General features: G+C 67.0%; 59 protein-coding genes and 1 tRNA gene (2 of these 60 running past the window's edge). 28 read left to right on the plus strand and 32 right to left on the minus strand.

The features are described from left to right. Together V6X30_RS06255 and V6X30_RS06260 are read right to left on the minus strand one after the other, a co-directional pair. On the minus strand, positions 1-1,219 hold the 5' portion of the coding sequence (locus tag V6X30_RS06255) for an ATP-binding cassette domain-containing protein (RefSeq protein ID WP_367983763.1). Its footprint begins 770 nt before the window's first position; the window shows 1,219 of its 1,989 coding nt (coding positions 1-1,219); its start codon is at positions 1,217-1,219; its stop codon lies off the left edge, out of view. Further along, positions 1,216-1,545 (minus strand): putative signal transducing protein, encoded by a 330-nt coding sequence (locus V6X30_RS06260; RefSeq protein ID WP_367983764.1) that lies wholly within the window; start codon positions 1,543-1,545, stop codon positions 1,216-1,218. Before V6X30_RS06260 ends, V6X30_RS06255 begins: the two co-directional genes overlap by 4 nt. 23 nt (positions 1,546-1,568) lie before the next feature. On the opposite strand from V6X30_RS06260, the gene V6X30_RS06265 reads away from it, so the two are divergent. Further along, positions 1,569-2,438, plus strand: a complete 870-nt coding sequence (locus V6X30_RS06265) for an ATP-binding protein (RefSeq protein ID WP_367983765.1) — start codon at positions 1,569-1,571, stop codon at positions 2,436-2,438. On the opposite strand, the gene V6X30_RS06270 is transcribed toward V6X30_RS06265, so the two are convergent. From V6X30_RS06270 to dapA, 7 genes are all read right to left on the minus strand, one after another. Beyond that, positions 2,435-2,731 (minus strand): ferric reductase-like transmembrane domain-containing protein, encoded by a 297-nt coding sequence (locus V6X30_RS06270; protein WP_367983766.1) that lies wholly within the window; start codon positions 2,729-2,731, stop codon positions 2,435-2,437. The genes V6X30_RS06265 and V6X30_RS06270 overlap by 4 nt on opposite strands. Continuing rightward, positions 2,674-3,093, minus strand: a complete 420-nt coding sequence (locus V6X30_RS06275) for a hypothetical protein (protein WP_367983767.1) — start codon at positions 3,091-3,093, stop codon at positions 2,674-2,676. Before V6X30_RS06275 ends, V6X30_RS06270 begins: the two co-directional genes overlap by 58 nt. After that, the gene (msrP, locus tag V6X30_RS06280; protein WP_367983768.1) at positions 3,090-4,067 is read right to left on the minus strand and encodes a protein-methionine-sulfoxide reductase catalytic subunit MsrP; all 978 of its coding nucleotides are present in this window, start codon (positions 4,065-4,067) and stop codon (positions 3,090-3,092) included. The genes V6X30_RS06275 and msrP overlap by 4 nt, the downstream gene beginning before the upstream one ends. A 69-nt stretch (positions 4,068-4,136) precedes the next feature. After that, complete coding sequence (locus tag V6X30_RS06285; RefSeq protein ID WP_367983769.1) at positions 4,137-4,388, minus strand: hypothetical protein; 252 nt, start codon at positions 4,386-4,388, stop codon at positions 4,137-4,139. Between the two features lie 7 nt (positions 4,389-4,395). Next, positions 4,396-8,286: a phosphoribosylformylglycinamidine synthase gene (gene purL, locus V6X30_RS06290; RefSeq protein ID WP_367983771.1), complete on the minus strand. Its 3,891-nt coding sequence runs from the start codon at positions 8,284-8,286 to the stop codon at positions 4,396-4,398. 4 nt (positions 8,287-8,290) lie between these two features. Next, a complete protein-coding gene (locus tag V6X30_RS06295; protein WP_367983772.1) occupies positions 8,291-8,902 on the minus strand; it encodes a hypothetical protein in 612 nt (203 codons plus the stop codon). Then, positions 8,899-9,774, minus strand: a complete 876-nt coding sequence (dapA, locus tag V6X30_RS06300) for a 4-hydroxy-tetrahydrodipicolinate synthase (protein WP_367983773.1) — start codon at positions 9,772-9,774, stop codon at positions 8,899-8,901. Before dapA ends, V6X30_RS06295 begins: the two co-directional genes overlap by 4 nt. 139 nt (positions 9,775-9,913) lie before the next feature. Here dapA and V6X30_RS06305 point away from each other — a divergent pair, with 139 nt between their 5' ends. The 3 genes from V6X30_RS06305 to V6X30_RS06315 are packed head-to-tail and all read left to right on the plus strand — an operon-like array spanning position 9,914 to position 12,221. Continuing rightward, positions 9,914-10,447, plus strand: a complete 534-nt coding sequence (locus V6X30_RS06305) for a glycine cleavage system protein R (protein WP_367983774.1) — start codon at positions 9,914-9,916, stop codon at positions 10,445-10,447. 4 nt (positions 10,448-10,451) lie between these two features. Then, positions 10,452-10,928, plus strand: a complete 477-nt coding sequence (locus V6X30_RS06310; protein ID WP_367983775.1) for a peroxiredoxin — start codon at positions 10,452-10,454, stop codon at positions 10,926-10,928. Positions 10,929-10,937: 9 nt separating this feature from the next. Next, on the plus strand, positions 10,938-12,221 hold the full coding sequence (locus tag V6X30_RS06315) for a PhoH family protein (protein ID WP_367983776.1): 1,284 nt from the start codon (positions 10,938-10,940) through the stop codon (positions 12,219-12,221). Positions 12,222-12,251: 30 nt separating this feature from the next. On the opposite strand, the gene V6X30_RS06320 is transcribed toward V6X30_RS06315, so the two are convergent. Beyond that, the gene (locus V6X30_RS06320) at positions 12,252-13,376 is read right to left on the minus strand and encodes an AI-2E family transporter (RefSeq protein ID WP_367984552.1); all 1,125 of its coding nucleotides are present in this window, start codon (positions 13,374-13,376) and stop codon (positions 12,252-12,254) included. Positions 13,377-13,477: 101 nt separating this feature from the next. Between V6X30_RS06320 and V6X30_RS06325 the strand changes: the two genes are divergently transcribed. The 4 genes from V6X30_RS06325 to rbsK are packed head-to-tail and all read left to right on the plus strand — an operon-like array spanning position 13,478 to position 17,726. Further along, positions 13,478-14,917, plus strand: coding sequence for a M48 family metalloprotease (locus tag V6X30_RS06325; RefSeq protein WP_367983777.1), 1,440 nt, complete (start codon positions 13,478-13,480; stop codon positions 14,915-14,917). Positions 14,918-14,968: 51 nt separating this feature from the next. Next, entirely contained in the window at positions 14,969-15,796 is an 828-nt protein-coding gene (locus tag V6X30_RS06330; RefSeq protein WP_367983778.1) for a poly(R)-hydroxyalkanoic acid synthase subunit PhaE, read from the plus strand. Continuing rightward, a complete protein-coding gene (locus tag V6X30_RS06335; RefSeq protein ID WP_367983779.1) occupies positions 15,793-16,803 on the plus strand; it encodes an alpha/beta fold hydrolase in 1,011 nt (336 codons plus the stop codon). The genes V6X30_RS06330 and V6X30_RS06335 overlap by 4 nt, the downstream gene beginning before the upstream one ends. Positions 16,804-16,805: 2 nt before the next feature. Continuing rightward, the gene (rbsK, locus tag V6X30_RS06340; RefSeq protein ID WP_367983780.1) at positions 16,806-17,726 is read left to right on the plus strand and encodes a ribokinase; all 921 of its coding nucleotides are present in this window, start codon (positions 16,806-16,808) and stop codon (positions 17,724-17,726) included. Between the two features lie 448 nt (positions 17,727-18,174). Here the strand turns inward: rbsK and phbB are convergent, their stop codons facing one another. The 4 genes from phbB to pabB all read right to left on the minus strand — a co-directional run bounded on the left by phbB (position 18,175) and on the right by pabB (position 22,323). Further along, positions 18,175-18,921 (minus strand): acetoacetyl-CoA reductase, encoded by a 747-nt coding sequence (phbB, locus tag V6X30_RS06345; RefSeq protein ID WP_367983781.1) that lies wholly within the window; start codon positions 18,919-18,921, stop codon positions 18,175-18,177. A gap of 193 nt (positions 18,922-19,114) precedes the next feature. Next, positions 19,115-19,657: a polyhydroxyalkanoate synthesis repressor PhaR gene (gene phaR / locus V6X30_RS06350; protein ID WP_367983782.1), complete on the minus strand. Its 543-nt coding sequence runs from the start codon at positions 19,655-19,657 to the stop codon at positions 19,115-19,117. Positions 19,658-19,674: 17 nt separating this feature from the next. Next, positions 19,675-20,853, minus strand: coding sequence for an acetyl-CoA C-acetyltransferase (locus tag V6X30_RS06355; protein WP_367983783.1), 1,179 nt, complete (start codon positions 20,851-20,853; stop codon positions 19,675-19,677). A 45-nt stretch (positions 20,854-20,898) separates the two neighbouring features. Continuing rightward, positions 20,899-22,323 (minus strand): aminodeoxychorismate synthase component I, encoded by a 1,425-nt coding sequence (gene pabB, locus V6X30_RS06360; RefSeq protein WP_367983784.1) that lies wholly within the window; start codon positions 22,321-22,323, stop codon positions 20,899-20,901. A gap of 53 nt (positions 22,324-22,376) precedes the next feature. Between pabB and V6X30_RS06365 the strand changes: the two genes are divergently transcribed. The 10 genes from V6X30_RS06365 to ybgF all read left to right on the plus strand — a co-directional run bounded on the left by V6X30_RS06365 (position 22,377) and on the right by ybgF (position 30,863). Further along, the gene (locus V6X30_RS06365; protein WP_367983785.1) at positions 22,377-23,120 is read left to right on the plus strand and encodes a YebC/PmpR family DNA-binding transcriptional regulator; all 744 of its coding nucleotides are present in this window, start codon (positions 22,377-22,379) and stop codon (positions 23,118-23,120) included. A gap of 6 nt (positions 23,121-23,126) precedes the next feature. After that, positions 23,127-23,639, plus strand: a complete 513-nt coding sequence (gene ruvC / locus V6X30_RS06370; RefSeq protein ID WP_367983786.1) for a crossover junction endodeoxyribonuclease RuvC — start codon at positions 23,127-23,129, stop codon at positions 23,637-23,639. Positions 23,640-23,657: 18 nt separating this feature from the next. Continuing rightward, on the plus strand, positions 23,658-24,263 hold the full coding sequence (ruvA, locus tag V6X30_RS06375) for a Holliday junction branch migration protein RuvA (protein WP_367983787.1): 606 nt from the start codon (positions 23,658-23,660) through the stop codon (positions 24,261-24,263). Between the two features lie 24 nt (positions 24,264-24,287). After that, positions 24,288-25,331 carry a Holliday junction branch migration DNA helicase RuvB gene (gene ruvB, locus V6X30_RS06380; protein ID WP_367983788.1) on the plus strand — a complete coding sequence of 348 codons (1,044 nt, stop codon included), beginning with the start codon at positions 24,288-24,290 and terminating at the stop codon, positions 25,329-25,331. Between the two features lie 97 nt (positions 25,332-25,428). Next, entirely contained in the window at positions 25,429-26,199 is a 771-nt protein-coding gene (gene tolQ, locus V6X30_RS06385) for a protein TolQ (protein WP_367983789.1), read from the plus strand. A gap of 41 nt (positions 26,200-26,240) precedes the next feature. Further along, positions 26,241-26,645 (plus strand): protein TolR, encoded by a 405-nt coding sequence (gene tolR, locus V6X30_RS06390; RefSeq protein ID WP_367984553.1) that lies wholly within the window; start codon positions 26,241-26,243, stop codon positions 26,643-26,645. After that, positions 26,642-27,637, plus strand: coding sequence for a cell envelope integrity protein TolA (tolA, locus tag V6X30_RS06395; protein ID WP_367983790.1), 996 nt, complete (start codon positions 26,642-26,644; stop codon positions 27,635-27,637). Before tolR ends, tolA begins: the two co-directional genes overlap by 4 nt. 300 nt (positions 27,638-27,937) lie before the next feature. After that, positions 27,938-29,314 (plus strand): Tol-Pal system beta propeller repeat protein TolB, encoded by a 1,377-nt coding sequence (gene tolB / locus V6X30_RS06400; RefSeq protein ID WP_367983791.1) that lies wholly within the window; start codon positions 27,938-27,940, stop codon positions 29,312-29,314. A 129-nt stretch (positions 29,315-29,443) separates the two neighbouring features. After that, positions 29,444-29,989, plus strand: coding sequence for a peptidoglycan-associated lipoprotein Pal (gene pal, locus V6X30_RS06405; protein WP_367983792.1), 546 nt, complete (start codon positions 29,444-29,446; stop codon positions 29,987-29,989). Positions 29,990-30,011: 22 nt separating this feature from the next. Beyond that, the gene (ybgF, locus tag V6X30_RS06410; RefSeq protein WP_367983793.1) at positions 30,012-30,863 is read left to right on the plus strand and encodes a tol-pal system protein YbgF; all 852 of its coding nucleotides are present in this window, start codon (positions 30,012-30,014) and stop codon (positions 30,861-30,863) included. A 4-nt stretch (positions 30,864-30,867) separates the two neighbouring features. Here ybgF and V6X30_RS06415 read toward each other — a convergent pair whose 3' ends face one another. Beyond that, positions 30,868-31,290, minus strand: coding sequence for a PIN domain-containing protein (locus tag V6X30_RS06415; RefSeq protein WP_367983794.1), 423 nt, complete (start codon positions 31,288-31,290; stop codon positions 30,868-30,870). After that, positions 31,287-31,565 carry a FitA-like ribbon-helix-helix domain-containing protein gene (locus V6X30_RS06420; protein WP_367983795.1) on the minus strand — a complete coding sequence of 93 codons (279 nt, stop codon included), beginning with the start codon at positions 31,563-31,565 and terminating at the stop codon, positions 31,287-31,289. Before V6X30_RS06420 ends, V6X30_RS06415 begins: the two co-directional genes overlap by 4 nt. 129 nt (positions 31,566-31,694) lie before the next feature. Here V6X30_RS06420 and V6X30_RS06425 point away from each other — a divergent pair. After that, positions 31,695-31,770, plus strand: a tRNA-Lys gene (locus V6X30_RS06425). Positions 31,771-31,841: 71 nt separating this feature from the next. On the opposite strand, the gene V6X30_RS06430 is transcribed toward V6X30_RS06425, so the two are convergent. Next, positions 31,842-32,267 carry a HipA domain-containing protein gene (locus tag V6X30_RS06430; protein WP_367983796.1) on the minus strand — a complete coding sequence of 142 codons (426 nt, stop codon included), beginning with the start codon at positions 32,265-32,267 and terminating at the stop codon, positions 31,842-31,844. Continuing rightward, entirely contained in the window at positions 32,267-32,518 is a 252-nt protein-coding gene (locus V6X30_RS06435) for a helix-turn-helix transcriptional regulator (RefSeq protein WP_367983797.1), read from the minus strand. Before V6X30_RS06435 ends, V6X30_RS06430 begins: the two co-directional genes overlap by 1 nt. A gap of 198 nt (positions 32,519-32,716) precedes the next feature. On the opposite strand from V6X30_RS06435, the gene V6X30_RS06440 reads away from it, so the two are divergent. Further along, complete coding sequence (locus V6X30_RS06440) at positions 32,717-33,349, plus strand: shikimate kinase (protein WP_367983798.1); 633 nt, start codon at positions 32,717-32,719, stop codon at positions 33,347-33,349. Positions 33,350-33,365: 16 nt separating this feature from the next. On the opposite strand, the gene V6X30_RS06445 is transcribed toward V6X30_RS06440, so the two are convergent. Then, positions 33,366-33,788: a type II toxin-antitoxin system VapC family toxin gene (locus tag V6X30_RS06445; RefSeq protein ID WP_367983799.1), complete on the minus strand. Its 423-nt coding sequence runs from the start codon at positions 33,786-33,788 to the stop codon at positions 33,366-33,368. Between the two features lie 417 nt (positions 33,789-34,205). Between V6X30_RS06445 and V6X30_RS06450 the strand changes: the two genes are divergently transcribed. After that, a complete protein-coding gene (locus V6X30_RS06450; protein WP_367983800.1) occupies positions 34,206-36,125 on the plus strand; it encodes a sensor histidine kinase in 1,920 nt (639 codons plus the stop codon). Continuing rightward, entirely contained in the window at positions 36,126-36,821 is a 696-nt protein-coding gene (locus V6X30_RS06455; protein ID WP_367983801.1) for a response regulator transcription factor, read from the plus strand. Between the two features lie 4 nt (positions 36,822-36,825). Here V6X30_RS06455 and V6X30_RS06460 read toward each other — a convergent pair whose 3' ends face one another. Next, a complete protein-coding gene (locus V6X30_RS06460; RefSeq protein ID WP_367983802.1) occupies positions 36,826-37,446 on the minus strand; it encodes a LysE family translocator in 621 nt (206 codons plus the stop codon). A gap of 29 nt (positions 37,447-37,475) precedes the next feature. After that, positions 37,476-38,750: an O-acetylhomoserine aminocarboxypropyltransferase/cysteine synthase family protein gene (locus V6X30_RS06465; RefSeq protein WP_367978120.1), complete on the minus strand. Its 1,275-nt coding sequence runs from the start codon at positions 38,748-38,750 to the stop codon at positions 37,476-37,478. A gap of 271 nt (positions 38,751-39,021) precedes the next feature. On the opposite strand from V6X30_RS06465, the gene V6X30_RS06470 reads away from it, so the two are divergent. Beyond that, the gene (locus V6X30_RS06470; RefSeq protein WP_367983803.1) at positions 39,022-39,198 is read left to right on the plus strand and encodes a hypothetical protein; all 177 of its coding nucleotides are present in this window, start codon (positions 39,022-39,024) and stop codon (positions 39,196-39,198) included. 163 nt (positions 39,199-39,361) lie between these two features. Here V6X30_RS06470 and V6X30_RS06475 read toward each other — a convergent pair whose 3' ends face one another. Next, positions 39,362-39,838: a Dps family protein gene (locus V6X30_RS06475; protein ID WP_367983804.1), complete on the minus strand. Its 477-nt coding sequence runs from the start codon at positions 39,836-39,838 to the stop codon at positions 39,362-39,364. A 118-nt stretch (positions 39,839-39,956) separates the two neighbouring features. Continuing rightward, positions 39,957-40,274, minus strand: coding sequence for a DMT family transporter (locus V6X30_RS06480; protein ID WP_367983805.1), 318 nt, complete (start codon positions 40,272-40,274; stop codon positions 39,957-39,959). 155 nt (positions 40,275-40,429) lie between these two features. Between V6X30_RS06480 and V6X30_RS06485 the strand changes: the two genes are divergently transcribed. Further along, a complete protein-coding gene (locus tag V6X30_RS06485) occupies positions 40,430-40,984 on the plus strand; it encodes a DUF192 domain-containing protein (RefSeq protein WP_367983806.1) in 555 nt (184 codons plus the stop codon). Here V6X30_RS06485 and aspS read toward each other — a convergent pair. Both aspS and V6X30_RS06495 read right to left on the minus strand, forming a co-directional pair. Continuing rightward, positions 40,981-42,759 carry an aspartate--tRNA ligase gene (aspS, locus tag V6X30_RS06490; protein ID WP_367983807.1) on the minus strand — a complete coding sequence of 593 codons (1,779 nt, stop codon included), beginning with the start codon at positions 42,757-42,759 and terminating at the stop codon, positions 40,981-40,983. The genes V6X30_RS06485 and aspS overlap by 4 nt on opposite strands. Positions 42,760-42,923: 164 nt before the next feature. Next, entirely contained in the window at positions 42,924-43,286 is a 363-nt protein-coding gene (locus V6X30_RS06495; protein ID WP_367983808.1) for an FmdB family zinc ribbon protein, read from the minus strand. A 145-nt stretch (positions 43,287-43,431) separates the two neighbouring features. Between V6X30_RS06495 and V6X30_RS06500 the strand changes: the two genes are divergently transcribed. The 3 genes from V6X30_RS06500 to V6X30_RS06510 all read left to right on the plus strand — a co-directional run bounded on the left by V6X30_RS06500 (position 43,432) and on the right by V6X30_RS06510 (position 46,648). Continuing rightward, positions 43,432-44,085 (plus strand): DUF1614 domain-containing protein, encoded by a 654-nt coding sequence (locus V6X30_RS06500; RefSeq protein ID WP_367983809.1) that lies wholly within the window; start codon positions 43,432-43,434, stop codon positions 44,083-44,085. A gap of 110 nt (positions 44,086-44,195) precedes the next feature. Then, a complete protein-coding gene (locus tag V6X30_RS06505) occupies positions 44,196-45,500 on the plus strand; it encodes a M24 family metallopeptidase (RefSeq protein ID WP_367983810.1) in 1,305 nt (434 codons plus the stop codon). A 227-nt stretch (positions 45,501-45,727) separates the two neighbouring features. Further along, a complete protein-coding gene (locus V6X30_RS06510) occupies positions 45,728-46,648 on the plus strand; it encodes an SDR family NAD(P)-dependent oxidoreductase (protein ID WP_367983811.1) in 921 nt (306 codons plus the stop codon). Here the strand turns inward: V6X30_RS06510 and V6X30_RS06515 are convergent. The 5 genes from V6X30_RS06515 to rluD form a co-directional block, all read right to left on the minus strand. Beyond that, the gene (locus V6X30_RS06515) at positions 46,645-47,028 is read right to left on the minus strand and encodes a type II toxin-antitoxin system VapC family toxin (RefSeq protein ID WP_367983812.1); all 384 of its coding nucleotides are present in this window, start codon (positions 47,026-47,028) and stop codon (positions 46,645-46,647) included. The genes V6X30_RS06510 and V6X30_RS06515 overlap by 4 nt on opposite strands. Positions 47,029-47,030: 2 nt before the next feature. Beyond that, positions 47,031-47,363 carry a type II toxin-antitoxin system Phd/YefM family antitoxin gene (locus V6X30_RS06520; RefSeq protein WP_367983813.1) on the minus strand — a complete coding sequence of 111 codons (333 nt, stop codon included), beginning with the start codon at positions 47,361-47,363 and terminating at the stop codon, positions 47,031-47,033. Between the two features lie 109 nt (positions 47,364-47,472). Beyond that, positions 47,473-50,085 carry an ATP-dependent chaperone ClpB gene (clpB, locus tag V6X30_RS06525; protein WP_367983814.1) on the minus strand — a complete coding sequence of 871 codons (2,613 nt, stop codon included), beginning with the start codon at positions 50,083-50,085 and terminating at the stop codon, positions 47,473-47,475. Positions 50,086-50,158: 73 nt separating this feature from the next. Beyond that, positions 50,159-50,905: a peptidoglycan editing factor PgeF gene (gene pgeF, locus V6X30_RS06530; protein ID WP_367983815.1), complete on the minus strand. Its 747-nt coding sequence runs from the start codon at positions 50,903-50,905 to the stop codon at positions 50,159-50,161. A gap of 7 nt (positions 50,906-50,912) precedes the next feature. Next, a complete protein-coding gene (gene rluD / locus V6X30_RS06535; RefSeq protein ID WP_367983816.1) occupies positions 50,913-51,956 on the minus strand; it encodes a 23S rRNA pseudouridine(1911/1915/1917) synthase RluD in 1,044 nt (347 codons plus the stop codon). 90 nt (positions 51,957-52,046) lie between these two features. Between rluD and V6X30_RS06540 the strand changes: the two genes are divergently transcribed. Beyond that, positions 52,047-52,904 carry an outer membrane protein assembly factor BamD gene (locus V6X30_RS06540; RefSeq protein WP_367983817.1) on the plus strand — a complete coding sequence of 286 codons (858 nt, stop codon included), beginning with the start codon at positions 52,047-52,049 and terminating at the stop codon, positions 52,902-52,904. 45 nt (positions 52,905-52,949) lie between these two features. Here the strand turns inward: V6X30_RS06540 and V6X30_RS06545 are convergent, their stop codons facing one another. Next, on the minus strand, positions 52,950-53,288 hold the full coding sequence (locus V6X30_RS06545) for a P-II family nitrogen regulator (RefSeq protein ID WP_367967177.1): 339 nt from the start codon (positions 53,286-53,288) through the stop codon (positions 52,950-52,952). A gap of 35 nt (positions 53,289-53,323) precedes the next feature. Next, on the minus strand, positions 53,324-54,122 hold the 3' portion of the coding sequence (locus V6X30_RS06550; RefSeq protein WP_367983818.1) for an NAD+ synthase. The gene runs 836 nt beyond the window's last position; only the last 799 of its 1,635 coding nucleotides appear in the window; its start codon lies off the right edge, out of view; it ends in the stop codon at positions 53,324-53,326.

Below are 54,122 nucleotides of genomic sequence, written 5' to 3' on the forward strand. Positions count from 1 at the left end.
GCTCGGCATCGGGGCTGATGCGCTGGAGGTGCAGCACGGGACTCGCCTGCGGGTCGAGCTGCTCGAGCTGGTGCTGGGCGAAGTAGCCCACCCGCAGGTTCCGCGCCTGCTGAATACGCCCATCGAGCGGCGCCAGATCACCGGCAAGGACCCGGATCAGCGTCGACTTGCCGGCACCGTTACGCCCCAGCAGACCGATGCGATCGCCGGGCGCCAGCGTCTGACGCAGCCCGGCGAGGATCGGCGTGTCGCCATAACCCAGGCTGAGGTCCTCGAAGCCGATCAGCGGATTACCGGCGGCCGGCGCCGCGGGAAAGTCGAAGTAGAAGGGCGAGTCGACATGGGCCGGGGCCACCCGCTCCATGCGCTCAAGCGCCTTGATCCGGCTCTGCGCGGCCCGGGCCTTGGTGGCCTTGGCGCGAAAGCGGTCGATGAACCGCTCCATATGGGCAATCTCACGCTGCTGGCGCTCGTAGAGCGCCTGCTGCTGGGCAAGACGCTCGGCGCGCTGGCGCTCGAAGGCGCTGTAGCCGCCGTTGTAGTGATGCAGCCGGCGGTGCTCGATGTGCACGATCCCCTCGGCCACGTTATCGAGGAAATCCCGGTCATGGGCGATGAGAATGAGCGTGCCCTGATAGGCCTGAAGCCACTGCTCGAGCCAGAGCACCGTCTCCAGATCCAGGTGGTTGGTCGGCTCATCGAGCAGCAGCAGATCGGAGGGCGCCATCAGCGCCCGTGCCAGATTGAGCCGCACCCGCCAGCCACCGGAGAAGGCCGCCACGGGCTGTGTCTGCACCGCCGACTCAAAGCCCAGACCATGGAGCAGCGCGCCGGCCCGGGCCCGGGCATCATAGCCACCCGCCGACTCCAGATCGGCATGGGCATGGGCGATGCGCTCGCCCTCACCACTCTCCTGTGCCGCCTCCACCTCCGCCTCGGCGGCGCGCAGGCGCTCATCCCCGTCGAGCACGAACTCGATCGCGGGCCTCGGCAGTCCGGGCGTCTCCTGCGCCATCCAGGCCAGCCGCCAGTCCGCCGGCATCGAGACCTCGCCGGCATCCACCGTGAGCTCCCCGCGCAACAGGGCGAAGAGGGTGCTCTTGCCGGTGCCGTTGGCCCCCACCAGGCCCAGCTTGCTGCCCGCATGCACCGTGAGCCTGGCGTCCTCGAGCAGCGGATCGGGACCGCGGCGGAGCGTGATGTTGCTTAGCTGGATCAATCCGGATACTCCCCGCAGCGCCAGCACTGGGCAAACTGCCCCTCAATGGTCTCGCCACAGCCCGGACAGACCCACGGCGCCGGCGCCGGCCCGGCGGGCTCGACCACCTCATCAATCAGGCGCCGCGCCACCGCCGCATCGTCGGCATCCACCCAGATCTCAGGCCAGGCCTCCAGCGGCGGGATCTCGCCGGCACCGCCCACCAGATGGCGGTTGCGGACAAAGCAATGGATCCCGCGCTCGCTGAGGATGGATTCGATATGGCCGGCGATGAGCGGGTCGGCGACCGTAAAGACGCGCTCCAGGTTGCCCGCTGCCTTTTCCATGGCGAGAGGCTAACATAGGCCGGATGAATGACCTCGAGAGAATCGCCGACCGCCTGGACAGCCTGCTCGATCGGGTGGAGTTGCTCCTCCCGCCAACGCCCGCCGGGATCGACTGGGAACGCAGCCACGCCGCGCGCTGGATCCATGGCGCCAATGGCGGCGGGCTGGAGCCCGTGCCAAACACCCACCCGATCCGCCTGGACGCCCTGCAGCATATCGGGCGCCAGCGCGATGCGGCCGACCTCAACACCCGGCAGTTCCTGGCGGGTCTGCCCGCCAATAATGTGCTCCTCTCCGGTGCCCGCGGCACGGGCAAGTCATCGCTCGTCAAGGCGCTACTGAATGAATACGCCGCCGAGGGACTGCGACTGATCGAGGTCGAGCCGCAGTATCTGGTGGAGCTGCCGCGCATCATCGCCGCGGTGGCCCAACGCCCGGAGCGCTTCATCCTGTTCTGCGACGACCTCTCCTTCGAGGCCGATGACCCGAGCTACAAGGCGCTCAAGGCGGCCCTGGACGGCTCCATCGCGGCGCCACCCGACAATCTGCTGATCTACGCCACTTCCAACCGCCGCCATCTTCTGCCGGAATACTTCTCGGAGAATGAACAGGTACGCATGGTCGACGGCGAAATCCATCCCGGCGAGGCGGTGGAAGAGAAGATCTCACTGTCCGAGCGGTTCGGCCTGTGGCTCTCCTTCCAGCCCTTCGATCAGCAACGCTATCTCGATATCTGCGCGGCCTGGATTGGCGAGCTGCAGGCACCACCCGCCCCACCGATGTCGGACTGGCGGGCCGACGCGCTGCGCTTTGCCCTCGAACGCGGCTCGCGGAGTGGTCGCGTGGCGTGGCAGTTCGCACGCCACTGGGTGGGATCCAGAGGGCTCGTTTAGCCTGCCCTCTGCGGCCGCCGTCGCCAGACCCGCCATGCCAGAAAAACCGCCACCAGGCCCGCGTAGATCAGCGGCTCGGTCCAGCGGTTGGCGCGAATGATCCAGAAAAAATGCACCAGCCCCAGGACCGCCGCAGGGTAGACCAGCCAATGCAGGCGCTTCCAGTTACGCCCGAGCCGTCGGATCCAGCCCTGAGTCGAGGTCAGCGCCAGTGGCAGCATGAGCAGGAGCGCGCTCATGCCCACCAGGATGAACGGGCGATCCGCGATGTCGGCGAGAATCGTCGAGAGCACCAGACTGTGCTCGAAGAGCGCATAGACAGGAAATGCGAGGCCGCGTAGAAAAACGCCCAGAGCCCGACCTGGCGACGCAGCCGGATCACCCAGGCGGCGCCGGTCAGCCAACGCAGGGGCGTGACCGCGAGCGTGAGCACAAGAAAGCGCAGCGCCCACAGGCCGGACTGGTTGAGCAGCGTCTCGACGGGATTGACGCCCAGATCACCGCGCAAAAGGCCGCTGATGAGCAGAGCGGCCGGGAGGGCGCACACCGCAAACAGGGCGAGCCGGATGAACCGCATCCAGCCTTTCGAAGGCGGACGGACTAGCGCCGGTGCCACCGCCGCCAGCCAGCCATTGGAAGCGCGGACGCTGCTCAATAGTACTTGCGCAGATCCATGCCCGCGTAGAGGTCGGCCACCTCCTCCTGATAGCCGTTGAACATCAGCGTATCCTGCTTGAAGAACTCGCCGATGCGACGCTCACGGGCCTGGCTCCAGCGCGGGTGATTCACGTTCGGGTTCACGTTGGCGTAGAAGCCGTACTCGTTGGGGGCGAGCAGGTTCCAGGTGGTCGCCGGCTCCGTCTCCTGGAAGTGAATGCGCACGATCGACTTGATGCTCTTGAACCCGTACTTCCACGGCACCACAAGCCGGATCGGCGCGCCGTTCTGCGAAGGCATCTCCTTGCCGTAGAGCCCCGTCGCGAGGATCGTCAGGGGGTTCATCGCCTCATCCATGCGCAGGCCCTCGGTGTAGGGCCAGTCGATGCTCGCGAGAAAGCTCATCCCCCGTGCGCGCTGGGCCGGAAAGATCTGCGGATCGTACTTCGTGTAGAACTTCACGTACTTCGCCCGCGAGGTCGGATTGGCGCGGCGGATCACCTCAGCGAGCGGCACACCCGCCCAGGGAATCACCATGGACCAGGCCTCCACGCAGCGCAGCCGGTAGATGCGCTCCTCCACGGTCAGCCCGCTCAGGAAATCCTCGAGGCCAAACTCACCGGTATTCTCGGCCTCCCCGCTGACCGTGACCGTCCAGGGGCGATGCGCCAGGCGACCCGGCGCGAGGCGCATCGGATCCTCCTTGCCGGAGCCGAACTCGTAGAAGTTGTTGTAGGTGGTGATCTCCTCGTAGGTGTTCAGCGACTCATCGGTGCTGAAATCGCTGCCGGGCAGATCGCCAAGCGGCTCGAGATCTTCCATGGGCTTCGCCACACTCCAGGCCGGCGCCAGCAGGGTGCCGGCCGCGGCCAGCGCCGAGGTGCGCAGGAAACGCCGGCGGTCGCGGTAGAGCGACTCCGGCGTGATCTCGGAAGGGCGCACATCACTTGCCCGGCGTCGTTTGATGAGCATCCGACTTCCCTCTGCGTTCATTCACTTGGCTGATCAGACCCCCAACGATGGCCGGAGTTCGGCGGCGGATCAAGCACCCGTCGCCGCGGGATAGAGCCTGGGGAACCATTGTTCGGCCGCATCCGTCGGAAAGCTCAGCCTGACCTTGCCGCGCGGCGTATCCGAGACGAGAAGCCCCATTTCCAGCAGACGATAAAGGACCTCACGGCCCTTGCGGTCACGAAAGCCGGTGAGGGTCGCGACACGACCGCGTTCGAAATAGCAAATAATTGAACAGTTTAATGATTTTAGAAACGCGCATCGTGCCACTGATTCCGCCACTCGCTCGTCAGCCGAGCGCGCGGCGGGCGTTACGGAACAGGCGCATCCAGGGGGCGTCCTCGCCCCACTCCGCCGGGGACCAGGCATGCTGGATGGTGCGGAAGACCCGCTCGGGGTGCGGCATCATGATGGTCACCCGGCCGTCCTCGTTGCACAGGCCCGTCACGCCCAGTGGCGAGCCGTTGGGGTTGGCCGGGTAGTGCGCCGCGGGCTCGTCGCCGCCGTCGATATAGCGCAGCCCGACCAGATCCGCCGCCATGGCCTTGCGCGGCCCACCATCGGCGGCGAACACCGCCCGCCCCTCACCATGGGCGACGACGATGGGCAGGCGTGAACCGGCCATGTCGCCCAGCATGAGCGAGCGCGAGGGCAGCACCTCCACCTGCGAGAGGCGGGCCTCGTACTGCCGTGACCGGTTGGCATGAAAATCCGGCCAAAGGCTGGTGCCGGGGATGATCTCGCGCAGCGCCGAGAGCATCTGACAGCCATTGCAGACACCCAGCGCCAGGGTGTCGGGGCGGGCGAAAAAGCCCTCAAAGGCCTCGCGCAGCGTGGGGTTGAACAGAATCGTCCGCGCCCAGCCCTGACCCGCGCCGAGCACGTCACCGTAGGAGAAGCCGCCGCAGGCCGCCAGCGCCTGGCAGTCCTGCAGCCGCAAGGGGTCAGCCATCAGATCGGTGGTATGCAGATCCAGCGGCTCGAAGCCGGCGCGCTCGAAGGCCGCCGCCATCTCGATATGGCTGTTGACCCCCTGCTCGCGCAGCACGGCCACCCGCGGCCGGACCCCGGTGTTGATGAGCGGCGCCACCACGTCCTCCGCCGGGTCGAAGGAGAGCTCGGCGCGCAGCCCGGGGTCCTCGCGATCGGCGATGGCGGCATGGGCCTCGTCGGCGCAGTCAGGATCGTCACGCAGTGCCTGGAGATGGTGGCTTGTCTCGTGCCAGACCTGCTCCAGCGCGCCCAGCGGCTCGTCGAACACCACCGCGCCGTGATGGCGGATGACCAGATGCGCGCCCTCGGTGGGCCGGCCAATGCGATGCAGACGATTGCCGATGCCGGCCCTGTCAAAGGCGGCCTCAACCGCCTCGCGGTCGGCTTCAGCCACCTGCAGCACCACGCCGAGCTCCTCGGCGAAGGCGGCAGCGAGCGGATCATCCGCCAGCCCGGAGCAGTCCACGGCCAGTCCGCAGCGACTGGCGAAGCCCATCTCGGCAAGGGTCACCAGCAGCCCGCCATCAGAGACATCATGCAATGCCGCGAGGCGTCCGCCCTCGAGCAGTGCCTGCACCGTATCGAAGCCGACGCGGAACGCCGCCGGGTCATCCAGGTCGGGCGCCTCGTCACCGAGCTGGCCATAGACCTGCGCCAGCGCCGAGCCACCGAGGCGTCGGCCCCCACCCAGATCCAGCAGGTACAGGTGACTGCCCGGATCGGCCACCAGCTCGGGCGTCACGCCAAGGCGCGCATCCGCCACCGGCGCGAAGGCCGAGACCACCAGGGTGAGCGGCGAGATCACCGCCCGTTCCTCGCCGTCCGCGGCCCAGACCGTTTTCATCGACAGCGAGTCCTTGCCCACTGGAATGGCGATGCCAAGCTCGGGGCAGAGCGCGCGGCCAACGGCCGCCACGGTGTCGTAGAGACGGGCATCCTCGCCGGGATGATTGCAGGCGGCCATCCAGTTCGCCGACAGGTTCACCTCGCGCAGGCGGCCCACCGGCGCGCCCATGAGATTGGTCAGCGCCTCGCCGATCGCCATGCGACCGGAAGCGGGGGCATCCAGCAGCGCCACGGGACTGCGCTCGCCCATGGCCATCGCCTCACCGCGGTAGCCGCTGTAATCCCCCAGGGTCATGCCGTAGTCGGCCACCGGCACCTGCCAGCGCCCGACCATCTGATCGCGGGCGGTGAGCCCGGTGACCGTGCGGTCGGCAATGGTGATCAGGAATTCCTTGCTGGCCACGGTGGGCAGGCGAAGCACCCGTTGCGCCGCCTCGGCCAGGCTCACCCTGAGCAGCCCCAGCGGCTGGCGCGGCGGCGCGACGTGCTCGACCTCGCGGCGCATCTTCGGCGGCTTGCCGAGGAGCAGGTCCATGGGGATGTTGACCGGGTAGTTGTCGAACTCGCCATCGCCAAGGATCAGATCGCGCTCCTCGCTGGCCTCCCCGACCACGGCGAAGGGCGCCCGCTCGCGCTCGCAGAGCGCCTGGAAGGCCTCGAGCCGCTCGCCATCCAGGGCCAGGACGTAGCGCTCCTGGGCCTCGTTGCACCAGATCTCCAGCGGCGAGAGCCCCGCCTCCGCGCAGGGGATGGTGCGCAGTTCCATGCGCCCGCCGCGGTCGGAGTCGTCGAGCAGCTCGGGCAGGGCATTGGAGAGCCCGCCGGCGCCGACATCGTGGATAGCGATAATCGGGTTGTCATCGCCGAGCCGCCAGCAGGCATCGATCACCTCCTGGCAGCGACGCTCCATCTCAGGGTTGCTGCGCTGCACGGAGGCAAAATCCAGCGCCTCGGCACTCTGCCCGCTCGCCACCGACGAGGCCGCACCGCCGCCGAGGCCGATGAGCATCGCCGGGCCGCCTAGCACCACCAGCGGCGATCCCGGCGGTGCCATGCCCTTGTCGACCTGACCCGGGCGGATCGCCCCCATGCCACCGGCGATCATCACCGGCTTGTGATAGCCACGGATCTCATCGCCACGCGGGCCGGGCACGCGCTGCTCGTAGGTGCGGAAATAACCGCAGAGCTGGGGGCGGCCGAACTCGTTGCCGTAACGGGCGGCGCCAATCGGCCCGTCGAGCATGATCTCCAGCGCCGAGGCCATCCGCCCCGGGCGGCCATGATCCACCTCCCAGGGCTGCTCGGCGCCGGGAATGCGCAGGTTGGACACGGAAAACCCCGCCAGACCGGCCTTGGTCCGCGCGCCGCGCCCGGTCGCTCCCTCGTCACGGATCTCGCCACCCACGCCGGTGGCGGCGCCGGCGAACGGCGAAATCGCCGTCGGGTGGTTGTGGGTCTCCACCTTCATCACCAGATGGGCGGGCTCGCGGATATGCCGATAGACGCCGTCGGCGCCGGGGAAGTAGCGATCCACCTCGCCACCGGCCACCACCGCGGCGTTGTCACTGTAGGCGGACAGCACGCCCTCGGGCCGGCTCGCATGGGTGTGGCGGATCATCGAGAAGAGCGATTCCGGCATCGACTCGCCATCGATCACCCAATCGGCATTGAAGATTTTGTGCCGGCAGTGCTCGGAGTTGGCCTGGGCGAACATCATCAGCTCGACATCGGTGGGATTACGGCCGAGCGTCTGGTAGTTCTCCACCAGATAGTCGCGTTCGTCATCCGAGAGCGCCAGCCCCAGCTCGGTGTCCGCCGCGCCCAGCGCCTCGGCGCCCCCGCCCAGCAGGTCGATGGTCCGCAGCGGGCGCGGTGCATGCTCGGCGAAAAGCCCCTCGGCCTCGTCCAGATCGCCCAGCACCGACTCGGTCATGCGATCGTGCAGGGCCGCCGCCAGTGCCGGTCGATCGCGCGGATCCAGCGCGTCGCCAGCGGCGTCGGTGAGCGTGTAGAGCGTGCCCCGCTCGAGCCGGCGGATCGAAGTCAGCCCGCAGTGATCGGCGATGTCGCCGGCCTTGCTGGCCCAGGGCGAGAGGGTACCGAGCCGGGGGACCACGATCAGCGCCGGCCCGTCGGCGTCGCGGCTCTCATCCAGCGGATGTGCCCCCAGCAGGGCGCACAGGCGGGTGTGATCCGTCGCGGTCAGGGCGCGCTCCGGATCCACAAAATAGATCGTGCGCGCATGAATCGCCGCCGCGGCCGGTTCCGCGACCCGAGCCTGCTGCAAAAGGCGCGCGTCACGCACCGGTTCACGGGGCGCATCGGCAAGGAAAATCAGCATGGCGTCAGGGCTTCAGTTGTTCGGCCAGAACGGCAAGGACCTGGCGGCTGGGCCCCGTGGGGGCCGGCTCACCCTCGAGGGTCTGCACACTCACCCGCGTGCCCTTGCCGCGCTCCACCACCGCGATGCGATAGTCCCGCGGTACTGGCTGCGAATCGTCCTGCCAGAAAGCCAGTGAACCGAGGAAACCATCTCCGCCACCGTCTCCGCGCGCCGACTCGTCATCGACGATCGCGCTGTCGTAGCGAATGAGGTGGATGTACTCCGACCGCTCGGAACTCACCAGTTCGAAACCGCTGCGATCCAGCGCCCGGCCCACGATGGCCCAGCCCGCCTCGAGCGGCAGCCCCAGGTCCAGAACGGGGCGGCCATCGACATAGGCCAACGCCGACTCGGGATCGGTTTCGACGGCCGCACCGACAACCTCCACATCACCGCCATCGGCGCCGGTCGCAGTCCCGCTCCGGTCCGACGAGGATCTCACCTGCGCATCGGAGAGGACGTCAGGCGGCTGGGCAAGTCGCTCGGCAAGGCGCTCCGACTCAGTGGGCTCGCCACCGATCCAGCTACAGCCGGCGAGCAACGCCGCCAGCGTCATGACAGCCAGATGCCTCACAGTGCGTCCGCCAGCTTCAGGGCCTGCCGCACGGTCTCGTGATACTGCTCGGAGAGCGGTGTCATGGGCAGGCGCATGCCCGGCCCGATCAGGCCCATCTCCTGCAGCGCCCATTTCACCGGGATCGGGTTGGTCTCGAGGAAGAGCGCGTTATGCAGCGCCGCGAGGCGCGCGTCCAGTGCCTCGGCTTCGGTCTGATCCCCGGCCAGCGCCGCGGCGCACATCCGGTGCATGAGCCCCGGGGCGACATTGGCGGTCACCGACACGCACCCCTTGGCGCCGGCGTTCATCAGCGCCAGATTGCGGGCATCCTCGCCGCAGTAGACATCAATACGGTCGCCGCAGCGCTCGATGATCTCCTCGGCGCGCTCGAGACTGCCCGAGGCCTCCTTGATGCCGACGATGTTCGCGGTATCGGCCAGCCGATCGACGGTCTCCGGCAGCAGATCAACGCCGGTGCGCCCCGGCACGTTGTAGAGGATCTGCGGCATCGGCACGGCATCGGCGACATGGCGGAAGTGCTGGTAGAGCCCTTCCTGGGTGGGCTTGTTGTAATACGGAGTGACCAGCAGTGCCGCTTCGCAGCCCGCCTCCAGCGCGCACTCGGTAAGCTGCCGCGCCTCCCAGGTGGAGTTCGCCCCGCAGCCGCCCATCACCGTGATCCGACCGGCGGCGATTTCCACGGTGCGGCGCATGACATGGCAGTGCTCTTCGTGGTCGAGGGTGGCCGACTCACCGGTCGTGCCCACCGCGACGATGGCGTCGGTGCCGCTCGCGATATGAAATTCCACCAGCCGCTCGAGACCCGCCTCGTCCAGGGCCCCGTCCTCATGCATGGGTGTCACCATTGCGACCATGCTGCCCTGGAACATCGCCAAATCCCCTTAAGCTGCGGTAATGCGCGGATGTTAGCCCTGCACCACGGGACTGACAAGCCGAGTACCATCGGCACCGTGCTACACTCCGGGCCCTTGTTCACGGGGTGTCAGCGAGACAGCGTCGGGCAGCGTCATGCAGAAGAATTTCCTGGTCATCTCCGCGCTGGGCGAGGATCGCCCGGGGCTGGTCAATGAACTCTCGCAACTGATCTCGGAGACCGGCTGCAGCATCGAGGACAGCCGCATGACCGTGCTCGGCGGCGATTTCGCCATTGCCATGCTGGTCGAAGGCCGCTGGAACGAACTGGCCAAGCTAGAGGCCGGCCTGCCCTCCGCCGGACGCCGCCTGGGACTCAGCGTGCAGGCGCGACGCACCCACCCGGGCGCCCCCGCCGCCAATCTGCTGCCCTACAGCGTCGAGGTGGTGTCGGTGGACCATCCGGGCATCGTCCACCAGCTCGCCAACTTCTTCGCCAGCCGCGAGATCAACATCCGCGATCTGACCACCAGCACCTATGCGGCCGCACACACCGGCACCCCGATGTTCCAGGTGCAGATGACCATCGATGTCTCCGCCGCGCTGCATATCGCCCGGCTGCGCGAGGAATTCATGGACCTGTGCGACCAGTTGAACCTTGACGCCATCATCGAACCGCTGAGGCAGTAATCCCATGACCGATCTATCCCTGAACCAGCCTGTCCCCGACTTCGAGCGCCCCACCGACACCGGTGAGAACTGGCGGCTTGCCGACCAGCAGGGCCGCTGGGTGGTGCTCTACTTCTTCCCCAAGGCGAGCACGCCGGGCTGCACCGTCGAGAGCGAGGCATTCCGCGATCTCGACCCGCGCTTCAATGCCATGAACGCGCAGGTGGTAGGCATCTCCCGCGACGGGCCGAAGGCGCTCGCCAACTTCCGCGCCAAGCACGACTTCCCCTTCCCGCTGCTGAGCGACAAGGACGAGTCGGTGTGCAACCTCTTCGGCGTCATGAAGGATAAGGTGATGTTCGGCAAGCCCGCCCGCGGCATCGAGCGCAGCACCTTTTTGATCGACCCCGAGGGCACGCTGCGCGAGGAATGGCGCAAGGTGAGCGTTGAGGGTCATGCCGAGGCCGTGCTCAACGCACTGGCTGAAAAGCAGAAGGCCTAGCGCCCCGGCATGCGCCGCGCCTGCCTGCTCGACACCTCGGTGCTGCTGCACGACCCGGCCGCACTGTTCCGATTCGGCGAACAGGACATCTACCTGCCGCTGGCGGTACTGCATGGCCTGGACGCGGCGCGCCATGGCAACAGCGAAGAGGCGCGCAATGCCCTGCAGGCGGCACGCTTTCTCGACGAGCGCCTGGCCGGCATCGCCCCACGCGAACTGGAGCGCGGCCTGCCGCTGGGCGAGGGCCTGGGCCGGCTCTACTTTCTCACCGAAGGCGATGCCGAGCACCCCACCCCGGTGCTGGCCGCCGCCCAGACCCTCACGCGCACCCATCCCGATGTCCACGTCACCGTTGTGGCCCGGGACATCAATCTGCGCATCCAGGCGAGCGTGCTCGGCCTGCACGCCACCGATCACGAGAGTGAGGCGCCGCTGGATGACCCGGATCTGCTGCCCGGGGGCATTCATGCGATTGCCCCGCAGGCCGATCCGGCCACCGCCGCCGACGAGCTGGCCGCCCGGCCCAATGAGTTCCTGGTCCAGGAGACGACGGCATGGCGACTGCAGCCCGATGCCGAGGGCCGGCTCCAGCTCACCCCGGTCACCGACTATGGGCCCGACGGCGAGTCGGTCTGGGGCATTCACGCCCGCAACCAGCAGCAGGCCCTCGCGCTCAACCTGCTCATGGACCCCTCGGTCGACCTGGTCACGCTGCTCGGCCCGGCCGGCACCGGCAAGACGCTGCTCACCCTCGCCGCGGGCCTCGCGCAGACCCTCGAGGCGCAGCACTACGACGAAATCCTCATGACCCGGGCCACGGTCGCCATCGGCGAGGATATCGGCTATCTGCCGGGCACCGAGGAGGAGAAGATGACGCCCTGGATGGGGGCGCTGATGGACAACCTCGAGATCCTGAGCGCCCCGGCCAGCGGCGCCGGCGGCGGCAGCCGCTGGGGACAGGCGGCCACGCAGGATCTGCTCCAGAGCCGCATCCGCATCCGCTCGCTCAACTTCATGCGCGGGCGCACCCTGCTCAATCGCTACATGGTGCTGGACGAGGCCCAGAACCTCACCCCGCAGCAGATGCGCACCCTCATCACCCGCGCCGGCCCCGGCACCAAGATCGTCTGCCTGGGCAACATCGCGCAGATCGACACACCGTGGCTGACCCCCACCACCTCCGGGCTCACCTATCTGGTCCGGCGCTTCCGGGACTGGCCCCATGGCGCCCATCTCACGCTCACCCGCGGCGAGCGCTCCCGCCTTGCCGCCCACGCCAGCGACGTGCTCTGATGATGTTTGCCGAGGGCGGCTGAGCCGGCGCTAGCGCTCGTCCGCCCCCTCGCTGACACCGGCGATCGCCGGGTCGTCGGTGGCCTCTTCAAGCATTTCTTCATCCAGCGCGGCCCGCGGCCAGGCGTTGATCACGGCCTGAATGAGGTTGGCGAGCGGGATGGCGAAGAAAACGCCCCAGAAGCCCCAGATCCCGCCGAAGACGAGGATGGCGATGATGATCGCCACCGGGTGCAGGTTGACTGCCTCGGAGAAGAGCAGCGGTACGAGTACATTGGCGTCGATGGCCTGGATGATGGCGTAGGCGATCAGCACCCACATGAACTCGCTGCTCGCGCCGAACTGGAAGTAGGCGACGATGGCGATGGGCAGTGTCACCACGATCGCGCCGACGTAGGGGATGATCACCGAGAGCCCGACCAGCAACGCCAGGAGCATGGCGAACTCCAGCCCCAGGAAAAGGAAGGTCATGTAGCTGCCGAACCAGACGATCACCACCTCGACGAACTTGCCCCGCACATAGTTGCCGATCTGCAGGTCCACCTCGTGCCAGACCGACACCACCAGCCCGTGGTGGCGGGGCAGGAAACGGCCCATCCAGCCGAGGATCTTCGACTTGTCCCACAGGAAGAAGAAAATCAGCACGGGCAGCAGCACCGCATAGACCACCAGGGTGATCACCATCACCACCGAGGCCAGCGAGAACGACGAGGCCAGCGCGCGCACGTAGCCGACGGCCTCGCGACGGATGGTATCCAGCAGCGCGGCGACCTGATCGGTGGAGAAATACTCCGGATAGCGCTCCGGCAAGCGAAGGAGTGCACGCTGGCCCTGCTCGAGCATGGCCGGGAGATTCTCGACGAGCTGGATGACCTGATTGACGATGGTCGGCAGCAGCGTCAACAACGTCGCCGCCAGGCAGACCATGAACACCAGATAAACGCCCACCACCGCAATGCGACGGCCGACGCCATAGCGCACCAGGGCGCGCACCAGCCCCTCAAGCAGATAGGCGAGCACGATAGAGGCGAACACCGGCACCAGCATACTGCCGAGGAAGGTCACCACCGCCAGCCCGACCAGCAGCAGAACGGCCAGGCCCACCACCTGTGGATCACTCAGATGACGGCGAATCCATTCACGGATCGGATACATGGGCGTGGACACGGCAACCTCCTGCAAGCGGGCTATACTCTCCCATACTACGGGGCCGGAGGGGAACGCGGCGGCGCTGCCACGAGTCCAACAAGATTGTCATGACGCGATTTGCGCCCATCCAATCATGCCTCGCCGGGTTGCTGGCGCTGGCCCTCGCCCCGGCACTGGCCGGCGCGCAGGGGCTTGACCTGTCCCTGCCGGATCTCGGCGACCCGTCCAGCGAGGTCCTGCCGCCCAGCGAGGAGGCGCGCATTGGCCAGGAGATGATGCGCGAGATCCGCGGTGAAGTGGAGCTGATCACCGACCCGTCGATCAACGCCTACATCCGTGATCTGGGGGCGCGCATCGCCGTTGCCAGCGACATGCCCGCCACCGAATTCCGTTTCTTCGTGGTCGATGACCCACGTATCAATGCCTTCGCCATGCCCGGCGGCTACGTCGGCGTGCATAGCGGACTGATCACCGCCGCTCGCGACGAAAGTGAGCTGGGGGCGGTCATTGCCCATGAACTCTCGCATGTCACCCAGCGGCATATCGCACGGCGCCTTGCCGCCTCCGAGCAGACCAGCCTGCGCACCGCCGCCCTGGTGCTGGCCGGGCTTCTCATCGGCTCCCAGAACCCCCAGGCGGGCATGGCCGCCGCCACCACCGGCATGGCGAGCGGCATCGACAGCCAGCTCGCCTACTCCCGCGATCACGAGCGTGAGGCCGATCGCGTGGGGATGCGCATCCTCTCCCGTGCGGAACTCGACCCCATGGGCATGCCCGAATTCTTCCAGGTCCTTCTCAATGACAACCGCTATCGCTCGCAGCCACCGGCGTTCCTCAGCACCCATCCCCTCACCCAGGCGCGCATCGCCGATGCCCGCGCCATGGCCGACGAGCTGAAACCCGAGCGCGTATTCGAGAGTCCGGATTTCGCCTATGTGCGGGCGCGCCTGGCGGTGCTCGTGGCGGACAACCCGGATCAGGCGCGCAACATCTTCCAGGCTCGGGTCGCGTCTGAGGCCACGCCGGGCGATCGCTATGGGCTCGCCACCGCGCTCGTACGCAGTGGCGATCCCGCCCGGGCGACGACGATCTTCGAGGGCCTGGATGAGGCGCGGGGCGAGCACGAGATGCTCTACCTGGGGCTGGCCGAGGCGGCGCTGGCGGAGAACCGTGTCGATGACGCGCTGGGACGGATCGATGCGGGGCTCAGTCTCTTTCCCGACAGCGTCGGGCTGCAGGTCACCCGTATCGACGCGTTGCTGCGCGAGGACCGCGCGCGCAAGGCCCTCGCGCTGACCCGTAACCTCACCCACGAACATCCCAAGGCGCCAGGCATCTGGGAGCTGCATGCCCGAGTGGCCAGCGCCGCCGCCGACCCGGCGGAATCGGCGCTCGCCATGGCCCACTACTACGCCGTGCAGGGCGATCTGCGCGCGGGCCTCTCGCAACTGCGTCGGGTGGATCCTGCCAGTGCCAGCGCCAGTCAACGCTCCCGCGCCAACGCCCTGCGCGACCGCTGGGAGTCACGCCTCACGCCACCTGGCTGATTTCCGCCGCCGGCACAGTGTTAGCATAGCCGCGGGTCAAGGGGAGGATGGATGGCCGGCAACGGGGCAAGCGATCAGGGCAATACCAGGGCGGCGGACTGGATGGCGTGGCTGCACGAACTCCAGGGCGACACCGACCCCCTCGGCGTGCGTGCGCTACTCACACGCAGCGCCATGGCCCTGGATGAGGCACGCACCCCCGCCGAGGCCGTCCAACGCCTGATTGAAGTCATCGAGGCAGAACGCGCGCAGCGCGAGGCCGGCGGCGAACGCCTGGGCGCCCTGCTCGGCGGATGGGCGGAGACCCTGCGGGTGATCGGGCCGATGCTGCCCGATGCGACCGCTACCGATTTCCCGAGCCTCGGCCCCTATCCACGCCAGCAGGCCCAGGTCCGCGCCCTCGCCGAGCAGGCCGAGGCCTATCAGGCCGCGCTCGCCCGGCACCTCGACTCGGTGACGCGCCTTGCCGAGGAGTGTACCGCCGCCTTCCGCGATGAGCTCGCCGCCGATGGGGACCGGACCGAGGCCGATAACGCCGCGGCCGCCGCCGCGCGCCTCGACCCGGAGACCTTCACCGCGCGCTGGTCGGCGATCGCCGAGCCCCGCTACGAGGCCTGGCTCGCCGAGCCCGACACCCAGGCCCGCATCGCCACGCTGATCAACGCCTGGAGCCGGCTGGTGCAGACCTTTCGCGAGCTCGCCGACGAGCTCCTCGAGGGCATGGGCCTGCCCTCCGCCCGCGGCCTCGATGACCTCGCCGCCGAGCTGCAGCGCCAGCGCCGGCGGCGGCGCGAAGAGACCGCCGAGCTGCGCGCCGAGATCGCCGAGCTGCGCGCCGAGCTGCGCGGCCATGACGGCAGCGCCTCGTCCACGCCATGACCCGCACGGCTCCGCAGACCGATCTCCAGCGCGCACTGAGCCGTGCCGCCCGGCTCGGTGCGCGCACCGAGCCCACTACCGCCAGCGAACCGGTCAGCGAGACGGATAACGCCACGCTGCATCGCTACGGCAACCCGGACCATCCACCGCTCGTCATCGTCTACTCGCTGGTCAACCGGCCGGCCATTCTCGATCTCAGCCCCGAGCGCTCGGTCATCCGTCGGCTCACCGACGGCGGCTACTGCGCCTATCTCATCGCCTGGCATCCACCGGGCGTCGCGCGGCGCTATCTCGGCCTTGCCGATTACATCCTTGGCGATATCGCCGATGCCGTCGCCTGGGTAAGCCGTCGGCACGGGGCCCCGCCCCACCTGCTCGGCGTCTGCCAGGGGGGTGTGCTGGCGCTCTGTCATGCGGCACTGGCGCCGGCGAGCGTGCGTAGCCTCACCACCCTCGCCACCCCAGTGGACACCGGCACGGCCAACGACCGCCTTGCCGAGCTCGCCCGCCGCGTCGACTTTGACGATCTGGTCGCCGCCACCGGCAATGTCACCGGGCCCGGCCTCGCCACGGTTTTCGCCTGCCTCAAGCCCTTTGCCCTCGGCCCGCAGCGCTACGGCAGCCTGGCGGCGCTGGCCGACGCCGATGATGACGAACTCGATGCCTTCATGCGCATGGAGCGCTGGATGTACGATGGCCCGGATCTCGCCGGCCGGGCGTTCGCGGAATTCGCCCGCGATGTCTATCAGCACAATGCCCTCGTCCATGGCCGTCTGGTCCTCGACGGCCAGCCCGTGCACCTCGGCGACATTACCGCCCCGGTGTTCAATGCCTGGGCCGAGCACGATCATCTGGTCCCGCCGGACGCCGCCCGCGCCCTCAGCGATCATCTCGCTGGGGCCTGCGAGACACAGAGCATCCCCGGCGGGCACCTGGGGCTTTTCATCGGTGGCCGGGCGCACAAGATGCTCTACCCGGTCCTCATCGAGTGGTTAAGGAGTCAATAACCATGCCCCGCGTCACCGTTCTCGGCCTCTTCTGTGCCGACCTGATCGCCCGCACGTCGCGCATGCCCGTCTGGGGGGAGACCCTGCATGGCCGGGGTTTTCGCCTGATGGCCGGCGGCAAGGGCTCGAACCAGGCCATCGCTGCTGCCCGCCAGGGCGCCGAGGTGACCTTCATCAGCCGGCTGGGCGATGATGCCTTCGCTCCCATCGCCCGCGATCTCTATGCCCGCGAGGGGGTCGATGCCAGCCATGTTGGCACCGATCCGGAAGCGCCCACCGGCACGGCGACCATCCTTGTGGACGATGACCGGGGCGATAACGCCATCGTGATCGATCCTGGCGCCTGCGAGCGCCTCACCACCGCCGACGTCGACGCCGCGGAGTCCCAGATCGCCGAGTCCGCGGTGTTCATCTCGCAACTGGAGCTGCCGCTCGAGATCTGCCAGCACGGCATGATGCTGGCCCGCCGGCATGGCGTGCCGGTCATTCTCAACCCGGCACCGGCCCGCCCCCTGCCCGCGACGATGTTCGAGGACCTCGACTATCTCACCCCCAATGAATCGGAGGCTGCGCTGCTGGTGGGGCATGCGGTGGAGACCGATGCCGAGGTCGAAGCCGCGGCGGCCACCCTGCGCGGCCGCGGCGTCCGGAATGTGCTGATCACCCTGGGCGAGCGCGGCGTCTACGTCGACGGTGAGACGTTCCAGGGCGTGGTGCCGGCCATCGCCGTGGACCGGGTGGTGGATACCATCGGCGCCGGCGATGCCTTCAACGGCGCACTGGCCGCCGCACTCGCCGAAGGACTGGATCTCCCCGCCGCCGCGCGTCGCGCCTGTGCCACCGCCGGGCTGTCGGTGACTCGCCCCGGCGCCGCCCCCGCGGTGCCGACACGCGCCGAGGTGGATGCGGCACTGAGGAGTTAGGCAAAGACGGCCATCCCCGTGATGCGGTGCGTCAACGAAAGCGCTTGCGTCGGCTGGAACAGCCCATTACTTTAATCAATCACAACGATAGAGCGCCAAGAGGAGGAGCGGGTCAAGCGCACCGGTGAGCGATCATCAGAAAGTGTGCAGAGCCCCCGAATAAAGCACCCCGCAACGAGGGTGCACTTCCCTCGGGAGACCTGGTCTCCCATTTTTTCGGCCGATATTGTTGCGCCGCATCACGCACAACCTCCTCTTTTCTTTCCCCATCTTTCATCAGGCGCTCAGCCAAACGGACGAGAACACTCGCCCAGGCGACCCGGCTGGCGGGAGCGACGGGCGTATGCGTGATGGGGATCTAAGCGTCGGGTGGGATGCGAGGGCAGGCCCGAGGCCGGGGCCGAAGCCGGGGCTCGAGGCCCGGGAAGCCCCCGGGCCCCTCAGACGGTCAGAAGCTGCAGAACAGGGCGCCGTTCACCGGCACGTTCGCGCCGTTGATGTAGCCTGCCTCATCGGCGGTGAGAAAGCCCACGGTCCGGGCGATGTCCTCCGGGCGACCCATATCGCCGGCGGGGATCTGGCCGATGATCGCCTCGCGGACCTTGTCCGGCATGGCATCGGTCATGCTCGTCTTGATGTATCCCGGCGAGACCGTATTGGCCGTGACGCCCTTGGGCGCCCCTTCCTTGGCCAGCGCCATGGTGAAGCCGTGCATGCCCGCCTTGGCCGCGGAGTAGTTGGTCTGACCGAACTGGCCGGTCTGGCCATTGACCGAAGAGATGTTCACCACGCGGCCGAAGCCCTGTTCGCGCATGCTGGCGACGAACTGGCGGGTGACGTTGAACACACCGCTCAGGTTGATATCGATCACCTGCTCCCAGTGCTCGGCCGCCATCTTGTGCAGGAAGGCATCGCGCGTGATGCCGGCCACGTTGACGAGGATCTCCACCTCGCCGAAACGCGAGCGAACGTCCTCGGCCATCGCCACACAGGCCTCGTGGTCACTGACATCGCACTGTACCCAGTGGGCATCGATACCCTCACCGCGCAGCGTCTCGGCCCAGGCCTCGATGTTCTCGGCCTCGGGATCGACACAGGTGGTGACCACCCGACGCCCGTCCGCACCGAGCTGCCGGCAGATCGCCGTCCCGATGCCGCCTTCTCCCCCGGTTACCAAAGCCAGTCGCTGCGTCATGTTCAACCTCCGAGTGGGCTTGTGCGTCGCACAACAAAATGTTGCGCAGCATCATAGAGAGGCATAAAGGAGGGTGTCAACGCAACATGCGCGATGCTGCAGTACGGAAACCTGGCGCTGATAGCGCCCGGAAGAGCCCAAAAAATGACCGGCACGCGGCCGGTCATCTCAGGCACGGGGAACGGCTCGCGCCCTAACGCTTGCCGCTACTGCCGCGGGGCCGGCTGCCAGCGGATTGACCGCCGCCGGTGCCACCCGGCGCCTGGCCGTCGCCGTCACCGCCCGAGCCGTCTTCCTGCTCGGAGCGGAAACTGTCCATGGCCTGCTGCCACATCGACAGGTTCTGCTCGGTGATCTGCGAGAGGACCGTCATGGGATTGCTGGCATCCATGAACGTCCGGGCCCGCTCGCGCAGCGCCCGCTGCTGATCGGCCCAGAGCTCCATGCTCTTCTCCAGATAGCTGGTGAGCAGGCTCTGCATGTTGCCGCCGTAGGCGCGGATGATCTGGGCCAGCAGCTCGCTGGAGAAGATCGGCTCGCCGCCTTCCTCCTCCTCGCTGATGATCTGCAGCAGGATGGTCCGGGTCAGGTCCGTGCCGGTCTTGGCGTCGGTGACCTCGAAGTCCACGCCATCGAGCACCAGACCCTTCACATCCTCGAGCGTCACATAACTGCTGATGGCCGTGTCATACAGCCGGCGATTCGGGTACTTCTTGATCAGCCGCGTCTCAGCCATGGGTCTCTCCCCCCGGATTAGCGTTCCACCGCGAGCGCCACGCCCTGACCGCCGCCGATGCAAAGGGTCGCAAGACCACGATGGACATCCCGGCGGCGCATTTCATGCAGCAGCGTGACCAGAATACGCGCACCGGATGCGCCGATGGGGTGACCGATGGAAATCGCCCCACCGTTGACGTTGACCTTCTCGGTATCCCAGCCCAGGGCCTTGTTCACGGCAAGCGCCTGGGCCGCGAAGGCCTCGTTCGACTCGATGAGCTCCAGATCGTCCACCGTCCAGCCGGCGCGCTCGAGGCAGCGCTGGGTGGCCGGGATGGGACCACTGCCCATGATGTGCGGCTCGACCCCGGCATTGGCGTAGGCCTTGATCCGGGCAATGGGCTCGAGGCCGAGCGCCTTCGCGCGGCTCTCCGACATCATCAGCACCACGGCGGCGCCGTCATTGATGCCCGAGGCATTGCCCGCGGTGACCGTGCCTTCCTTGTCAAAGGCCGGCCGCATCTTCGCGAGGCCCTCGGCGGTGACCCCGTGGCGCGGGAACTCGTCGGTGTCGAAGACCACCGGATCGCCCTTGCGCTGGGGGATCTCCACCGGAATGATCTCGTCGTCAAAGCGACCGGCCTTCTGCGCGGCCTCGGCAAGCTGCTGCGAGCGCGCGGCGAACTCGTCCTGCGCCTCGCGGCTGATGTCGTACTCGCGGGCGAGATTCTCGGCGGTCACGCCCATGTGGTAGTTGTTGAAGACATCCCAGAGACCGTCCTTGATCATGGTGTCTTCCATCTTCCACGGGCCCATGCGCTGGCCCTTGCGGGAGTTCGGCAGGGCATGCGGCGCCTGGCTCATCGACTCCTGGCCACCGGCCAGCACGATGCCGGCATCCCCCATGGCGATGGCCTGAGTGGCCATGTGCGTGGCCTTGAGGCCACTGCCGCAGACCTTGTTGATGGTCATCGCCGGGGTGGTGACGGGCAGGCCGGCGTTGATCGAGGACTGCCGTGCGGGGTTCATGCCGCAGGCCGCGGTCAGCACCTGACCGAGGATGACCTCATCGATGGCCTCCGGCTCGACGCCGGCGCGCGCGAGCACGCCCTTGATGACCTGGGTGCCGATCTCTGATGCCGACAGTGGCGCGAGTGTGCCCCCGAAACTGCCGACCGCACTGCGTCCTGCTGCTGTAATGACCACGTCTTCCATCGAATCATCCTCCTCCACAACCGGAGTCGCTTACTCTCTTTTGCATCATACCAGCGCCGCGCCGTTGCTGCTTTGCAACAAGGTTGGCTGCGCCCCCTCGACCAGGCGACGGAACGCCACCGCCTTGGATTCGGTTTCATCGAACTCCGCCCGCGCCCGGGAGTCGACGACCACGCCACCGCCCGCGCGGTAGTCCAGCCAGCCCTCCCGGGCGGTCAGGGTGCGGATCGCGATGTTGGTGTCCATCGCCCCGTCGTGGCCGATATAGCCAATGGCCCCGCAGTAGACACCGCGTGGGCCCGCCTCGAGCTCGTCGATAATCTCCATGGCCCGCGACTTGGGCGCCCCGGTAATCGACCCGCCGGGCAGGCAGTCGCGCAGCAGATCCGCTGCCCCGCGCCCCGGCCCCAGCCGGCCGGTCACGACACTGACCATGTGGTGTACCGTGGCAAAGGACTCGAGCGCGAACAAGCGCGGCACCGTGACAGAACCGGTCTCACAGCCCCGCCCCAGATCATTGCGCAGCAGATCCACGATCATCACGTTCTCCGCCCGATCCTTGGCACTGGCCTGCAGGGCGGCCCGCACGGCGGCATCGCGGCGGGGATCCGCCTCGCGCCGGCGCGTGCCCTTGATCGGGCAGGTCTCGACCATGCCATCGCGAAGCTGCAGGAAGCGCTCGGGCGAACCACTCAGAATGGGTCCGCCGGGCAGATCCAGATAGGCGGCGAAGGGCCCGCCCGCACGGCCGCGGAAATCGGCGTAGACGCCGAGGGGATCGCCGCTGAAGGCCGCCTGCAGACGGCGGGCGAGGTTGATCTGATAGCAGTCACCGGCATGCAGATAGCGCTGCACCCGATCGAAGGCCCGGGCGTAGCCGTCGAACCCGGGCGTGGCGTCGACATCACTCTCGGCCTGCCAGCGATCGGGCTCGGCCCGGGGGCCGCGCTGCAGCCAGCCGGTAAGCCCCGGCGGTGGCTCGCCGGCAAGCCAGGCCCGTCCCGCGCGGTGGTCAATGACCAGCGCCCAGTCGTAGAGGCCCACCGCCATCTCCGGCATGCCGGCATCCGCCGGGGTCTGGCCCTGCAGGCGCCGGCCGAGCTCGTAGCCGAAATAGCCGATGGCCCCGCCGGCGAAGGGCGCCATGCCCGCCGGGCCGTCGCCCAGGTGGGCGTCAAGCAAAGAGAGCGGATCCCCGGTGCCCAGATCGCCTGCCGCCTCCGGCATCACCGCATCGGTTGCCTCGACACCGCCCGGTATCCAGCGCGTACGCCCGGCGCGGCTCACGAGCTGGCCCCGGGGGGCGGCACTCATGATGCTGTAGCGCCCGCCGGCCGCCCCGTCCAGCCACACCGGCGCCGGCATGCGCTCGCGCAGTGCCGCGAAGGTCGCGACCGGATCGTCGGGGAGTGGAAGCGGGATTTCGGCCATGTGCCCTGCCTGACCCGTCTGTGCGTGTTTTCCCGGCATGCTAATCTGCCATCTCCGGAAAGACTATCATTGCTTCTTCTAAGAGGGGGATCATGGCAGGGCATAGCAAGTGGGCCAACATCCAGCACCGCAAGAAGGCCCAGGACGCCAAGCGTGGCAAGATCTTCACCAAGATGATCCGCGAGATCACCGTCGCGGCCCGTCAGGGCGGGGATGACCCCGACGCCAACCCGCGCCTGCGTCTCGCCGTCGACCGCGCGCTCGCGGTGAACATGCCCAAGGACAAGATCGAGAAGGCCGCCGCCCGCGGCGCCGGCAATGACGACAGCGTGGCCTACGAGGAGGCCCGCTTCGAGGGCTACGGCCCCGGCGGCATCGCCATCATGGCCGACTGCATGACCGATAACCGCAACCGCACTGTGAGCGACATCCGCCACGCCTTCAACAAGCACGGCGGCAACCTCGGCACGGACGGCTGCGTGGCGTTCATGTTCCAGCAGCGCGGGGTGATGATCTTCCCACCCGAGACCGACGAGGACAGCCTCATGGAGGCCGCCCTGGAGGCCGGCGCCGAGGATGTCATCAGCAACGAGGACGGTTCGTTCGAAGTGCTCACCGCCCCGGAGGAGTTCACCCAGGTGCGCGACACGCTGGTGGCGGCGGGCTTCGAGCCGGCCGACGCCGAGGTGACCATGCGCCCGGAGAACACCACCGGTCTCGATGATGAGGAAGCCGGCAAGGCCGCGCGACTGATCGAACGGCTCGAGGATCTGGACGACGTCCAGCACGTCTACACCAACGCGGACATCCAGGCCGCCGCCTTCGAGGACGCCTGAGTCGGCATGCCGGGGGCAGGCGCTGAACGCCGGGTGCTGGGCATCGATCCGGGCTCGGTGCGCACCGGCTTTGGCATCATCGCCGTCGAGGGCAGCCAGACGCGCTATATCGCAAGCGGCGTCATCCAGGCCGGCACCGGGGCCTTCGCCGAGCGTCTGCACATCATCTTCCGCGGCCTCGCCGAGGTGATCGCCGAACATGCCCCCGGCGAGAGCGCGGTGGAAGAGGTCTTCGTCAATCGCAACGTGCAGTCCGCGCTCAAGCTCGGCCAGGCGCGGGGTGCCGCCATCTGTGCCTGCGCGAGCGCCGGGCTTGCCGTACACGAGTACAGCGCCCGGGCCGTCAAGCAGGCGCTGGTGGGGCGCGGCGGCGCGGACAAGGACCAGGTCGGCTACATGGTGCGCGCCATCCTGGCGCTGAAGGGGGCCGTGCGCGAGGACGCCGCCGATGCCCTCGCCGTCGCCCTCACCCATGTCCAGCAGGACCGATTCTCCGCCCGCCTCGCCGGGCAGCGCTAACCACGAGAGGCCGCCACCATGATCGGGCGTATCGCCGGAACCCTGCTCGAGAAACAACCGCCGCTGGTCCTGGTGGACGTGGGCGGGGTCGGCTACGAGCTCGAGGCCCCCATGTCCACCGTCTATCAGCTCCCCGCCACCGGCGAGGCGGTCACGCTGCGGGTCCACCAGGGCCTGCGCGACGAGGTCCCGGTGCTCTACGGCTTTCTCACCGAGGGCGAGCGCGGGCTCTTTAGGGCGCTGATACGGGTCAATGGCGTGGGCCCGAAAATGGCGCTCGCCATCCTCTCAGGCATCAGTGCCGAGGAATTCCGCCGCTGCGTCGAGCAGAAGGACACCGCCACCCTCACCCGGCTGCCCGGCATCGGCAAGAAGATCGCCGAGCGGCTGACCCTGGAGATGCAGGACCGGCTGGAGAGCCTCGGCGGCGGCATCGCAGCGACACCCGGCCCCGCCGGCATGGCCGCGGCCGCCGCGGTGCCCGACGACCCCATGGCCGAGGCGAGCGCCGCGCTGGTGGCGCTCGGCTACAAGCCCGCCGAGGCGCAGCGTCTGCTGAAGGGCCTTGAGGGTGATCACAGCGAACAGCTCATCCGCGCCGCCCTGCAAAAGGCGGTACGCTAGCGGCACGGATTAAGGCGAGAGGCAATGATCGACAACGACCGCATTATCGCCGGCACCGCCGCACCCGATGACGAGGCCGTGGACCGTGCCATCCGCCCGCGACGGCTCACCGACTACATCGGCCAGCAGGCGGTGCGCGAGCAGCTCGAGATCTTCATCGGCGCGGCCCGTGGCCGGGCCGAGGCGCTGGATCATGTGCTGGTGTTCGGCCCGCCCGGGCTCGGCAAGACCACGCTCGCGCACATCATCGCCCAGGAGCTCGGCGTGAACCTGCGCCAGACCTCGGGTCCGGTCATCGACCGACCGGGCGATCTGGCCGCACTGCTCACCAACCTCGAGCCGGGGGACGTGCTCTTCGTCGATGAGATCCACCGCCTCTCCGCGGTGGTCGAGGAAGTGCTCTACCCGGCGATGGAAGACCAGCAGATCGACATCGTGGTGGGCGAAGGCCCGGCGGCGCGCTCCATCAAGCTCGACCTGCCGCCCTTCACCCTGGTCGGCGCCACCACCCGCGCGGGGCTGCTCACCTCACCCCTGCGCGATCGCTTCGGCATCGTCCAGCGCCTCGAGTACTACTCGGTGGCGGAGCTCACCACCATCGTCAACCGCTCGGCCGGGCTGCTGGCCCTTGCCATCGACGAGGCGGGCGCCGGCGAGATCGCCCGCCGGGCCCGGGGCACGCCGCGCATCGCCAACCGGCTGCTGCGCCGGGTGCGCGACTATGCCGAGGTGCGGGCCGACGGGCATATCAACCGCGAGGTCGCTGCGGCGGCCATGGACATGCTCAAGGTCGATGACAACGGCTTTGATACCCAGGACCGACGCCTGCTGCTCGCCATCGTCGAGAAATTCGACGGCGGACCCGTGGGCGTGGAGAGCCTCGCGGCGGCCATCGGCGAGGAGCGCGGCACCATCGAGGATGTCATCGAGCCCTATCTCATCCAGCAGGGCTTTCTGCACCGCACGCCCCGGGGCCGCATGGCCACGCGCAGCGCCTATGCCCACCTTGGCGTAGCGCCACCGCCACGTATCGAGGACCCCACCGGCGAGCTCTTCGGCAGCGGCTGAGCGGTTGCGCACCTCAGGCCGGCCCGTTAGTGTTCTCTCTCACCGATCCGGCCCATCTGCACGGGATGGCTGGTATTTTCTGACCTGAAGGTGGCCGATGTCCGTTGATCTCTCCGTAACGCATCTGATCCTGGAGGCAAGCCTTGTCGTCCAGCTCGTGATGCTCATCCTGCTGGCGGCCTCGGTCGGCTCATGGGCCGTGATTTTCCGCAAGCTCCGGCAGCTCAGGCGCGCCCGCGACGGGGCCACCCGGTTCGAGGACAACTTCTGGTCCGGCGGCAACCTCACCGAGATCTACACCCGCTCGGAGCAGCCGGATATCGAGTCCGGCGGCATGGAGCGGATCTTCCGCGCGGGGTTCCGGGAGTTCAATCGCATGCGCAGGCAGAGCGCCGACCCCGACCCCACCATGGAAGGCGCGCAGCGGGCCATGCGCGTCGCGCTGAACCGAGAGATCGACCAGCTCGAGCAGTACGTTCCCTTCCTCGCCACGGTGGGCTCCACCAGTCCGTACATCGGGCTGTTCGGCACGGTCTGGGGCATCATGAATTCCTTCCTCGCGCTGGGCGCGATGCAGCAGGCGACCCTCGCCACAGTGGCACCGGGCATTGCCGAGGCGCTCATCGCTACGGCCCTCGGCCTGTTCGCCGCCATTCCCGCGGTCATCGCCTATAACCGCTTCTCCAACCAGTCCGAGCGCATGACCACCCGCTACGAGATGTTCATCGAGGAGTTCACCAGCATTCTGCAGCGACACCTGCATGGCCGCGCCGCCGGCGGGGCCAGCGCCGGTAGCGCCGCGGCCGGCGCAACGGGTGCGCACGCCGCCGGTGCGGGCGACGGCGATCCGGGAGCCACGCGCCCGTGAGCGTGAACGCCCCGCTGCGCCGCCGCAGCCGACGCCGCCCGATGGCGGAGATCAACGTCGTGCCCTACATCGACGTCATGCTGGTGCTGCTGGTCATCTTCATGGTCACCGCCCCGCTGCTCTACCAGGGCGTGGAGATCGACCTGCCGCAGTCCACCGCCGAGCCCATGCCACCCCAGGAGCAGGAGCCGGTGATCGTGGAGGTGGACCGGGACGGACGCTTTTACCTGAGCATCGGCGCACAGGCCGATGACGAGCCGGTCAGCGCCGAGGAGGTGGTGGTGAACGTCACCGCGGTCATGCGCGCCCAGCCCGATACCCCAGTCTTCGTGCGCGGCGATGGCGAAGTGGCCTACGCCCGGGTGATCGATGTCATGACCGCGCTGCAGGATGCCGGCGTACCCCAGGTGGGGCTGATGACCCAGCCCCCGGCCAGCGGTGGATGATGCGACTGGGCCGATCCGGAAGCGATGACGAGGCGCGCCCGGCGCACACCGGCGGCTTTCTTCGAGGCGGCGGCGCCGGCCGGGATATCGGTCTCTCGGTGGCGGCCCATGCCCTGCTGTTCGGGCTCTTCGCCCTGAGCTTCACCTTTGGCAGCGTCACCGACCAGGCCCGCCCCGGCACGGAGCAGGCCGTGCAGGCCGTGGCGGTGGACGAGGCCGAAGTCGAGGCGGCCATCGAGGCGCTGGAGGATCAGCAGCAGGCCGCGCAGCGCGAACGCCAGGAAGAACTCGAGCGGCTCGAGGCCGAGCGCGAGGCCGAGGCGGAACGCCTGGCCGCCGAGCGTGAGGCCGCCCAGGCGGCTGAAGAGGCCCGCCGTCAGGCCGAGGCCGAGGCACAGCGCCAACGCGAGGCGGCGGAACAGGCACGGCGCGAGGCCGAGGCGGCCGAGCAGGCCCGTCGCGAAGCGGAGGCACAGGCGCAGCGGGAAGCCGAGGAGCAGGCCCGGCGTGAGGCCGAGGAACAGGCTCGCCGCGAGGCCGAGGAAGAGGCGCGTCGTGAGGCCGAAGAGCAGGCCCGGCGCGAGGCCGAAGAGCAGGCGCAGCGGGAAGCGGAGGAACAGGCCCGTCGTGAGGCGGAGGAACGCGCCCGTCGCGAGGCCGAGGCGCAGGCGCGTGCCGAGGCCGAGGCGCAGGCCCGTCGTGTGGCCGAGGCCCGGGGCACCTTCGACGCCGCCATCCGGCAGAAAGTCGAGCGGGCCTGGAATCGTCCGGCGGGTATTCCCGAGGGACTGAGCTGTGTGGTCGCCGTACGTCTGGGCCCCGGCGGGACGGTGCTCTCCGCCCAGGTCGTGCGCAGCAGTGGCAACGCGGCCTTCGATCGCTCCGCCGAGACGGCCGTCCGCCGCGCCGACCCCCTGCCCATGCCCGACGAGCCCGCCCTCGCGGCGCCCTATCGTCAGGGCGTGGAACTGATCTTTGCGCCGGATGAGTAACGGTGCCGGGAGGCGCTGCGCCGTCACAGGGAGGAGAAGACATCCTGTCCGACGATTGGCGTGAACACGCCCACGACACACGGGCAATACACATGCCCGGCGCACACTCAAATGACACACGTTCATACACCGAAATCGTGTGCAGCCGGCGCGGAGAGGGGTACCAAAACCGACTGGGCGCCGCGCACCGACACGTCAATGTCCGGTAGCATGGCTGAACGACACAGGCCGGTCACGACACCAGCGCAGAATGGTCAACCAATCAGTAACCCGGGTTGCTGCAAAACCGGATTGAACGCTATGAGATCACCGACGCATCGCCCCTTCCATCCAGGCCCGCGCCGCTCCGGCGCCGAGCTCGCCAGCACGCTGCTGCTGAGCTTGCTGAGCGCACTGGCCGCGCTGACGGCCCTGGCCACGCTGTCCGCACTGAGCAGTCAGGCCAACGCCCAGGTCCGCATCGAGATCACCGGCGGCGAGGCGGCGGCACTGCCCATCGCGGTGGTCCCGTTCGCCGAGGAAGGCGTCGACCCGGGCATCGATGTTGCCGCGATCATCCGCGCCAATCTCTATCGCAGCGGCCTGTTCGATCCACTGGACCCGGCGAATCACCTCGGCACACCCGCCCGCTTCGAGGATGTGCGCTTTCGCAACTGGCGCGCCCTGGGGGCGGACACGCTGGTGGTCGGCAGCATCGCCCCGCTTGAGGGCGGCAACTACCGCGTGCGCTATGAGCTGCTCGATGTCTACGCCGGCGAGCGCATCGCCGGCCAGCGCTTTCGCGTCACGCCGGCGGGGCTGCGCAACCTCGCCCATACCATCAGCGATCAGATCTTCGAGGCCCTGATTGGCCGGCCCGGCGGTTTCAACACCCGCATCGCCTATATCGAGGAAGTCGGCCCGGTGGACGAGCGCGAGTACCGCCTGGTGGTGGCGGAGGCCGATGGCCACCGACCGCAGACCATCCTCACCTCCGATGAACCACTGATGTCACCGGACTGGTCCCCCGACGGCGAGCGCCTCGCCTATGTCTCCTTCGAGTCCGGCCGCAGTTCGCAGATCTTCGTGCAGAATGTGGCCACCGGTGAGCGGCGCGTGGTGGCGAGCTTCCCGGGGATCAACGGCGCCCCCTCGTGGTCGCCGGACGGCGAGCAACTGGCCATCACCCTCTCCCGAGGCGGCAACCCGGATATCTATCTGATCGACCCCGATGGCGAGGGCAGTGCCCGTCAGCTCACGCGCCATTTCGGCATCGATACCGAACCCACCTGGGCACCCGACGGCGAGTCGATCTATTTCACGTCCAACCGCGGTGGCAGCCCGCAGATCTACCGCATCCCCGTGCGCGGGGGCGATGCCGAGCGCGTGACCTTCGAGGGGCGCTACAACGCGAGCCCCAGCGTCTCGGATGACGGCCGCTTCCTCGCCTTCGTCAATCAGGACGGCGACGGATTCCGCATTGCGGTACAGGATCTCGAGCAGGGGTTCATGCGGGTCCTGACCGAAGGGCCGCTCGATGAGTCACCGAGCTTCTCGAGCAGTGGCAGCATGATCGCCTACACCCGCTCCACCGGCGAAGGCACCGAACTGGCCACCGTCTCGGTGTTCGGCCGGGTCCAGGGCGAGCTCACACGATTTGACAATACCGTGCGCGAGCCGGACTGGGGGCCGCTCTAAGCGGCCTCGACAGGATAAGGGAGTGGGAAAACGCTTTTCGTCCGCCCTTTTTCCGCTTTTAATAGGGACATCGACGCCCGGGTCAGACGATCCATGGCATCGCACCGATCAGGAACAGGAGACGCTTCCATGAAATCAAGCTTCCGCTGGCTGCTGCCCGTGGCCTTCACCGTGGTCATCGCGGGCTGCGCCACCACCGAAGATGACATCAACGACGCCGAAATGGCCGAGATCGATCAGGCCGCCGCGGCCGAAATCGAAGCCGGCGCCGGCGCCTCGGCCTCGGGCGCGCAGGGCACGGCCGGATTCGAGGGTGAGCCGCTGGAAGACCCGGCAAGCCCGCTATCCGACCGCGTCGTCTACTTCGAATATGACAGCGCCGTGCTCACCGACGAGGGCATGGAGCTGATCGAGGCGCACGGCGAGTATCTTGCCGACAATCCCGAGCGGGCCATCCTGGTCGAGGGCCACACCGACGAGCGCGGCTCGCGCGAGTACAACCTCGCCCTTGGCGAGCGCCGGGCGGAGTCGGTCCAGCAGGCATTGCTGATCGCGGGGGCCGATGAGACCCAGGTCGACATCGTGAGCTACGGCGAAGAGAGCCCTGCGGTGAGCGGCAGCACGGAATCGGCCTGGGCGCAGAACCGCCGCGCCGAGCTCGTCTACGAACGCTGAACAAGGCACCCCGGGAGGCTTCATGTCGCGCATCGCCCGTCCCCGTCTGATGGCCGGCGCCGCTCTGGCGCTGGCCGCCACGCTGGCCGCCACCAGCTCACCGGTGCTCGCCCAGACCAATCTGGAGCGACGTGTCGACCGGCTCGAGCAGCGCCTTGAGGGCAGCGCCCTCATGGGCCTGATGAACCAGGCCGAGACCCTGCGACAGGAGGTCAGCACGCTGCGCGGGGAGATCGAGCAACTGCAGCGCCAGATCGATGATCTGCGCGACCAGCAGCGTCAGATCTACCTGGACGTGGACGGCCGGCTACAGACCCTCGAGAACGGCGACACGGGCGGTGGCGCTGCGCCGAGCGGTATGGGCGGTACTACGGGCGCCAGCAGCGCAGACGCGGCGGGCAACGCCGACGGCTCGGACGCCACCGCGATGACTGGCGGCGATGGCGATACCACGGCCGGCAGCTCAGGCGGCGTCCCGAACACGGGCGAGGCCAGCGACGAGGCCGCCATCCGCCGCGACTACGACCGTGCCTTCGAGACCCTCCGCGCCGGGCGCTACCAGGAGGCCGCCGAGGCCTTCCAGCAGTTCGTGGCCGATCATCCGGACTCCGCGCTCGCCGCCAACGCCCGCTACTGGCTGGGCGAGTCATACTACGTCGTGCGCGACTTCGACGCGGCGCTGCCCGAGTTCCAGCAGGTTATCGACAACTACCCGGAGAGCAACAAGCGCCCCGATGCGCTGCTCAAGATCGGCTATGTGTACTTCGAGCAGGGCCGGATGGAAGAAGCCCGGACCGCGCTCGAGCGCGTCATCGCCGATTTCCCGGACACCACGGCGGCGAATCTCGCCCAGCAGCGCCTGAATCAGATCTGACGGTTCAGGCGGCAGCCCAGGGGTTCACAACCGGGGTGCGCAGATCCGAGAAATGCCGCATATTGCCGGTAGCGATCGCTGCCTGGTTCGCGATCGCAATGCCTGCGATGAAGGTGTCTCTTGTATCAACCGGGCGCCCATGACGGCGCCGACCCGCAGCGAGCGTGGCGGCCGCATCGGCTGCTTTTTGATCGAAAACAAGGACCCGATGGCCCAGATCCTCGGCGAGGATCATCTCGAATTGTGACTCAAGTCGCTGCCTGCGGCGGCCATCCTCGGTGATTTGCAGCCCGTATCGCGCCTCGAAGATCGTGATCGTGGACAGCCAGATCTCGTCAGCCGGCTGTTGATCCAGCCACTGGACAACTCGCTCATCCGGCGTTGACTGCATCAGCGCCGAAAGCACATTGGTATCGAGGAGCATCATTGATGCGCGCCGCCCCCTGAGCCGTCATCATCGTCAAACAGCATGGGTTCTGCAGGACTACCCTGCCACTCCGGTATGGGGGCCGATAGCCCATCCTGAGCAAAGCGCGCCGCGATCCGAGAGCCCAGGTTTCCCGTTGCACTCCGCTGCTCACTAACCGCGATCCGAAGAATCTGTCGAATCTCCTCTTCCATGCTCCAGCCATGCTCGAGTGCGCGACGCTTGATCGCTGCCTTGATGTTCACATCCAGATGACGAACGACAACCTGCGCCATTGATGACCTCCGATCGATAGCTGGGTAGATCTAATTGATATCACGATATCGATCGGTTTCATAGACAGCGAATGGCCTCATCCGATATTGCCGCTGAGCGCGCGGCGCCGTATCATTCCGCCGCAGTGTGGGTCGTTAGCTCAGTTGGTAGAGCATCGGACTTTTAATCCGCTGGTCGCAGGTTCGAATCCTGCACGACCCACCAATTATCGAAAGCCTACGCCTTGCCCGCCAGAGAATCGCGAGAATCCCGCAGCTTTAGCCGCGGAGAGGATGTCACTCCCGGACCGTGAGTTGACGAACGCGCTTCAAGACACCCGCGCTCACGGACTCATGGATGCTGGCCGGGAAATCCGCAGGCAGCGCCCGCGCCGTCTTCTCAAGCGCGTCCGCGGCATGATCGGCCATGTCCTCGATCGCCTGGTTGACGAGCGTCTTTGGCAGGCCCGCCTCTTGGCCGGTCTGGACGAAATGCCGTCCCACAATCTCCTCAATCCGGGAATGGCGTCGGGCACCCACCGACATAGCCAGTTTCATCTGTCTGCGAGCGATCTGGCGACTGTTCAGGCTCGGTTGTGCGGACAGGACATCATAGAGCGGGGCAGTCGATGAAATCGCCCCGCCGGACGCCCTGGTCAGATGCCCGACGAGACGGTTATTGAGCAGGACCCGCAGCGGCGCATGTTGTCGGCGCCGCGGCATCAGAAGATCGCCTCAATCTCTTCGGCACCGCCCCTGGAGCGCTTCGCAATGCGGAACTCCAGATCCAGGGCAGCCAGAACCGCCAGGATCGTATCCAGCCGGGCCGCTGGGTTGCCGGTCTCAATGAGTGAGATCGTCTCCTGGCGCAGCCCCACCTTCTCGCCGAGCTGTGCCTGCGTCAGCCGCTGGCCTTTGCGGATGCGGCGGACGAGGTTGCCGATCTGCCCTGGTGTGCGTGCCAGATCATTCATGGTCTTTACCTCGACTCCAATATGCGGCAACCCCGATAATGTTATAATATCGGGATCAGCACATAGATCAACTTTATGCGCTAATTGCAGTAAAATACATTATCGGAATTGACGCATACGAGTCGACTTTTGGATGACGGAGACATTGTGTGGAATGTATCCTTCACGACCCAGCATCACCCTAGCGCCTGGATTGCCTTGACTCCGGATTCACTCACCACCCTCGCCGCCCATCACCCGGTCGTCATTGAGGGCATGGGCGGCTATGACCCGCGGGATCCGGCGGCCGTCGCGCAGCAGGTCGCGGCAGGACTGCAGGCACACTGGGCGCGTCGCCCGGTGAGCAAACCGCGGCTTATCATCATCCAGGGTGATCCCCTCGAGCCGCGCGGCATTTCCGCCATCACCCCGCGTGTGGCCGAGCATTTCGGCCTCGGGCGGGCGCTGGTCTGCCTGGACGAGGCCATCGCGCCCTATCACGCCCGGGATGCCGATCGGGACAATGTCGTGCTGGAGCTGCGCTATTCGCAGCTTGCCGAGTCGCTGCGTGCCCGGGATCCGCAGGCCATCGACCGGCTCGAAGCGGCGGTGGCCGCCGGCATCGAAGGCCGGAACCAAAAGCGCGAAGCACTCGGCAAACCACCGCTAAAGCACTGGTTCCGGGACTTCGCGCTACTCCAGGAGGTCACCAAGGCCGCCTCGCGCGCCCTCTGCGGCGAGATTACCGTCGCCCATACCGCGCGCGAGATCAGCGAATTCTCGGTGACGGGTTTCTACACCGTCGGGCTTGAGCTGGGATGGGTGGGACCAGAGGATCTGGTCACTCTCTAGAGATGCCTGGAATGCGTCATCTACTGGGCTCAAGCGTCTGGATCGCGCCAAGATGCCGCGCCTTTCGATAGTACCGCTCATCTGCAGTAATGAGTCGCGCACCCGGGTTTTTCAGGGCAACCGCGTGGTACATCGTGTCGAATAGGTGATGTCCAAGCTGGACTGATAACCGCCGTGCCTCTTGGTACACCGTCGCATTGTCTAAGACCGAAAACTCCATATCGAGAAAATCCGCGATATCGGCAGCAGACTCGTCGGGTTTCAAGCGGGCCAGGACGGCGGCGACCTCCGCGCGGAAGTGTGGAGGTTGCAGAAATTGGACCTCGCCCGAACAACTTGCACGCAACCACCGCAGCGCCTCGTCTGAATCCCTTTCATCGTCGCTCTCGCGCAAAAACCACTTCACTGCCACGCTAGCGTCGACGACCAATGGGGTCATGGTCGTCCCTCTTCTCTGGCCGCTCGGATGTCGGCCTCTTTGACACTGTGCGCATGTTCCCGTCTCGCAACGATCCGGTCCACTGCGGCGCAATGCCTCTGGCGGCGCCGCTCGCGCTCCACGGCCTCACGCATCAGATCCGAGATCACAGCGCTCTTGTTTCTACCTTTAAAGGTTTTATTGAATGCATCCTTCACGTCATCGGGGACACTGTAGTTGACGCTACCCATCGAAAAACACCATGTTATGGAAATTTTCTATAACATAGCACGAGCAGCGCTGAGCCAAAACCCGAGAGCCACTGAGAGTTTCCGCACGGCGCAGGCCGTATAACGGAAGCGTCGTGGCGCGTGGGCGTTCGCTTAAGCCGGGCGACGCGGTGACAATACGGTTCAGGGGCAAGAACCGGGAGCGGGCATGGGTGCGGAGACAATGCGGCGAGCGGGATGGTGCCGGGGACTGCTGGTGGCGTTGCTCTGGCTGGTGGCATCTCTCGTGCTGGGCGGCGTTACAGCGAACGCCGCGCAAGGCGAGCCACTGCCCCATCAACTCCGTTACTGCCCACCCGGCGTGACACCGGATACGGCGAGCGCCCTCGAGCAATGCAACCTCCGCCAGCGCCCCGCCGATCAGGGACAGCGCCTTGATAACGCCCCGCAGCGCATGCGGCTGACGATCACCAACCCGACATCCGGCCCGCAGGATGCCCGTCTTTTCATCGGCCCCTATTACCTGGCGTCCATCGAGCTCTTCCGGCCGGCGATCGCCGCCGGCGAGGCACCGACCGATCACCGACTGACCCGGGTCGGTGGCGGCGGCGCCTTTGCCGGGGGTGGCGCATCCAGTGCGGCGATCGCCGGTCATGTCTTCCCATTAACGCTCGCCCCCGGCGAGAACTCCTTCCTGCTCCGGCTGGAGGCGCCGGGGTTCGCGCATCTCGCGATTCGGGTGGATTCGCTTGGCGATGCAAGCCTCAGCCCGGCGCCGGCCGTCCTCTCCATCGGTCTGCATCTGGGCATGATCGCGGCACTGGCCGGTCTGGCCCTCGTGTCCGTCATTCTGCGACCCGGCCCGGTCAGCAATCGGCTGTTTGTGCTCATCACCGTCATCCTCATCCAGGTCGCTCTAGGCAGCGGCGTACTGCCCACCCTCCTCCCGGCCCTGCCGGGGCAGCTCGCGATGACGGCATTCATGATGCTGATCATGCTGCGCATGGCCACCTGGGGTTGGCTCTACCAGGCGCTGATTCAGCCCCATTACGACCGGCCCTGGTATCGGCTCGGCTGCCGGATCAGCTATGCCGTCGCCGGCGTGGCGAGTCTGTTCTACCTGCTGGAGTGGCTGGTGGCGGCGCGGCTGCTGAGCCTCCTGCTGATCCTGGCGGTGCCGATACTGCACACCGTCGCCGGCCTGTGCGCGCCGACCCGGATCCGGCTTTTCAAGCAGGCGCTGGTGGGCTCGCTCATCATCTATGATTTGCTCCAGATCATCGCCATCGTCCTGCTGGTGAGCTACAGCGGCCAGTCAGACCTGCCGGTGGTCATCTCCCGGGTACTGGATCTGGCCATCCCGCTGCTCGCCATGGGCACGGTGCTGCTGCGCAACCGCGCGAGCGACCAGCAGCTCGCCGCCGCCGAGCAGGAGCTCGCCCGCAGCGAGGCGCAGCTTGCCGCCGAGACCGCCGCGCGGGAGGAAAAGCGCCTGCTCCTCGACATGCTCACCCATGAGATCCGCAACCCGCTCGCCACCATCAAGCTCGCGAGCCGCGCCCTGCAGGGCCAGGCAAGCACGGCCGGCCCTACGGTCCAGCGCCGACTGGTGAACATCGACCGCGGCATCCGCACCATTGATGCCGTCATCGAACGCTGCGACCTGCATAACCGCATCGAAGAGACGGGCATCACCCCGGAGCGGGGCTCGGTCAATCTCCACCGCCTCATCCACGAGCTCATCGAGCGCTACGGCCTGCTCGATCGGGTCCGCGTCACCGGAGGCGAACGGCCGGTCGTGCTGACCGACGCGCAATTGCTGGAGACCCTGCTCGGCAACCTGCTCGACAACGCCGCGAAGTACTCGCCGCCCGGCAGCCCGATTGACGTCGTGATCCTCACCTCGCCCTGGGGCGTTCGGGTCTCCAACCGGATCGAGCCCGACATGGTCCCGGACCCGGAGCAGCTCTTCGAGCGCTACTACCGCCACGCCCATGCCCGCCGGCTGGGGGGCTCAGGGCTGGGGCTCGCGCTATCGCGTCGGATCGCCGAGCTGCTGGAGGGCACGCTCGTCCCGCGGATCGAGGCCGAGCGCATCCATTTCGAATTTCGTGTGGAGGATGACTGAATGCGCCGGGAACTCGCCATTGTCGAAGACGACGCCACGCTGCGCGAGGAACTCGCCTACCTCTTCGAGGAGGCGGGCTATCAGGTCCACCAGGCGCTCAACCTCGACGGACTGCTGGATGTGCTGCGGCTCCATCCCGTGCGCATGCTCATCCTCGATCTCAATCTGCCCGGGGTGAGTGGCTATGAGATCGCCCAGCAACTGCGCGAGACCCATCCGGGCATCGGCATCATCATGCTCACCGCCCGCTCGCGCACCGAGGACCGGGTCAAGGGCTACGGGGCGGGGGCCGATATCTATCTCACCAAGCCCGCCGACCCGCTGGAGCTGACGGCGGCGGTGGCGAGCCTGAGCCGGCGCGTGCTCGGCGAGCGCAACACCCATGATCTCTCGCTCGACTGCCTGCAGGGGATGCTGCGCGCCCCCGATCAGCCGGCCGTGGAATTGACGCCGGCCGAGACCTTCATCCTCCGCGCCCTCGCGCTCGCCCCGGATGCCACGCTCGACAGCGGCGAGCTGATGGATCTGCTCGAGGAGAAATTCCCCGATCGCAGCGCCACCCGCCGGTCACTGGAGAACAGCATCAGCCGCCTCCGCGGCAAGGCCGCCGGTCTGCTCCCGGATGGCGTGAATCTGATCCGCTCGGTACGCGGTATCGGCTACCAGCTCGGCCTGCCCATTCAACTCGTCGACTGACGCCTCAGCCAAGGGCGATGACGGCACCCACGAGCATCAGCAGCCCCCCGGCGATCTGATTGGCACGGCGCAGGGCCTCGGGCGAGTTCAGCAGCAGACGCAGCCGGTCGATGCCCGCCGCGAAGATCAGGTTGCCGAAGAAGGGCACCAGCATCGACACCGCGACGATGGCAAAGATATCGACGTTGGTGATCGCGGAGAGATCAAAGAAGCCGGGCAGCACGCCGAGGTAGAAGAGGATCGCCTTGGGATTGCCGAGAATCGCAGCCAGTCCGGCGAGAAAGCCGGGCCATAGCCCCGGTCGGGTGAGCCGTCCATCCGCGGTGATGGCCCGGTCGGCATGGCGCAGGAGCTGCAGGCCCATGACCAGGAAGATACCCGCCGCCACCCAGCGCAGCACCACCATGAATTCGCCGTACACCGAGACGATCCAGGCGAGCCCGTAGATCGCCGCCAGTGGCCAGAGCAGATCACCCACCAGCACGCCCAGGGCGAGCGGCCAGGCGCCGGCGAAGCCGCCCGCCAGAGTCCGGGCGAGCAGTGCCAGCCACACCGGACCGGGCGTGAGGAAGAGGATCAGCAGTGCGCCGGCATACAGTGCGAGGTCGGTGGGCGCGATGTTCATACTCGGGGCGCTCGCCTCCCCTGCGGCGTTCAACCCGCCGCGGCCAGCGCCTGGTCGATATCGGCGAGGATGTCGTCGATGTGCTCGATCCCCACCGAGAGGCGGACCATGTCACGGCTCACGCCGGCGCTGGCGAGCTCCTCGTCATTGAGCTGGCGGTGGGTGGTGGTGGCCGGATGGCAGGCCAGCGACTTGGCATCGCCGATATTCACCAGCCGGGTGATGAGCCCGAGCGCGTCGATGAACTTCGCTCCGGCCTCTTCGCCGCCCTTGATGCCGAAGCTGAGGATGCCGCCGGCGTTGCCGCCCATGTACTTCTGCACCAGCGAATAATAGGGGCTGTCGCTGAGGCCGGCATACTTCACCCAGGTCACGCCGGGATGGGCCTTGAGGTGCTCGGCCACCGCCAGGGCATTTTCGCCGTGGCGCGCCATTCGCAGCGGAACGGTCTCAATGCCCTGCATGAGCAGGAAGGCATTCATCGGCGAGAGCGCCGCGCCCATGTTGCGCAGCGGTGCCACGCGGCAGCGCCCGATGTAGGCCGCCGGCCCCAGCGCGTCGGTGTAGACCACGCCGTGGTAGGACGGGTCGGGCTCGGTGAGCATCGGATACTTCTCGGCATGCTTCGCCCAAGGGAAGTTGCCGGAGTCGACGATGACGCCGCCGACGGTGGTGCCATGACCGCCCATGGCCTTGGTCAGCGAGTGGATGACGATGTCAGCACCGTGCTCGATGGGCCGCCAGAGCACCGGCGTGGGCACGGTGTTATCGACAATGAGCGGCACGCCGTGGCGGTGGGCGATGGCCGCGAAGGCCTCGATGTCGACGACGTTGCCGTTGGGGTTGCCCACGGTCTCGGCGTAGACGGCCTTGGTGTTCTCGTCAATGAGCGCCTCGATGGCCGCCGGGTCGTCGCCGCTGCCAAAGCGCACCTCAATGCCCATGTTGGGGAGGGCGTGGGCGAAGAGGTTGTAGGTGCCGCCGTAGAGCTGGCTGGTGGTGACGATGTTATCGCCCACCCGGGTGATGCACTGGATGGCGTAGGTGATCGCCGCCATGCCCGAGGCCAGGGCGAGCCCCGCAATGCCCCCTTCCATCTCGGCCACGCGCTGCTCCAGCGCGGCGTTGGTGGGGTTCATGATGCGGCTGTAGATATTTCCCTCGACCTTCAGGTCGAACAGATCCGCCCCGTGCTGCGTGTCATCGAAGGCATAGGAGGTGGTCTGGTAGATCGGCACCGCCACCGCCTTGGTGGTGGGATCCGGCGAATAGCCGCTGTGAATGGCCTTGGTCTCGAGTTTCATGGGCAGATCTCGCTCCTGGTTGATCGCGTCCGCATTTGAGCGTCGTGGCACTGAATAATCGCAACTCTAACGTGTTTGCGGGAATGCGTCTGGAATATGCGGTGATATCGAAATGCCGGAAAGGCATAAAGGATGGCGTTGCCCCAGGGGTGCGGTGTGAAACGCCGTCGGTCGGCTTAGCCCTGCCGCGGGGCAGAAGCCCCTCTGGCAAAGACCGAGCGCGGCGCACACGCGTATTACACACGACTGGTATCCACCCTCGGAGGGATCGATGGTTCTTGGGACGGGCAAGCCACGCATGCCGCAGCAGAAAAAGCGGATCAATGTCAGCATCGACCCGGCAGATGGGTCATGGCCGTTCATCGATATCGACGATAGCGACGCGCCGTTTCTCGTCAGGACGCCGCAGATCATGCGCGCCATCGATTTCGTGTTCGGCGGAATATAGAAGCGCCACGGAACCACTCTGACGATGTGTGTCAGGCGTGTGACTGAAGAATGTGTAGTGTTCGTGTTCACGATGCCAGCGACGGGATCACGGCACACCTTCCAAAAAAAACCGGAGGCAGAGCGATCTACCCCCGGCCGTGACGGCTACTCGCGCCGTATGATCACTCCAGCATGCTGCGCAGCATCCACGCGGTCTTCTCGTGGACCTGCATGCGCTGGGTGAGCAGATCGGCGGTTGGCTCGTCATGCGCATCGTCGGCCAGTGCGAACGTCTCCCGTGCGGTGCGGGCAACGGTCTCATGATCGCTCACGAGCTGACGCAGCATTTCCTGAGCGTCCGGGTTGCCGGTCTCCTCCGGGATGGAGGTCAGCTTCTGATACTCGCTATAGCTGCCCGGGGCGGGCTCGCCCAGCGCACGGATGCGCTCCGCGATCTCATCCACCGCGGTGGCCAGCTCGGTGTACTGCTCCTCGAACATCGTGTGTAGGGAGTTGAACATCGGCCCGGTCACGTTCCAGTGGAAATTATGCGTCTTCAGGTACAGCGAATAGCTGTCCGCCAGCACACGACTGACACCACCGGCGATCTCCGCCCGGGCGCCTTCCTCGATACCGATATTAATTGCGGGAGTGGCCATATCGACCTCCTTTCTATCCATGTCCCTTAGCTAGTTTGCAATGATTACAAACTAACACATCGTCTACCCGAGCCCAAACGCTACGGCAATCCCGTGACCGCTGGATTGCGCCAGGTCATTACCCCGCCAGATTAAGCCCCACAAGTCCGATCACGATCAGCGCCAGGCTGGCGGCCTTGACCCAATTCATCGTCTCACCAAAGAAAAAGACACCCACGAGCGCGACGAGTGCCGTGCCGAGCCCCGCCCACACCGCATAAGCCACTCCGACTTCCATGCGCTTGAGCACAAAGCCGAGCGCGATGAATGCCACGAGATACCCCGTCACGGTCACCATGCTGGGGACCAGGCGCGAGAATCCATCGGAGAGCTTGAGCGCAGTGGTGCCGATCACCTCCATGGTGATGGCAGCGACGAGCAGCAGCCAGGCGGGCATCGGGTCTCCTTGCAGACGATCGACTGATGAATCAGGGTCCACTCTAGGCGCTGGCCCCACCGGGTCAAGGGCGGGGCGAAACGGACACCGGCGTCGTCCGTGATACCGTATGGCGAGAATGTCATCGCCGAGATCCCGAACCCGGAGGTCCCGACTTGCCCGCGATCCCTACCCGTCTGCTGCGACCGGCCCTCATCGTCCTCTTCGCCCTGGGGCTCGCACTGCTCAGCCACACCTGGCGCACTGATGCCAGCGACACCGATACACTGCCCGAGCCCTGGCTCTCGATGACCACCGCGGAGCTGGAGATCATTCCGCCGGCGGCGGGCTCGGGGGGGCTGACGGCCTCAGAGACACCGCCCACCCGATGGCTGACGGTGCGGGTTGCCGACGAAGCCGATGAGCGCGCCCAAGGCATGCAACATCTGCCGGCCCGGGTGGTCCGTGATCATCCCATCTGGTTTGAATTCCCGACGCCCCGGCGGGTGGGCTGGCACATGCGCAACGTACGCATTGCGCTGGACATGGCCTACGTGGCCACCGACGGCACGGTGATCGCCGTCGAGCGCATGGAGCCCGACCGCAGTGGCTATGGAATTGACGCGGAGATCGCCGCCGCCCTGGAATTGGCCGCGGGCGAGGCCGAGCGCCTCGGCATCCGGGCCGGCGCGCGCCTGCAGCTAAGCGACCCGCCGCCCCTCGGCGACTAGCCCTTCTGCGGCTTGCGCACGCGGATGTGCAGGTCGCGCAACGCCGACTCCTCCACCTCGGCGGGCGCCTCGGTGAGCAGGCAGGCGCCGGTCTGGGTCTTGGGGAAGGCCATGACGTCGCGGATCGAGCTGGCCCCCGCCATCATCATCACGATGCGATCAAGCCCAAAGGCGATGCCGCCATGCGGCGGGGCGCCGTACTCCAGGGCATCGAGCAGGAAGCCGAACTTCTCGCGGGCCTCCTCGGCGCCAATGCCAAGGCGCTCGAAGACGGCGGACTGCATGTCGGGCCGATGGATACGGATCGACCCGCCCCCCAGCTCGGTGCCGTTCAGCACCAGGTCGTAGGCCCGTGAAATCAGCGCTTCCGGATCGGCCGCGTTGACCTCGTCCACGTCCTCGGCCCGGGGCGCGGTGAAGGGGTGGTGCAGCGCATAGTACCGCCCATCGCCCTCGTCGTATTCGAACATCGGGAAGTCGACCACCCAGAGTGGCCGCCACTCGCCCTCGACCAGCCCGAGGTCATGACCGACGCGCACCCGCAGCGCCGCCAGCGACTCGTTGACCACCTTGGCCTTGTCCGCTCCGAAGAAGATGAGATCCCCGGCCTCGGCCCCGGTGCGCGCGAGGATGTCGTTGACCGCCGATTCGGGCAGGAACTTGAGGATCGGCGACTGCAGCCCATCGACGCCCTCGGCGGGGTCGTTGACCTTGATGTAGGCCAGGCCCCTGGCACCGTAGCGGCCGACGAAATCGGTATACTCATCGATCTGCTTGCGGGTGAGCGCCGCGCCCCCCGGTACCCGCAGCGCCGCGACGCGGCCACGCGGGTCGGCCGCCGGCCCGGCGAACACCTTGAACTCGACGTCGGCCAGCAGGTCGCTCACCGTCACCAGCTCCATGGGGATGCGCAGATCCGGCCGGTCGATGCCATAGCGCTCGACGGCCTCGGCATAGGTCATGCGCGGGAAGGGATCCGGCAGGGCCACGCCGGCCACTTCGTCCATGAGCTCGCGGACCATTTTCTCCATGAGCGTGGTGATCTGGTCCTCGTCCATGAACGAGGTCTCGACGTCGAGCTGGGTGAACTCCGGCTGACGGTCGGCACGCAGATCCTCGTCGCGGAAGCAGCGCACGATCTGGTAGTAGCGATCCAGCCCGGACATCATCAGCAACTGCTTGAAGAGCTGCGGCGACTGCGGCAGCGCGTAGAAACTGCCGGCATGCAGACGGCTTGGCACGAGGAAGTCGCGGGCGCCTTCCGGCGTCGCGCGGGTGAGCATGGGCGTTTCGACGTCGAGAAAGCCATGGGCGTCGAGGAAGCGGTGCATGAAGCCGGTGACCTTCGCCCGCGTGATCAGGTGCTGCTGCATCTCCGGGCGGCGCAGGTCGACGTAGCGATAGCGCAGTCGCACATCCTCGCCGACATCGTCCTCGTCGAGCTGGAAGGGCGGCGTCTTCGCCTGATTGAGCACCTCGATATCGTGACCGAGCACCTCGACCTGGCCGGAGTTGAGGTTGGGGTTGACGGTCCCCTCGGGCCGGTTGCGCACCTTGCCGCGGATTTTCACCACCCACTCCGGGCGCACCCGGTCGGCGGTGGCGAAGGCGGCCTCACGATCGGGGTCGAAGACCACCTGGAGCAGCCCCTCGCGGTCGCGCAGGTCGATGAAGATGACACCCCCATGATCCCGCCGCCGGTGCACCCAGCCGCAGATCTCCACTTCCTGATCGAGCAGGGCTTCGGTGACATCGCCGCAATAGTGGGTGCGCATGGATCGGTAACCGCCTTTCGCAAAAGCGGAAATGGTAAGCGGTGGGGGGTTGGCAGGCAAGCGGGCCGGGGCCGGGGATCTATGCCCATGATGCGGTCAATCCGTTCGCCGGGACAGTCCACGAGCCCGCCGCGCATTATGCGGTGCGGTCGACATAAGCCCGGTCAATCCCCGCCGGCGGCCTTCTTGCCGGACTTGCCGGACTTGCCGTCGCCAGCCTTGGTCTCTCCGGACTTGGCGGATCCGCCGCCGTCTTTGCCCCCGGACCTCCCGTCCGACTTGCTGTCCGACTTGCCTTCGGACTTCCCCTCCGCGCCGCCGTCGCCGGCCACGTTACGGCGGTTGTCCTTCTTGAAGTCGGTCTCGTACCAGCCACTCCCCTTCAGGCGGAAGGCCGCGGCGGAGATCTTGCGGCGAAGCGCGGCATGATGGCACGCGGGGCAGTCGGTCAGTACCTCGTCACTGATGCCCTGCAGCGCCTCGAGCTCGTGGCCGCAGTCATCGCACACATACTCGTAGATCGGCATGCTCTATGTCCTCATCCAGTAGGCCGTTACCGGCAATGCAAGCGTTCTGGGGACAGATCGCCCCAATTGCAAGTTATGATAGCGCCTTTCAGCCGGCGTCGGGTGCCCGAGGCCGGCCCATGGCCCAGAGCAGGAGGATCGTCGTTTGCCGTTCCAGATCATTGCCGCCATCTTTCTGTTCGCCCTGCTGTTCGTGTTCATCCAGATCGGCGTGGTCACGGTGGCCTTCGACAAGCTGGGACTCTCGCACGGGTCGGCCATGCTCCTGCTGGTGACCTCGCTGCTGGGCAGCTCGATCAACCTGCCGCTGTTCAAGGTGGATGCCACACGGGAGCCTGATCCGCAGTGGCAGCAGCGGATGCGCTGGATGGCGGCACTGCATCGCAGCCTCGATCCCAACAAGGTGGTCATCGCGATGAATGTGGGCGGCGGCCTCATCCCCATCGGCTTTTCCATCTACCTGCTCAACCACAACCCCCTGTCCATGGGCATCGTGGCGGCGGCGATCGCCATTCAGTCGGCGATCTGCTACGCCTTCAGCCGACCGATTCCCGGCCTGGGCGTGGGCATGCCGATTCTCATTGCCCCCATCGCCGCGGCCGTGATCGCCGTCACCCTGGCGCCGGAGAACAGCGCCCCGCTCGCCTATATCTGCGGCACGCTGGGGGTACTGGTCGGCGCCGATGTCCTGCGCCTCAAGGACGTGCGCGGGCTGGGCTCCCCGCTGGCCTCCATTGGCGGCGCGGGCACGTTCGATGGCGTGTTCATCACGGGGCTGGTGGCGGTGCTGCTCGCATGAGACCAATGAGGCTTGTCGTGATGACGCTGGCCGCGTATCTGCTATAAGGACGGGGTATCCAACGGTCGCGTCGAATGGGCTGCGCGCCGCTCAGAAACGGGGGATGGGCAATGGATTTCAACCGCTACCGCGATGTGCTGGCCGAACGGGTTGGTCGGCTCGAGCTACCCTTCGACGATGCCGAGTATGCGCGACGGCGCCAGGGCGTTGCCGATGCCATGGCCGAGGCCGGCCTGGCGGCGCTGCTGGTCACCGATGCGGCGGACATCTGCTATCTCACCGGCTACAACACCTTTGAGGTCTCCGTCCACACGGCGCTTCTGCTGACCGCTCCGGAGGCCGCGGAGGACAGACCTCAGGGCCGTGCCGTTCTGCAGGTCCCGTCCATCGAGACCGGCCCTGCGGTGACCACCGCACGGGTGGATGAGGTCTTCGGCTATCGCTGGGAGGCGGCCAACGGTGCCGTCGATCAGATGGCCGGGATGATTCGTGATCTGGGACTGGTCGGATCCGGCCCGGCCGGCCATGATGTCGCGCCAATCTGGCCCGGCGATGTCGGCGCCTCGGCGGGCGTCGGCGGCAGCGTGTCACGGATCGGCACCGACAACTGGGGACCGGCACTGCGCTGCGGGTTTCGCGATGGCCTGGCCGCGGCTCTGCCTGAGGTCATGCTCACCGATGCCTCCGGCCTGGTCGATGCGGTGAAAATCGTCAAAAGCGAGCCCGAGATCGGCCTGCTGCGGGAGAGCGCGCGGATTACGGAGGCGGGCATTGCCGCGGCCGAGAGCCTGATCGCACCCGGCGTGACCGACCAGCAGCTCGCGGCCACGGGCTCGGCGGCCATGCTCGCCGCCGGAGGCGAGTTCATGAGCCTGCAGCCCATTGTCACCGCCGGCTGGCGCTCGAGCGTGATCCACTGCAATCACCAGCGCCACACAGTGGCCGAGGGCGAGCCGGTGTTTCTTGAATTCGGCGCGGCGTGGCACCGCTATACGGCGCCGATGATGCGCACTCGCGTGGCCGGCACGCCGAGCGATGAAATGCGCCGCACGGCGGGCGTGATCCGGGACATCTACGAGGCGCTGCTGGCGCATATGCGCCCCGGCGTCACCATGGACGCGGCAGCGGCCGCCGCCGATGGGGCCCTGGCGCCGATGGCCGAGCGGGCGTTTTTCTCCGGCGTCTACGGCTACACGGTCGGTATTCAGTTCCCGCCCTCGTGGGTGGAGGCCTCGGGCTACATCGCCCGCGGCGTCGAGCGCGAGTTCGCCGAGAACATGGTCTTCCATCTGCCACTGATGCTGCGCATCCCGGGGGAGTGGGGCATCGGCATGAGCAACACCGTGCGGGTGACGGCGGATGGCGGCGAGGCGCTGACGAATAATGATCTGGCGCTGACGGGAACCGCAGGTTAGCGAAACGCGATGGCGATGATCATTATCGGGGCCGGAAGCGGGCCGCTTACAAGGTGTTTCTGGCCTATTGAACACGCTTTTTACACACGATCATGTGGTTCATTCGTGTTCAGTCCGCGCAGCCGGAGGGTAGCAACCCCTTGGCGACCGGAACCGCACTCCGCCCCTTCGCCCTTCGCTCACTCCCGCCCATGACATAAACCCCTGAGCCCCGGAAACCGCTGATCATGGCAAAACCCAATCCCCCCGTGATGCTCATCACCGGCTGCTCGACCGGCATCGGCCGGCACTGCGCCTTTGCCCTGCAGAAACGCGGCTGGCGCGTGTTCGCCACGGCCCGCAACCCGGCCGATGTCGAGGCACTGGTCCGCGACGGCCTGAATGATGCGCTGGTGATGGACGTCAACGACGATGCCAGCATCCAACGGGCCGTGGGTACCCTGCTCGAGCGCACCCGTGGCCGGATCGATGCGCTGTTCAACAACGCCGGCTTCGGCCAGCCCGGGGCGCTCGAGGATCTGCCCCGCGAGGCGCTGCGTGAGCAGTTCGAGACCAACGTCTTCGGCGTCCATGCCATGACCCGCGCGGTACTGCCGGCGATGCGCGCGCAGGGCTGGGGGCGGATCGTGCAACACAGCTCAGTGCTCGGGTTTATCGCGCTGCCCTGGCGTGGCGCCTATAACGCCAGCAAATATGCGCTGGAGGGCCTGACCGACACCCTGCGTCAGGAGCTACGTGGCACCGGCATCGAGGCGATCCTCATCCAGACCGGCCCGGTGACCAGCCGCTTTCGGGCCAATGGCTGGGAGAGGTTCAAGCGCTGGGTGGGGGTCGGCGGGCCCGCTACCGCGACCGGCATACAGGCGTCGGCCAACCTCGAGCACGCCAACACCGACTGGCGCGAGCGCGTTGCCGCCAGCGTGCATCGCGACACCTATCAGGCGGTGATCGACCGACTTGAGGGCGATGGTGAGCCACCCTTCACCCTCGGCCCCGAGGCGGTTGCCCGCAAGCTGATCCTGGCGGTGGAGTCAATGGATCCGAAGCCGCGGTATCACGTGACCGTGCCGACCCATGTATTCAAGGCGCTGAAACGCTGCCTGCCCACCCGCGCGCTGGACACCGTTATTCGCTGGGTTAACGGTTAGGCCGCGGGCTGGAACACCTCGACATCAAGCCCGCGGAGCGGCGCGTAGTGCTTGCGGTTGGCGGTGAGCAGGGTATCGCCCTGGACCATGGCCGTTGCCGCGATCAGCGCATCAGCAAGCCGCAGACCGTCTCCCAGGGCATGCTGCTCGAGCAGAAACATGCCCCGTGAGGAGATTTCCGGGCTGACTGCCACCACATCGGCCGACCAGAACCGAAGCGCACGCCGCAGCGCCGCCAGCTCGCGCGCGTCCCGCATCCCCTGGACCAGTTCCATATAGCTGATTGCTGACAGCGCGAATCCATCCAGCGATTGGAGCCGCCGCTCTGCCCTCGGAAGACCACGCAGGCTCCAGACCACAACATCCGTGTCGACGAGCACGGTCAGGATGCTCCCCCGAAATCCCTGGGCGCACGCAACTCATCGATGAGGGCGTCCACGGACTGTTCCGTGCGATCGGCCCACATGCCAAAGGCAGGGTTGGCATGGACATCCACGGCCGGATCGCGGGCGGCGGCGCCTTTAGCCTGCGCCGCATAGGCGCCAGCGGCGTCGCCACCCTCCCGCACTTCCGATGAGTGACTGGATGACTCGGCAACTCCAACCAACCGGGCGCAGGGACGCCCCCTGTAGGTCACTTCGACCGTATCACCGCGCTCGACCGCGGCCAGTAGTTCACCGGCCCGGAGACGTAAATCACGTACTGATGCTCTCATGATCTGCCCTCGCCAATGTTTCACATAGTTTGAGAAACATTGCATCGGAAGTCAACGCATCCTGAACAGCACGATCAGCCAGGGAGGCCCGCGGTCGCCGGCGATGGCGCTAGGCCACCGCCGGTTCGCTGATGCGCTCGAAGCGGAGCTCGCTCGCCTCGCCGCTGCCCACGGCATCCACCCGAATGCGGTCACCGGCGGTGAAATCACCGGCGAGGATCCGCTGGGCGAGCACGTTCTCCACCCGCTGCTGGAGGACGCGCTTCAGAGGACGCGCTCCGTAAATCGGATCGAAGCCGGCCTCGCCGATGACATCCAGCGCCGCATCCGTGAGCTCCAGCGCCATGTCGCGCTCGCGCAGCCGCTCCGAGAGATAGCGCACCTGGATCTCGGTGATCCGCCGGATCTGGTCACGCTCGAGCGGGTGGAACACCACCACATCGTCGACGCGGTTGATGAACTCCGGGCGGAAGTGCTGCGAGACCACGCCCATCACCTCGCGCTTCATCTCGTCGTACTGCGCCTCGCCGGCATGCTCCTGGATCAGATGCGAGCCGAGGTTCGAGGTCATGACGATCACCGTGTTACGGAAGTCCACCGTGCGCCCGTGGCTGTCGGTGAGCCGACCGTCATCCAGCACCTGCAGCAGGATGTTGAAGACATCGGCATGGGCCTTTTCGACCTCGTCGAGCAGCAGCACCGAGTAGGGCTTACGCCGCACGGCCTCGGTCAGGTAGCCGCCCTCCTCATAGCCGACATACCCCGGAGGCGCGCCAATCAGTCGGGCCACGGAGTGCTTTTCCATGAACTCCGACATATCGATGCGCACCATCGCCTCCTCGGTGTCGAAGAGGAAGGTCGCGAGCGCCTTGCAGAGCTCGGTCTTGCCGACACCGGTCGGGCCCAGAAACAGGAACGAGCCGTTAGGCCGGTTGGGATCGGAGAGCCCCGCACGGGAGCGGCGGATGGCATCGGAGACCGCCTGGACCGCCTCGGCCTGGCCGATGACGCGATCGCCCAGCGCCTCTTCCATGCGCAGCAGCTTGTCGCGCTCGCCCTCGAGCATCTTCGAGACCGGAATCCCGGTCCACTTCGAGACCACCTCGGCCACCTCTTCGTCGGTCACTGAGTTGCGCAGCAACTGCATCTCCTGGCTGTGTTCGGCCTGCGTCGCGGCCTCGAGCTTCTGCTCGAGCTCCGGGATGCGGCCGTACTGCAGCTCCGACATGCGGGTGAGGTCGCCGGCACGGCGCGCGGTATCGAGCTCCTGACGGGCCTGCTCCAGCGCCTCCTTGAGCCCTGTCGTGCCCTCCACCGCCGACTTCTCGGCGTTCCAGACCGACTCCATCTCGTTGTATTCGCGCTCGATCTCGCCAATCTCGTCCTCCAGCGTGGCGAGCCGCTTTTTCGAGGCCTCGTCGGATTCCTTGTTGAGTGCCTCGCGCTCGATCTTGAGCTGGATGAGCCGGCGCTCGAGCCGATCCATGGCCTCGGGCTTGGAGTCGATCTCGATGCGGATGCGACTGGCGGCCTCGTCGATCAGATCGATGGCCTTGTCCGGCAGCTTGCGATCGGTGATGTAGCGCTGCGAGAGCGTCGCCGCACTGACGATCGCCGGGTCGGTGATCTCCACGCCGTGGTGCACCTCGTAGCGCTCCTTGAGCCCGCGCAGGATGGCCACCGTGTCTTCCACGCTCGGCTCGTCCACCAGCACCTTCTGGAAGCGGCGCTCGAGGGCGGCATCCTTTTCGATGTTGGTGCGGTATTCATCCAGCGTGGTGGCGCCAATGCAGTGCAGCTCGCCGCGTGCGAGCGCCGGCTTGAGCATATTGCCCGCGTCCATCGAGCCCTCGGCCTTGCCGGCACCGACGATGGTGTGGATTTCGTCGATGAACAGAATGATCTCGCCTTCCTGCTTGGCCAGATCCTTCAGCACCGCCTTCATGCGCTCCTCGAACTCGCCGCGGTACTTCGCACCGGCGACCATCGCGCCCATGTCGAGCGAGAGCACGCGCTTTTGCTTGAGCGCCTCGGGCACCTCCTGGTTGACGATGCGCAGCGCCAGGCCCTCGACGATGGCGGTCTTGCCCACGCCGGGCTCGCCGATCAGCACCGGATTGTTCTTGGTGCGGCGCTGGAGCACCTGGATGGTGCGGCGGATCTCCTCGTCGCGGCCGATCACCGGATCAAGCTTGCCCTGCTCGGCCCGCTCGGTGAGGTCGATGGTGTACTTCTCGAGCGCCTGGCGCTGGTCCTCGACATTGGGGTCGTCGATGTTCTCGCCGCCGCGGGTGGTCTCGATGGCCTTCTCCAGCGCCTCCTTGTTGGCGTCGGCATGCTTCAGGGCCTCGCCCACCCGCGTCTTGCCATCATCCACCGCGGCCAGCAGGAACAGCTCGCTGGAGATGTAGCTGTCGCCCCGCTTCTGCGAGAGCTTGTCGGTGAGGTTGAGCAGGCGATTGAGGTCGTTGCTGACATGCACCTCGCCGCCGGTGCCGGAGACGGTGGGTAGACGGTCCACCGCCTCGCCGAGCTGTGAGCGCAGCATATTGACGTTGACGCCGGCCTGCTGGAGGAGGTGGCGTACACCGCCGCCCTCCTGGTCGAGCATGGCGAGCATGAGGTGCTCGGGCTCGATCATCTGGTTGTCGCGGCCCACGGCCAGCGACTGGGCCTCGGCCAGCGCCATCTGGAACTTGGTGGTCAGTTTGTCCATTCGCATGGGACAGACTCCTTCGGTAATCGGTGAATACGCTTACCGGGAGATATGGGGATCGCTGGCCGATTTGCAATGGCTAGCGGTTGGTGATGTAGCCCGCCATACGCCCCGTGATGCCATCGCGGCGGTACGAGAAAAAGCGGGCGGGATCGCTGTGGGTGCAGTGACCGACCCGGCGGATGTCGGCGACACCCGCGAGCGCGAGAACGTCGCGGGCCGTTGCCGCGAGGTCCAGTTGGAAGCGGGTGCTGTCACGGCTCGACGGGTGACAGACGGGCTGGATGTCGCTGCGCATGATCGAGTCGATGACGTCGGGGCCGACCTCATAGGCCTCGGGCCCGATGCAGGGGCCAATGCAGGCCGCGAGATCCGAGGCCGCCACTGGCAGCGTCGCCACGGCCTGCTGCAGGATCCCGGCGGCGAGCCCCCGCCAGCCGGCATGCACCGCGGCCACGCAGCCACCGGCGCGATCGGCCAGCAGGATCGGCAGGCAGTCGGCCACCAGCACCGCGCAGACCTGCCCCGGCTGATCGGTCCACACCGCGTCGGCCTCGGTCACATCGCACTCGACCTCACCGGCATGAACCACTCGGGTCCCGTGCACCTGGGCGACCCAGCGGGGTTGCTCGGGCAGCCCGGCCTGCGCCACGAGGCGTCGACGGTTCTCGTGCGCCCGCGCCGGGTCGTCCGCTACATGCAACGCCAGATTGAGTGAGTCGTATGGCGATGGACTCATCCCGCCGGCACGGGTGGTAAAGCCCGCGCGGACGGGAAGGTCCCAGTCCGGGTGGAGGATCTCGATGGCGTTCACCGGGCGGGGCATCAATGGCTCACGGCCGCCAGCGGCCGTCGTCGGCCTCCGCCTCCGTCACGGCGTTCCGGTGGGCTCGTAGCGCGGTCCGCAACCGCTCGAAATCCGCCGGCGGCGCGGCCGACCAGCTCAGCGTCTCGCCGCTCACCGGGTGAGTCAACGTGAGCGTCTCCGCATGCAGGGCCTGTCGGTGGAAGCCGCGCAGCACATCGGCGAGCGTGTGGGTATCGCCATCCACCGCCACCGACGCCGCCCCCGACGGCACCGCCAGCCGCCCGCCGTACAGGGGGTCGCCGACAAGCGGATGCCGAATGTAGGCCATATGCACCCGGATCTGATGCGTCCGGCCGCTCTCCAGCCGGCATCGCAGGAGGGTGTGGGCGGGAAAGCGCTCCTCCACCCGGTAGTGGGTGACCGCCGGCTTGCCGTCCTCGCGCACCGCCATACGCAGCCGATCCCGCGGATGCCGGCCGATGGGCGCATCCACCTGACCACCGGCGGTGAACGTCCCCACCACCACCGCGAGGTATTCCCGCCCGACGGTACGGGCCTGGAGCTGCTCGACCAGGTGGGCATGGGCCTCCAGCGTCTTCGCCACCACCATCAACCCGGTGGTCTCGCGATCCAGCCGGTGGACGATGCCCGCCCGCGGCACGGCGTGCAGGCGCGGGTCATGGTGCAGCAGTGCATTCTGCAGCGTCCCGTCCGCGTTGCCGGCGCCGGGATGCACGACCAGTCCCGCGGGCTTGTTGACCACCAGCAGCGCCTCGTCCTCAAAGACGATATCCAGCGCGATGGGCTCGGCGGCCACCGGCCCCTCTTCCGGCAGTTCGGCACGAATCACGACTTGCTCGCCGCCCCGCACCGGCGTGCGACCCCGTGGCGAACCGCCGTCGACGGTCAGCGCGCCGTCCTTCAGCCAGCGCTGCAGTCGCGAGCGGGAGAACGCCGGGAAGAGCTCGGCAATGACCGCATCGAGCCGCCGCCCGGCAGCGGCCTCGGGCACCACCGCCGTCTCATCCACCCGCTTGTCATCCGGCTCATTGTTCATTTCGCTGCTCATTGCTCTATCCCGAATCCCTCATGACGCTGGGCGCTGCCCGTGCTTTTCTCTAGACTAGGTGTATTGCCCACATAGTCGGAAACGGGTTTCATGAAGCGCTTTGCCCTCATTCTACTGGCCATCGGCCTGCTCGGTGGCTGTGCCAGCAACAATGACTCGCCCAACGAGCTGGTCAACGCCGATGTGGCCGAGCTCTATGAAGACGCCGCCTCGGCCATGGCACGTGGCGACTGGGAGACAGCCACCCGGGACCTGGAGTCGTTGCAAGCCCAGTACCCGTTCGGCATCTACGCCACCCAGGCGCAGCTTGATATCATTTACGTCTACTACCGCGCCGGCGATGTCGCCTCCACCGTCGCCGCCGCCGAGCGCTTCCGCCGCATCAACCCGCGCCATCGGGCGGTACCCTACACCTGGTACATGCAGGGCCTGGCGCTGGAGGAGAAGAACCAGGACACCATCAAGCGCATGGTGGGCATCGATAATACCCTCCGCGATCCGGTCCCGCGTCGGCAGTCCTTCGATGCCTACGCCACGCTGGTGGAGGACTATCCCGACAGCGAATACGTCGAGCGCGCCCGAGAGCGGCTCAATGCACTGTTCGGCGAGGGTGCCCGCTTCCAGCTCAGCGTGGCGCAATTCTATGCCGACCGCGATGCCTGGGTGGCCGCCGCTGGGCGTGCCATCACGGTCATCAACGAATTCCCCGACACCCCGGCGGTGGCGCCAGCCATGGATCTGCTGGCGAATGCCTATCGCAACCTGGGTCTGAATGAGCTCGCTGATGGCGTGATCGCAGAAAAGGCGACGCTCCCCAGCCGGGGCGGCGAGGGCGTGCCGCAGATGCCTGGCATCTACGAGGGCGAGGAAATCGATGTGCCACCGGCTCCACGCCCTGACGAGGCGCCGCAGCGCGAGGCGCCGGAGCCGCCGAGCAATGTGCTGTAGCGACCGCCTGGAGATCCGGCCGAAGGCGGCCGACGCCCCGGCCGCTTAAAGCGCCTGCTCGCCGGAATCGCCGGTGCGGATGCGGATGGCCTCTTCCACCGGGCTGACGAACACCTTGCCGTCGCCGATCTTGCCGGTGTTGGCGGCACCCACCACGGCCTCGACCACGCGGTCGACAAGCTCGTCAGGCACAACCACTTCAACGCGCATCTTGGGCAGGAAGTCCACCACGTACTCCGCCCCGCGGTAGAGCTCGGTGTGGCCCTTCTGGCGGCCGAATCCCTTGACCTCGGTGACGGTCATACCGGTGATACCCACCTCGGCGATGGCCTCGCGCACGTCATCGAGCTTGAAGGGCTTGATGATGGCCTCGATCTTTTTCATGCAATCTCTCCGATAGTCAGGAGTGCGACAGTGTATCAGCCCGGCTGGCGGCCAAAGCCCGAGGTGATCGGGTAGCGACGGTCACGGCCGAATGCCTTGGTGGTGACCTTCACCCCCGGTGCCGCCTGACGACGCTTGTATTCATTGCGATGCAGCAGCCGGACCACCTGCTCGACCGTCTCCCGATCATGCCCGTGGTCGACGATCTCCTCGATGCTGGCATCCTCCTCGACATAGGCGGCGAGGATGGCATCCAGTTCGGCGTACTCGGGCAGACTGTCGGTGTCTTTCTGGTCCGGGGCGAGCTCGGCGCTGGGCGGCCGGGAGAGCACCCGCTCGGGAATGACCTCGCCGAGGCCATTGCGGTAGTGGGCCAAGCGATAGACCTCGGTCTTGAAGATGTCCTTCAATGGCGAGAAGCCGCCGACCATGTCGCCGTAGAGCGTGGCGTAGCCCACGGCCATTTCGCTCTTGTTGCCGGTGGCGAGCACCAGCCCACCCAGCTTGTTGGACACCGCCATGAGCAGCGTGCCGCGAATCCGCGACTGCAGGTTCTCCTCGGTGACATCCGCCGGCCGGTCGCCGAACACTGGGGAGAGGGCCGACTGGAACTCGTTGAACACCGACTCGATGGCCACCGTGTCGTAGCGCACGCCGAGCGCCTCGGCGATCATCCCGGCATCGGTATGGCTCATCTGCGAGGTATAGCGCGTGGGCATCATCACACAGTGCACGCGATCCGACCCGAGGGCATCAACCGCAATGGCGGCGACCAGTGCCGAGTCGATCCCGCCGGATAGCCCGATCACCACGCCGGGGAAATGATTCTTCTCG

The organism is Spiribacter sp. 1M189 (assembly GCF_040838345.1).
In the GTDB taxonomy this organism is placed as follows: domain Bacteria; phylum Pseudomonadota; class Gammaproteobacteria; order Nitrococcales; family Nitrococcaceae; genus Spiribacter; species Spiribacter insolitus.

What these genes read in the sequence shown, in the direction of transcription:
- V6X30_RS06260 (WP_367983764.1), bottom strand. Translation starts at nt 1,545, where the DNA reads ATGGAAAAGGCAGCGGGCAACCTGGAGCGCGTCTTTACGGTCGCCGAC.
- V6X30_RS06265 (WP_367983765.1), top strand. Translation starts at nt 1,569, where the DNA reads ATGAATGACCTCGAGAGAATCGCCGACCGCCTGGACAGCCTGCTCGAT.
- msrP (WP_367983768.1), bottom strand. Translation starts at nt 4,067, where the DNA reads ATGCTCATCAAACGACGCCGGGCAAGTGATGTGCGCCCTTCCGAGATC.
- purL (WP_367983771.1), bottom strand. Translation starts at nt 8,286, where the DNA reads ATGCTGATTTTCCTTGCCGATGCGCCCCGTGAACCGGTGCGTGACGCG.
- dapA (WP_367983773.1), bottom strand. Translation starts at nt 9,774, where the DNA reads ATGTTCCAGGGCAGCATGGTCGCAATGGTGACACCCATGCATGAGGAC.
- V6X30_RS06305 (WP_367983774.1), top strand. Translation starts at nt 9,914, where the DNA reads ATGCAGAAGAATTTCCTGGTCATCTCCGCGCTGGGCGAGGATCGCCCG.
- V6X30_RS06310 (WP_367983775.1), top strand. Translation starts at nt 10,452, where the DNA reads ATGACCGATCTATCCCTGAACCAGCCTGTCCCCGACTTCGAGCGCCCC.
- V6X30_RS06315 (WP_367983776.1), top strand. Translation starts at nt 10,938, where the DNA reads ATGCGCCGCGCCTGCCTGCTCGACACCTCGGTGCTGCTGCACGACCCG.
- V6X30_RS06320 (WP_367984552.1), bottom strand. Translation starts at nt 13,376, where the DNA reads ATGTATCCGATCCGTGAATGGATTCGCCGTCATCTGAGTGATCCACAG.
- V6X30_RS06325 (WP_367983777.1), top strand. Translation starts at nt 13,478, where the DNA reads ATGACGCGATTTGCGCCCATCCAATCATGCCTCGCCGGGTTGCTGGCG.
- V6X30_RS06330 (WP_367983778.1), top strand. Translation starts at nt 14,969, where the DNA reads ATGGCCGGCAACGGGGCAAGCGATCAGGGCAATACCAGGGCGGCGGAC.
- V6X30_RS06335 (WP_367983779.1), top strand. Translation starts at nt 15,793, where the DNA reads ATGACCCGCACGGCTCCGCAGACCGATCTCCAGCGCGCACTGAGCCGT.
- rbsK (WP_367983780.1), top strand. Translation starts at nt 16,806, where the DNA reads ATGCCCCGCGTCACCGTTCTCGGCCTCTTCTGTGCCGACCTGATCGCC.
- phbB (WP_367983781.1), bottom strand. Translation starts at nt 18,921, where the DNA reads ATGACGCAGCGACTGGCTTTGGTAACCGGGGGAGAAGGCGGCATCGGG.
- phaR (WP_367983782.1), bottom strand. Translation starts at nt 19,657, where the DNA reads ATGGCTGAGACGCGGCTGATCAAGAAGTACCCGAATCGCCGGCTGTAT.
- V6X30_RS06355 (WP_367983783.1), bottom strand. Translation starts at nt 20,853, where the DNA reads ATGGAAGACGTGGTCATTACAGCAGCAGGACGCAGTGCGGTCGGCAGT.
- pabB (WP_367983784.1), bottom strand. Translation starts at nt 22,323, where the DNA reads ATGCCGGGAAAACACGCACAGACGGGTCAGGCAGGGCACATGGCCGAA.
- V6X30_RS06365 (WP_367983785.1), top strand. Translation starts at nt 22,377, where the DNA reads ATGGCAGGGCATAGCAAGTGGGCCAACATCCAGCACCGCAAGAAGGCC.
- ruvC (WP_367983786.1), top strand. Translation starts at nt 23,127, where the DNA reads ATGCCGGGGGCAGGCGCTGAACGCCGGGTGCTGGGCATCGATCCGGGC.
- ruvA (WP_367983787.1), top strand. Translation starts at nt 23,658, where the DNA reads ATGATCGGGCGTATCGCCGGAACCCTGCTCGAGAAACAACCGCCGCTG.
- ruvB (WP_367983788.1), top strand. Translation starts at nt 24,288, where the DNA reads ATGATCGACAACGACCGCATTATCGCCGGCACCGCCGCACCCGATGAC.
- tolQ (WP_367983789.1), top strand. Translation starts at nt 25,429, where the DNA reads ATGTCCGTTGATCTCTCCGTAACGCATCTGATCCTGGAGGCAAGCCTT.
- tolR (WP_367984553.1), top strand. Translation starts at nt 26,241, where the DNA reads ATGGCGGAGATCAACGTCGTGCCCTACATCGACGTCATGCTGGTGCTG.
- tolA (WP_367983790.1), top strand. Translation starts at nt 26,642, where the DNA reads ATGATGCGACTGGGCCGATCCGGAAGCGATGACGAGGCGCGCCCGGCG.
- tolB (WP_367983791.1), top strand. Translation starts at nt 27,938, where the DNA reads ATGAGATCACCGACGCATCGCCCCTTCCATCCAGGCCCGCGCCGCTCC.
- pal (WP_367983792.1), top strand. Translation starts at nt 29,444, where the DNA reads ATGAAATCAAGCTTCCGCTGGCTGCTGCCCGTGGCCTTCACCGTGGTC.
- ybgF (WP_367983793.1), top strand. Translation starts at nt 30,012, where the DNA reads ATGTCGCGCATCGCCCGTCCCCGTCTGATGGCCGGCGCCGCTCTGGCG.
- V6X30_RS06415 (WP_367983794.1), bottom strand. Translation starts at nt 31,290, where the DNA reads ATGATGCTCCTCGATACCAATGTGCTTTCGGCGCTGATGCAGTCAACG.
- V6X30_RS06420 (WP_367983795.1), bottom strand. Translation starts at nt 31,565, where the DNA reads ATGGCGCAGGTTGTCGTTCGTCATCTGGATGTGAACATCAAGGCAGCG.
- V6X30_RS06430 (WP_367983796.1), bottom strand. Translation starts at nt 32,267, where the DNA reads ATGCCGCGGCGCCGACAACATGCGCCGCTGCGGGTCCTGCTCAATAAC.
- V6X30_RS06435 (WP_367983797.1), bottom strand. Translation starts at nt 32,518, where the DNA reads ATGAATGATCTGGCACGCACACCAGGGCAGATCGGCAACCTCGTCCGC.
- V6X30_RS06445 (WP_367983799.1), bottom strand. Translation starts at nt 33,788, where the DNA reads ATGACCCCATTGGTCGTCGACGCTAGCGTGGCAGTGAAGTGGTTTTTG.
- V6X30_RS06450 (WP_367983800.1), top strand. Translation starts at nt 34,206, where the DNA reads ATGGGTGCGGAGACAATGCGGCGAGCGGGATGGTGCCGGGGACTGCTG.
- V6X30_RS06455 (WP_367983801.1), top strand. Translation starts at nt 36,126, where the DNA reads ATGCGCCGGGAACTCGCCATTGTCGAAGACGACGCCACGCTGCGCGAG.
- V6X30_RS06460 (WP_367983802.1), bottom strand. Translation starts at nt 37,446, where the DNA reads ATGAACATCGCGCCCACCGACCTCGCACTGTATGCCGGCGCACTGCTG.
- V6X30_RS06465 (WP_367978120.1), bottom strand. Translation starts at nt 38,750, where the DNA reads ATGAAACTCGAGACCAAGGCCATTCACAGCGGCTATTCGCCGGATCCC.
- V6X30_RS06470 (WP_367983803.1), top strand. Translation starts at nt 39,022, where the DNA reads ATGGTTCTTGGGACGGGCAAGCCACGCATGCCGCAGCAGAAAAAGCGG.
- V6X30_RS06475 (WP_367983804.1), bottom strand. Translation starts at nt 39,838, where the DNA reads ATGGCCACTCCCGCAATTAATATCGGTATCGAGGAAGGCGCCCGGGCG.
- V6X30_RS06480 (WP_367983805.1), bottom strand. Translation starts at nt 40,274, where the DNA reads ATGCCCGCCTGGCTGCTGCTCGTCGCTGCCATCACCATGGAGGTGATC.
- aspS (WP_367983807.1), bottom strand. Translation starts at nt 42,759, where the DNA reads ATGCGCACCCACTATTGCGGCGATGTCACCGAAGCCCTGCTCGATCAG.
- V6X30_RS06495 (WP_367983808.1), bottom strand. Translation starts at nt 43,286, where the DNA reads ATGCCGATCTACGAGTATGTGTGCGATGACTGCGGCCACGAGCTCGAG.
- V6X30_RS06505 (WP_367983810.1), top strand. Translation starts at nt 44,196, where the DNA reads ATGGATTTCAACCGCTACCGCGATGTGCTGGCCGAACGGGTTGGTCGG.
- V6X30_RS06510 (WP_367983811.1), top strand. Translation starts at nt 45,728, where the DNA reads ATGGCAAAACCCAATCCCCCCGTGATGCTCATCACCGGCTGCTCGACC.
- V6X30_RS06520 (WP_367983813.1), bottom strand. Translation starts at nt 47,363, where the DNA reads ATGAGAGCATCAGTACGTGATTTACGTCTCCGGGCCGGTGAACTACTG.
- clpB (WP_367983814.1), bottom strand. Translation starts at nt 50,085, where the DNA reads ATGCGAATGGACAAACTGACCACCAAGTTCCAGATGGCGCTGGCCGAG.
- pgeF (WP_367983815.1), bottom strand. Translation starts at nt 50,905, where the DNA reads ATGCCCCGCCCGGTGAACGCCATCGAGATCCTCCACCCGGACTGGGAC.
- rluD (WP_367983816.1), bottom strand. Translation starts at nt 51,956, where the DNA reads ATGAGCAGCGAAATGAACAATGAGCCGGATGACAAGCGGGTGGATGAG.
- V6X30_RS06540 (WP_367983817.1), top strand. Translation starts at nt 52,047, where the DNA reads ATGAAGCGCTTTGCCCTCATTCTACTGGCCATCGGCCTGCTCGGTGGC.
- V6X30_RS06545 (WP_367967177.1), bottom strand. Translation starts at nt 53,288, where the DNA reads ATGAAAAAGATCGAGGCCATCATCAAGCCCTTCAAGCTCGATGACGTG.